Source organism: Ectothiorhodospira sp. BSL-9 (genome assembly GCF_001632845.1).
GTDB lineage: Bacteria > Pseudomonadota > Gammaproteobacteria > Ectothiorhodospirales > Ectothiorhodospiraceae > Ectothiorhodospira.
On record NZ_CP011994.1, the window covers coordinates 2,494,738 to 2,552,408 of the forward strand.

Consider the following 57,671-nt stretch of genomic DNA (forward strand, 5'->3'; position numbering starts at 1 on the left):
GATGAAACCAGCCGGCCTGATGCTCGAACAGACCGCGCTCCACGGCCTTGGCCAGGAAAGGCGTCAGCTGCGGGCTGAGCAGGTATACGCGGGCCCCTGCCTGTTGCAGGCGCCGCGCCTTGCGTGCTGCCACCCGGCCGCCACCCACCACCAGGCAGGGGCGCTCGCGCAGATCCAGGAAAATGGGGAAATGGTCCATGGGTTATCCCTGCTGTTCTTCACGCGTCTGCTGCTGCGGGTCGGGAACGACGCTTCCGCCGAGAGTGATCAGGGCCATACAGGTGCTCCTTGAAGGGTTCAAGACCGATGCGTTGCACCGTGTCCAGAAAGGGTTCGTCGGGCTGGCGTTGGTCCAGGTAGACCTTGAGCAGGCTGTCCAGGGCATCCACCACCTGGTCAGCGGGAACGGCAGGGCCGAGTACCTTCCCGAGCCGGGCATGCTCGCCGGAGGACCCTCCCAACTGGATCTGGTACCAGGAGGCGCCCTGCTTCTCCACGCCCAGCAGGCCAATATGACCCACATGATGGTGGGCGCAGGCATTGACGCACCCGGAGATGTTCAGTTGGACATTGCCCAGATCATGCAGATAGTCCAGGTTGTCGAAGTGCTGTTGAATATCCTGGGCCAGGGGCAGGGTGGCGGCATTGGCCAGGTTGCAGAAATCCAGACCCGGGCAGGCGATCATGTCCGTGAGGGTGCCGATGTGGGCATGGGCCAGCCCCAGAGACTCCAGGGCCTGCCACAGTGCAGGCAGGTCGGCCATGGGGACATCGGGCAGTAGCAGATTCTGATCATGGGTGCTGCGCAGCACGCCGAAGCCGTGGCGCTCGGCCAGATCCGCCAGGGCATGCATCTCCTGGTGCGTGAGGTCGCCGGGTGCCCGCCCGGGCCCTTTCAACGGGATGAATACTACCCGGTAGCCGGGTTGTCGATGGGCCTGGGTGTTGAAGCGCAGCCAGCGATCATAAGCCGCCTGGCGCCCGGCATCCGTGCCCATTGGCAGGGCAGGGGGCTGAGAGGGGCCGCCAGCCTCATGGGTGGGGGTGGTAAACCGTTCGCTGACACGGCGATGGGCCTCCAGCGCGGATACGGGCTGGTCCCGGCGAATGCGCGCCCATTCCGATTCCACTTGCTCCTTGAAGGCCTGCAGCCCCAGGCTGTTCACCAGCACCTTGATGCGCGCCTTGTAGGGGTTGTCGCGGCGCCCGTTCAGGTTGTACACGCGCAGGATGGCGGTGAGATAGTCCAGCAGATCGTCAGCGGGCAGGAATGCCCGCAGTGTCCTGGCCAGATGAGGATCCCGACCCAGACCACCGCCGACACTGATCCGAAAGCCCAGCGCATCCGAGGGATCCCTGATCAATTGCAGGCCCAGGTCATGGATGCGGGTGGCTGCACGATCCTTGGGGCTGGCAGTGACCGCGATCTTGAACTTTCTCGGTAGATGGCTGAATTCCGGGTGCGGCGTGGCCCACTGCCGAACCACTTCGCACCAGGTGAGTGGATTATCCACCTCATCGGGCATCAGGCCGGCCAGGGGGTCGCAGGTGACGTTGCGAATGCAGTTGCCACTGGTCTGGATGGAGTGCAGCCCCACCTTCGCCAGGAAGGCCAGCACCTCGGGTACCTGCTCCAGTCTGACCCAGTTGAACTGGATATTCTGTCGGGTGGTGAAGTGCCCGAAGCCCCGGTCGTGGTCACGCGCCACCCGGGCCAGGCCCCGCAGTTGCGTGCTACTGAGCAGTCCGTAGGGGATGGCCACGCGCAGCATGGGTGCATGGCGCTGGATGTAAAGGCCGTTCAGGAGCCTCAGCGGCCGATAGGCGTCATCGCTCAATTCCCCGGACAGGAATCGGCGGGTCTGGTCGCGGAATTGTTCCACGCGCTCCTGGAGCAGAGCCTGATCCCATTCGTTGTACTGATACATGCTGATCCTTGGTTGCTGAAGGGGGCGGCTGACGAGCCACTGGATCATCAAGATAATGCGAAATATCAATAGCGAAAAAGAATTTATGATAATGGGATTAGATCTATTGGGTATTTAAGCTCACGACACCTAAAGAACAAAATCGAATTGATAAAAAACAATTCATTCTTTTTTGATGAATCGCAATTTGGGTAAGGTGGGGCCAGGTTCAACACCAAGAGGATCGACCCCATGTACGCCCCCCATCGGATCTCAGGCGACCGCGACACCCTGGAAAGGATCAACAGGGAATTGAAGCCCAGGGACGCAAGCGCTCGGGTGGACTGGGCCCTGAGCTACTTTGGAGAGCGCATCGTGCTCAGTTCCAGCTTCGGGGCTCAGGCTGCGGTCATGCTCCATCTGGTGACTCAGGTGCGACCTCAGATCCCCGTCATCCTGGTGGACACGGGTTACCTCTTCCCGGAGACCTACCGTTTTGTGGATGAATTGACGGAGCAACTCGGTCTGAACCTTCAGGTGTACCGCTCCCCCTGGTCATCGGCGTGGCAGGAGGCCCGGTTTGGACGCCTCTGGGAGCAGGGGCTGGAAGGGCTGAAGCACTACAACCGCATCAACAAGGTTGAACCCATGCAGCGGGCCCTGAAGGAGCAGGGGGCGGATGCCTGGTTGGCGGGCCTGCGCCGCCAGCAGTCCGAGACCCGTGCCGGACTGGACGTGGTGGCCTGGCAGAATGGCAGGGCCAAGATACACCCCATCATCGACTGGACCGATCGGGACGTGCATCAGTACCTGACCCGACATGGGTTGCCTTACCATCCGCTGTGGCATCAGGGGTATCTGTCCATCGGCGATGTGCACAGCACCCGATCGGTTCACGAGATCGAACATCCCGATCAGATGCGTTTTTTCGGCCTCAAGCGTGAGTGCGGTTTGCACGAGCATGTGTGAGCGCGAAGGTCATCCACAGAACCTGTGGATAACCTTGTGGGCAAAATGTCATGAACATGTCACAGGCCGCGACGGTTCGCGGCCTGTGAACAGATTGGTCAAAAAGTAACCAGGCTCTGTAACTGCTTGTTTCCTGGTTAAAAGGGGCGTTCCTGAAAGTCCTTGCCTGTCAAGTCTTGACACGGCATTTTCACGCAACAATATTCAGGGGGGACTTTTCAGGTCTGGGGACATCTTCACATCTTCTGTCTGCGGTCAAGGCAGCTTTTCCTGTCCGCCAGGGCTACAATGAGGGCTTGTTAAACGCCTTATTTCCAAGAGTGTGGACGTGACAGATAAACCCAAGGTTATTGTCTCCAGCCAGGATTACGATCGCCTGGATACCCTGATGGCCTCCCTCCCGGAGGACAGTTTCCCGGGGCGTGCCGCCCTGCAGGCAGAACTGGATCGGGCCGAGGTGGTCGAGCCCCACGAGATGCCCGCCGACGTGGTCACCATGAACAGCACGGTGCGTTTTGTTATGGAGTCCACCGGCGAGTCGTTCGAGATGACCCTCGTCTACCCCCGCGACAGCACGGGTGACCCCAACCGCATTTCCATCGTGGCCCCGGTGGGCAGTGCCCTGTTGGGCCTGTCGGTGGGGGAGAGCATCGAATGGCCCCGACCTGGTGGCGGCATCATCCGCGTGCGCATCGACGAAATCCTCTACCAGCCCGAGAGCGCAGGGGACCTGCATCGTTGATGGCGAGCGGCTTTCATGCCAACTTCATAGCGATAACGCACCATTGCGCCAGAGGATGGCCAGCACCAGGCCGGCCAGTAGGAGCAGGCACCCCAGCGACCAGAGTATCCAGTCCCAGGGGGTGAACCGCTCCACCTGGCCCACGCCGATCCATCGGCGGGGCTTCACCCCCTGGAACAGGAAGACGAACTGGGCTGACAGCACCACGCACACCACATTGGCTGCCAGCATCAGCCCGGCTCCCAGGGCCAGATCAAACTCTCCCTTGCCCACCAACAGGCCGGTGACTGCGGCCGGTGGCAGCAATGCCACTGCCACCATCACGCCCACCAGACGCGAGGTCACGCCACTGGTCAGGGCCAGCACACCGGCGGCACCGGCGGCCAGGGCCAGGATGACGTGGGCGATATTGACCTCGGTGCGCGCCAGCACTTCGTGATTGCCCACGCTCACCGGCCACAGGTAACCCACGAGTGTGGCACAGGCCACCGTCACCGACAGGCCCGCCAGGGTGGTGAGCAGAGCCCGGATGGCCAGCGAACGCTCCCCCAGGCAGGTGGCGAAGGAAAACGCGATCACCGGGCCCAGCAGGGGCGCGATGACCATGGAGCCGATCACCACGGCGGTATTGTCCTCCGCCAGACCGATGGTCGCAGCCACGGTGGATAGCACGATCAGCATCAGGTAATTGCGATCCAGCGTGGCCCCCTTGGCGATCCCGGCATAGAGCTCCTCCAGGCTCACCTTGCGTGAGCGGGGGTGTTCGGGGCGCGGGGTCTTCTCGCCCGGGGCGGGCATGGGCACGGTGGCCTCGATGGGCGTGATGACAATGCGCGCACTGGGTTCTTCCATCAGCAGGCTTTGCAGGTCGTCCAGCAGGGCCTGGCGTTCCTCCTCCAGCACCACCATGCGCACCGCCACGCGGCCATCATCGTTCAGCGTTCCACACCAGGCATCCAGGGCGCCGCGGGTGCGGGCCATCTCCAGCAGATGGGCCTGTAACCGGGATGGTGCAATCACCTCCACTATACGCATGGCAAAGTCCCTGCAAACGGATCATCAAGGATTGTGACTGCGGGTGCCGTGGGCGGTTCACAAGTTGATCCGCTGGATGACCTGAGCGCAGAATGGCCGGCCAAGGTCGAACATGCTGCGTCCACCCCAGGAGCACCACCATGACCGCCTTTGTGAATCCCCATGATGGGCTAGGAGATCGGCCCGTCGATGCGAACACCCACCAGTGGTTGCGAGTCCACCAGCATTCAGCCTGTGGTGTGGGCGTGCTGGCTCACCTGGATGGGCACGGGACCCATGGGCTTATAGAAGATGGCTTTGAGTGCCTGGAAAACCTGGATCACCGGGGTGCCCGGGGCGCGGAGGAGAACACCGGCGACGGCGCCGGCATGCTCCTGCAAAAACCTCATGCCTTCTTCTCCAGCCTGGTGCCGAGCCTGGGAGACCGGGATGAATACGGCGTGGCCCAGATCTTCATGCCTCGGGACGGAGATCATAGGACGGCCGTCCGCACGCTGATTGCCCGGCGCTGCCAGGCCGAGGGCTTCGATCTGATCGGGTGGCGGCAGGTGCCCACTCAGAACCAGGGGCTGGGCCAGACCGCCCTGGATAGCGAACCACAGACCTGGCAGTTCTTCGTTCGGTCAAAACAGGCGCTGGAACCCAAGGCCCTGGATGTCAGGCTTTACGTCCTGAGGCGCGCCATCGAGAACGAGGTGCTTTACCGCAATCTGGTGGGGACAGGGGCGGAGACGTTCTACATCTGCTCCCTGTCGCGGACCACGGTGGTGTACAAGGGCCTGCTCACCTGCGGGCAGTTCCGAAGCTACTTCCCGGATCTGTCCGATGTCCGGGTCACCTCCTCGCTGGTGCTCGTGCATGCACGCTTCTCCACCAACACCCTGGGCGCCTGGGATCTGGCCCATCCCTATCGCTATCTGGTCCACAACGGGGAGATCAACACCCTGCGGGGTAACCAGAACTGGATGCGGGCCCGGGAATCCACCCTGGCATCACCTCAACTGGGTAATGACATGGACAAGGTCAAGCCCCTGACCGGGGAGGGCCTGAGCGATAGCGCCCAGCTGGATAACGTGGTGGAACTCCTGGCGCTGACCGGACGCAGTCTGCCCCATGCCCTGCGCATGCTGATTCCCGAGGCCTGGGAAAAGAATCCCGCCATGCCGCAGGACCGACGGGACTTTTACGAATACCACAGTACCCTGATGGAGCCCTGGGATGGTCCGGCCCTGGTGGTGGCCACCGATGGCCAGCGCATCGCCGCGGTGCTGGATCGCAACGGCCTGCGGCCCTGCCGTTACAGCATCACCCGGGACGGGCGCCTGATCATGGCCAGTGAGACCGGCGTGCTGGATGTTCCGCCGGACCAGATCCTGAGCAAGGGGCGACTCAACCCCGGGGCCCTGTTCGTGCTCGATCCCGAGCGTGGCGGCATTGTTCCCGAAACCCAGATCTTTTCGGAACTGGCCGGACGGCCCTATGGGCGCTGGCTACATGAGCATCGTCTGACCCTGCCCGCAGACCCGCCCGTGGCCTCCGGGCCGGCGATGGGAGGCCCGCCGCCTCACGCCCTGGGTCAGTATCAACGGGCCTTCGGTTACACCCTGGAAGGCCTGCGGGTGTTCCTCAAGCCCATGGCCGAATCCGGGCGGGATCCCATCGGTGCCATGGGTAATGACACCCCACCGGCGATGCTGTCATCCCGTTCCCGCCCCTTGAGCCACTATTTCCTGCAGCAGTTTGCCCAGGTCTCCAATCCGCCCCTGGACTACATCCGCGAGGCCCTGGTGACCTCGCTGGGTGCCTATGTGGGCCCGCGCGGCAACCTGCTCGAAGAAGGCGAGGATCATTGCCGGCAACTCTATCTGCCGTCCCCCATTCTGAGCAGTGCCCAGGCGCATGCGCTTGGCATGATCCACCGTGAGGATCTGCAACCGCGCCCCGTCGATATCACCTACCCCAAGGGGCTCGACCTGCAATCCGCCACACGGGCCATGCACGCAACAGCCGTGCAGATCATCGAACAAGGGGGCGGTGTCCTGCTCCTGAGCGATGCGTTCGTGGGGCCTGAACGGGTGGCGATCCCGGCGCTGCTGGCCGTGTCTTCCCTGCATCATCATCTCATTCGCTGCGGCCTGCGCATGCGCACAGCCATCATTCTGGAGTCGGGCCAGCCCTATACGGCCCATGACATGTGCGTGCTGATCGGTTATGGCGCCGATGCGATTCATCCCTGGCTGGCCTATCAGGGGATCCGCGCCCTGGTGGATGAGGGCATGATCGAAGCGCAGGCCGATGCCGCCATCGCACAGTACCGCAAGGCCCTGGAGGGAGGGCTGCTGAAGGTGATGTCGAAGATGGGTATTTCCACCCTGCAGGCCTACAAGGGCGCGCAGATCTTCGAGTCCCTGGGGCTGGATCAGGAATTGATTGATGCCTGGTTCACCGGCACCATGGCGCACCTGCCCGGCGTGGGTCTGTCGGAGATCGAGCAGGATGCCCTGGCCGCCCATGAGCGGGCCTTTGGCCGACCCATCACCGCCGAACTGCCGCTGGACCCCGGCGGACATCTCTACTGGCGGCGGGACGGCGAGCGGCATCACTGGAATCCCTACAGCATCGGCAAGCTGCAGCAGGCGACCCGCAATAACGACGCCGCCGCATATCGGGATTTTGCCCGCGACGCCAACGAGCCGGCCGGGGGACTGTTGAATGTGCGTGGCCTGCTGGAATTTAGCGTGGATGAAACCACCGCGATCCCATTGGATGCCGTGGAGCCGGTGGAGTCCATCATGCGGCGCTTCTCCACGGGGTCCATGTCATTCGGGGCCCTGAGCCAGGAGGCCCATGAGGCACTGGCCATCGCCATGAACAGCATCGGCGGCAAATCCGGCACGGGGGAGGGGGGCGAGCAGACCGAGCGTTTTGGTACCGAGCGCGAGTGTTCCATGAAACAGGTAGCCAGCGGCCGCTTTGGCGTGAGCGCCCGCTACCTGGCCCAGGCCCGGCAGATCGAGATCAAGATGGCCCAGGGGGCCAAGCCGGGGGAGGGCGGTGAACTGCCCGGGGGCAAGGTGGACGAGGGCATCGCCCGGGTCCGGTTCACCGTGCCGGGGGTGGGCCTGATCTCACCGCCGCCACACCATGACATCTATTCCATCGAGGATCTGCAGCAACTCATTCACGATCTCAAGTGCGCCAACCCAACGGCCCAGATCCACGTCAAGCTGGTGGCCAAGGCCAATGTGGGCACCATCGCCGCTGGGGTGGCCAAGGCCCGGGCCGACGCGGTGCTGATCAGCGGCGATTCCGGCGGCACCGGTGCGGCACTCAAGACCTCCATCAAGCATGCCGGCACCCCCTGGGAACTGGGCCTGGCGGACACCCAGCGGGTGCTGATGGCCAACGGGCTGCGCTCGCGGATCACGGTGCGGGCCGATGGCGGGTTCCTGACCGGGCGCGACGTGATGATCGCCGCCCTGCTGGGGGCCGAGGAATACGGTTTTGGCACCGCGCCGCTGGTCACCCTGGGGTGCATCATGCTGCGCAAATGCCACTGCAATACCTGCTCGGTGGGGGTAGCCACCCAGGACCCCGAGCTGCGGGCACGCTTTCAGGGGCGCCCGGAACACGTCGTCAATTACCTGCGATTCGTGGCCGAAGAGATGCGGGAGATCATGGCATCGCTGGGGTTTCGCACCCTGGATGAGGCCATTGGCCGGGTGGAGTGCCTGCGGGCGCGACCCGCGCGTCAACCCGGGCAGGTGATGCCGGATGTCTCGGCCCTGCTGCGACGGGTGCGTTCCCAGGACAGCCCCCGCAGGGTGCGTGAGCAGGATCATGGCCTGGACCGCAAGATCGATCATCAGGTCATCGCCCAGGCCGATGCGGCGCTCACCTCGGGCGAACCCGTGAGTGTATCCATTGGCTTGCGCAACCGTGACCGGACCTTCGGCACACTGCTCAGCTACGAGGTGACCCGCCGGTATGGGAGTGACGGGCTGCCACCGGGTACGATTCAGGTGCACTGCACGGGCACGGCCGGACAGAGCTTTGGGGCCTTTGTGTGCCGGGGGATTGCCCTGCACCTGGAGGGAGACGCCAATGACTATGTGGGCAAGGGACTGTCCGGTGGCCTGATCAGTGTGAGAACGCCCCCTGACGCCCCCTATGTGGCCGCCGACAACACCCTCATCGGCAATGTGGCCCTGTTCGGGGCCACGGGAGGCGAGGCCTATTTCAACGGCCGTGGCGCGGAACGCTTCTGTGTGCGCAACTCCGGTGCGCTGAGTGTGGTCGAGGGGGTAGGCGACCATGGCTGCGAATACATGACCGGGGGCGTGGCGGTCATCCTGGGCCCCATCGGCCGAAACTTTGCCGCCGGCATGAGCGGTGGCGAGGCCTATCTCTGGGATGAGGAAGGACATGTGGAGGATGCCATCCAGGCCGAAGGCATTCGTGTCGAGCCAGTCACCGAGCCCCGGGATCAGGCGCTGCTGCAGCGCCTGCTGGAGAATCACGTGGCCTGCACGGGGAGTGAAAAGGCCACGCAGATCCTTGCCCAGTGGCCAGAGGCATTGGATACCTTCGTGAAGGTGGTGCCCGAGGCCTACGCCGATGTGGTGGCGGACACTCTGTCCCGGGGGCAGGACATCCGGGTTCAGCCACCGGCACCCCTTGCCTGAGGTATCACGCCATGTCCGAGAACCATCCTGATGGATTCCTGCGTCATCCCCGGCGGCCCATCGGCTATCGCGAGCCAGCCTCGCGGGTGGTGGATTTTCACCAGATCTATCGATTTCAGTGGGATCCGGCGCAGTTGCGCACCCAGGGAGAGCGCTGCATGGACTGCGGTATCCCCACCTGCATGGCGGGTTGCCCCATCGGCAATATCATCCCGGACTGGAATGATCTGGTGTCCCGGGGGGCCTGGCAGGAGGCGCTGGCACGCCTGCATGCCACCAACAATTTTCCCGAGTTCACCGGCTATACCTGCCCCGCGCCCTGCGAGACGGCCTGCACCCTGGCCATCAACGATGATGCGGTGACCATCAAGGACATCGAGCGGGCCATCGTTGACCGGGGCTGGGAGGCGGGCTGGATACGCCCCGAGCCCCCCTCCCAGCGCACCGGCAAGCAGGTGGCGGTGGTGGGCAGTGGTCCGGCCGGCCTGGCGGCGGCCCAGCAATTGAACCGTGCCGGACACCGGGTGACGGTGTTCGAGCGGGATGACGCTATCGGCGGCCTGATGCTCTATGGCATACCCGACTTCAAGTTCGCCAAGCACCAGGTGGAACGCCGGGTGCAGCAACTGCGCGAGGAGGGCATTGAGTTTCGCTGTGGCGTGGCCGTGGGTGAGGATGTGTCCATCGATGAACTCAAGGCACGGTTTGACGCCGTCTGCCTGGCCATCGGCGCCCGGCGCCCCCGCGATGTGCCGGTGCCGGGTCGGGACCTGGCGGGGGTATCGTTCGGTATGGATTACCTGTGTGCCGAAAACCGACACCAGGCCGGTGAACCCCTGGATGCAGCCATGAATGCCCGGGGCGAGCGCGTGGTGGTGCTGGGGGGTGGGGATACCGGGGCCGACTGCGTGGCCACCGCGCATCGGCAGGGGGCGCAGTCGGTGGTGCAGATCAGCATCAATCCCCCCTTGCCGGAGACGCGTCGACCGGATAACCCCTGGCCCCAGTCACCACAGGTCCATCAGCAGACCTATGCCCTGCAGGAGGGGGGAGAGGAGGCCTTCAGCCTCAACGTATCGGCCTTTCTCGACCAGGATCAGGACGGTCGGGTCGATGCCCTGGAACTGGAGCGGGTGGAATGGCAGCGGGATGATCAGGGGCGGCGTACTGACAAGAGCGTGCTTGAGGCCGGGATCGTCATGCCTGCTGACCGGATCCTGATCGCCATCGGCTCCCAGGGGCCCGAGGCCGCGGGCCTGAGCGATGAACGTCTGACGCTGACCTCCCGCCACACCCTGGAGGCGGATGAGCGCAAGATGACCCCGGTGCCCGGGGTTTTCGTGGCCGGCGATGCCAGTCGGGGGCAGTCCCTGGTGGTGTGGGCCATCGGGGAAGGGCGCGATGTGGCGCGCCACATCGACCTGTGGCTGATGGGTGAGTCGCGCCTGCCCGTAAGCCTGCAGACCGCGTATCCGCCGCTGCCGCCCAGGGGGCTTTAGAGGAAAAACCGGGCCTGACGTCGCACGGCACAGATGGGTGTGATTCCCGCTGTCCTGTTTTCGATTCCTGGAGGCTATGATATAACATGCCGAAAAGAAAAGATTCTCAGTTCATCATACACTCACAGGAGCTCGCCCACGATGACTCTTCTCAAACGCGCCCTGCCTGCCGCAGTGCTGATGTCGTTTTCCCTGCCGGTGATGGCGCAGGACATGGTTCGGGATAGCCAGCTACCCGGCGCCCGAATGTCGCCGTTACCCTTGGGAGGCAGCCATCAGGTGACCTCCGGATCGGCCTTCAACCCGGACATTTCCGTCATTGTCGATACCGTTTATTTCAATGAATTCAGCGGTGATGTGGATGAGCCCGCAGGGTTCGAGGGCGGGCATAGTCACGGGCATGGCCATGATCACGGGCACGGCCTGGATGATGGTTTCAACCTGCGCGAGATTGAACTGGCCTTCAGTGCTTCGGTGGATAATTACTTCGACGCCTTCGTGATGCTGGCCCTGGATGAGCACAACATCGAGGTGGAGGAGGCCTATGCCACCACCCGCAACCTCCCTGCGGGCCTGCAGATCAAGGCGGGCAAGTTCCTCTCCGACATTGGCTACATCAACTCCCAGCACCCCCACGACTGGGCCTTCGTGGATCGGCCACTGGTGAATGAATTCCTCTTTGGCGATCACGGCCTGCAGGAGAAGGGGGTGCAGTTGACGTGGATGCCGAATACGCCGTTTTACAGTCGGTTTGGTATTGAGTTATTGCAGGGGGAAACCAGCGGCATTGCCGCCCATGAGGGCAGCGGCCGGGTGTCCCATGTGACCGTGTTGCCGGGAGAGTTGGGCCATCAACTGGACTCCGACCACAATCCAGATAGACCGGCGCGCCAGCGCTGGCGCGATGACACCCCCTTCGATGATGTCTCGGGTCCGCGCCTGATCACCGGCTTTGCCAAGTTCGGTCCGGATCTGGGCTATGACCATGCCGCCCAGTTCGGCCTCTCCTACGGCTATGCCCGTGCCTTCCAGCGGGATGATCTCCATTCCAGCCTGCGCTACGAGACCTGGGACGGTGATGCCTGGTTCGCTGGTGTGGACGCGGTGTACAAATATGATGCTGGTCGTTCCCATGGGCAGGGCGATCTGACGCTCCAGGGCGAATACTTTTATCGCGAGATTGATGCAGACTTCCGCGAGTTCCGATTCTCGGGGGTCAACAATGGGGCGCTGGAGGAGACCAAGTACCTGTCCCGCAAGTCCAAGCAGGATGGTCTGTACCTTCAAGGCGTCTATGGCGTGGCTCCACGCTGGCAACTGGGTCTGCGGGCCGAGGCCCTGGGCCTGACCAATGACAATGCCCAGGTCGAGGATGATGGATTCGCCTCCTTCGGCACCTCCTACCGCTACGCCGGCAACGTCACCTTCCGCCCCACCGAGTTTTCCATGCTGCGGGGCCAGGTGAACCGTTCCGACTTTGCCACCGAAAACGGCGAGGACGGCGACGGCTGGTCCTTCATGCTGCAGTTCCAGATGGCGCTCGGCGTACACGGTGCTCACGAATTCTAAGTCCACGACCCACAAGGCCGCCGGGTGCCACTGAAGTGCCTAGGCGGCCTCATGCCCGATTGCAAATTTCAAGGGAGATATGATGATGTATAAATGGTTGATTGGCCTGGTGTTGCTGGTGTTTACCGCCACAGCCCAGGCTGCTGTTAACGTCGTGGCCACCACGCCGGCCATGGGCATGCTGGCGGAGACCGTGGGCGGTGATGCCGTCTCGGTGCGCGTGCTGGCGCCGGCAGATCGTGATGCCCATTACCTGCAGGCCCGGCCCAGCATGATGGCGGCCCTGCGTGGCGCCGATCTCGTGGTCGCGGTAGGCGCCGAACTGGAGGTGGGCTGGTTGCCCGCCGCCATCCGCGGCGCCAACAACCCTTCGATTTTCCCCGGCCGCACCGGTTATTTCGAGGCCGCAGCCCAGGTGGATCTGATCGGTGTGGGTGGTCCCGCGGACCGTGCACTGGGTGATGTCCACCCGGCGGGGAACCCCCATGTGAACATGGACCCGGTGCGCATGGCCGAGGTGGCTCACGCCCTGGCCGAGCGTCTGATCCGCTTCGATTCCGCCAATGCCGAGCAGTTCCGCGCCAATGCCGAGGCCTTCGAGCGCAAGGTGGAAGAGCGACTGCCCGCCTGGCGGGAGCGGGTGGCCGACGTGCCGGGCGTGGTGTTCTTCCATGAAGACGCCGACTATCTGGCCAAGCGCCTGGACGTGCCCGTGCTGGGCTACGTGGAGCCGCTGCCGGGCATTCCGCCCACCGCCCGTCATCTGCGTGACCTGGTGCGTGACCTGGAAGGTCGGGAAGGCGTGGTGATTCGTGCCACCTTCCATCAGGAACGGGGCCCCCGTTTCGTCGCCGAGCAACTGGACTGGCCTGTCTATGCCCTGCCGCTGGATCCGGAAGTGGGAGCCAGCGCCGATGATTATCTTGATCTGATGGGGCAGTGGGTGGATGCCATGGCCGGTAAACTCTGAGGCATGACGAGCGAAGCCTTACTACGGTGCGACGGGGTCGTCGCCGGGTATGAACACCCGGTGGTCGGCCCCGCCACCTTTGAACTCTTTCGCGGCGAGGTGCTGGGCCTTCTGGGGAGCAACGGGGCAGGCAAGTCCACGCTCATCAAGGCCATCACCGGACATGCCAGGATCTTTCGGGGGCGGTTGCAGACCGCGCCGGGCATCGAGCTGGCGCATCACCGCCAGCAGCCGGTGCGACCGCCTGAATGCCCCCTGTCCGGTCATGACCTGGTGAGGCTCACCGGGGCCTCGCGCCAGGTGCCGCCACCGGAAATATCCCGCCTTCTCGACGGTCGTGTGGATCAACTCAGTGGTGGGCAATTCCAGATCCTGCAGATCTGGGCCTGCCTCGGTAGCGCGGCCGATGTGGTGCTGCTGGATGAGCCCACGAATAACCTGGATCCCGCCACGATGGATGCGCTGGTGAACCTCATCCGCAAGGATCAGGCAGGCCGCACACTCCTCGTGGTCAGCCATGAGGCATCGTTCATCGATGCCATCTGTTCCCGCGTTGTCTCGGTGAGTGTCTGATGCTGGATTTATTGTTTGACCCCCTGTTTCGATTGCCTTTTGTCACCGGCCTGTTGCTGGCGCCGGTGGCCGCCATTGCCGGCGTCTACCTGCGTCTGAGGGAGGAGTGGCTGGCGGCCCTGGCCTATGCCCAGGTGGCTGCCGCTGGCGCGGTGGTGGCGGTGGTCTTCCATGCCCCGGTGATGCTGGGTGCGCTGGCCGCGGCTGGTCTGGTGGCCACGGTCAAGGGGCTTTTGGCGAACCCGGGTAATCACCACTTCGTGGTGTTCATCCTGCTGGGCTGGGGGGTGGCCCTGGTGGCCGGTTCTTTCAGCGCTCATGGGGAAATGGTGGGTCAGTCCCTCATGGATGGGCAGCTGTACTTTACCGGCAAGGCCCATTTGCTGGGTGCCCTGGCGCTGCTGGTGTTGGGCATGCTGTGCATGTCCTGGCTGAGCCAGCGCCTGCTCATGGATCGTTTCTTTCCGGACTATTTCTCGGCCAACGGCATACCCGCCTGGCGGCACCGGGTGGCGTTCGACTGGCTGGTGGTGGCCATTGTGGCGGTGGCCACCACCACCTTCGGCGTGATGGCGGCGTTTGCGCTGCTGTTCATACCTGCCTGGGTGGCCTGGGGTCTGGCGCAGGGGTGGCGCAATGTACTCATCATCGCCGCCGCGCTGGCAGTGGCGGCCTATGTGGTGGCCTTCGTGGTAGCGGTTGCGGTGGATCAGCCCTTCGGACCCGTGCTGGTGCTGACCCTGTGTGCCACCGCCTTGCTCAGGTTTGCACGACGCGGGTTCAAGCTGGCGTCACCGTCTGTCGCCTCGTCCCCAACAGCCATCCCGGATCCCGCCAATCGCAGGTGAGCATGATCGGTGTCCACCTGTGCCGACCCCACCCTGGCTGGCCCGCTGGATCATCTCACCAGGTGACGGCGGTACACATAAAGATGCACCGCCAGGGCCACCACAAAAGCCCATCCGGTGGTGGCGTGCCAGTGTTTCCACCCCCGTGGCCTTAATTCCGCCACGGCCAGGGAGACACCCAGGGTCACCAGCATGACCACCTTGGCCACCCGGTTGACACGCATCCTCAGCGGCCGAGGCCCCTTGCGTCGGGGCAGGTTGCTGCGCCGTTCGGGAGTGGCCTGGCTGCCTTTCGCTCGTGCTGCGTCGCTGGGGGGCTCAGCCGCTTCCAAGTCATGCCAGGCACGCTCCAGGACGGCCTTCTCCATGTCCGCCGGAGCCGTGTGACGGGCATCGTACTGAACCACCAGACTGCCCGCCCGCGGGTTGCCGCGCATCTCCCGAACCGCAGGATGATCCCGCAGATGGTCTTCCATGGACTTTAGCGTGGCGGCTTGACGCAAGGCGTTATGGCGAATGCGCAGACGACCGGGTATTGAGGAGACGATAAGGTTCATTTGCCAAGGATGCCCTGTTGGTGGTTGGCCTTCAATATGGGGGACCGTTCCAAGGGACTATCTTCTCTGCCATGCCTCCATGGCGGTGGCTGCCAATTCCGCGGCGAGGTTGTTGCCCCAGAACACACCCTCGATGGTAAGCACCATGCGCTCGCCGTCCACCGGAGTGAGCAGGCCCTGGGCCACGCGCTCGGCGCATACGGCGGCCACCGGCGTCCGGCAGACGGCCGGCAGGTGGCCCATATCCACCTGTCCGAACTGGATGCCGCCGATAAACCGGTAAAAGGCCGGGTAAGGGTCTCGGGTGGCCAGCCCCTGGCGTTCCCCCGGGTGATTCACCGCCTGTTCGTAGGCTTCTGGTGCCAGGGGGTTCATCAGCATCATGCCGCCCAGCCGACCACCGGCACCCGCCCCCAGGGGCAGCGTGTCGCCACCCTGGTAGCGCAGATCCACATAGCGGTAGCGGTCCCGCCCGGGACGCGCCAGTTTGGTCAGTTCCAGCAACTGGAACCCCTGATGATGGCTGTGCTCCATGATCTGCCTGAAAAGCCCCCATTCCCGATGCAGGCTCTCCGCCGTCTGTGTCGTCCATTCGGGATGCTGGTGGGCCAGCCGACTCTTGTCGCTCACCATGAGTGCGTAAAAGGAAAAGCCGGCCAGGTCCAGCTCGGCAATCCTGTGAAGATCGGCCGCCAGATCCTCGGGTGTCTGCTCCGGGTAGTGGTAGATCAGGTCCATCCCCAGGTTGTCCAGCCCCAGGGCACGGTAACGGCGAATGCGCTCGGCGATCCACTGGCCGTTGCCGCTGCGGCCCAGCAGGCTGCGCCCGGCATCATGGAAAGTCTGCACACCCAGGCTGACCCGATTCACGCCCGAGTTCATGCAGGCCTGAAGTTTCTCCTCGGTGAGTTCCGTGACGCTGCTCTCCAGGGTGATTTCCACATCATCGGTGAGCTGGAAGTGCTGTTTCAAACCCGCCAGGATCCGCTCAAGAGCCGCCGCGCTGAGCGTGCTGGGGGTGCCGCCACCCAAATAGATGGCGCCGTAGTGCCCATCGGCCACATAGGGCAGGCGGGTCAGGGCTTCCATGTCGCGCAGGAGGAGTTCGGTATAGGTGTCATCCGGTGCGCCCTTCATGCGCCGCATGTTGCAGAAATGGCAGAGCTTGCGGCAGAAGGGGATGTGCACGTAAATGGCCCGCGGCGCCCCACTGGGCTCGCAACCTTCCAGATGCTCACCCAACGTGACGGCGCCCGCCGAGAGTCCGTGCAAAGGGGTCAGGGCGTCGTGGTGACTCCTCAGACGTTTTTCGTAATGGACCGGGGGATGTCCGGTGTTTCGGTGGTCGTGGGGTGTAGTTCGGGAAGATCTCGTTGGATGGGTGATCATGGCAAAGGCTCCAGCTCGCAATGGGGTTTGGAGGCGCCATACCGCAACCGCACCCAGGGGCACTGGGTGGCGGTGTCGGTTTCCACCACACAGTCGACGCCCCAGACCCGGCGGATGGTGGGGGGCACAAGGACATCCCGTGGGGCGCCACTGTCCACCACGGTGCCACCCTCAAGAATGGTGATGCGGTCGGCATAGGCGGCGGCCAGGTTGAGGTCATGAAGCACCACGAGAATGGCGCGCCCCCGATACGCGTCCGTGCGTAACAGTTCCATGAGTCGCAGTTGATGACGCACGTCCAGGGCCGATGTGGGCTCATCCAGCAGCATCACCCCGGGTCGCTGGGCGCCGGTCTCATAGACCTGCGCCATGACCCGTGCCATCTGTACCCGTTGACGTTCACCACCGGACAGGCTGCGATAGTCCCGCCCGGAGAGCGGCAGTACCCCCGCCCGATCCAGGCATTCGCGCACGATAGGGGTGTCCTGTTCCGGGGTTCGGTGGGGCAGGCGGCCCATTTCCGCCACTTCCCAGGCGGTCAGCGGAAAGGTGACCACCGCCTCCTGGGGCAGTACGCCACGGCAGCGGGCCAGGGCGTTGGGGCACCACGCTTCCAGGGGCAGGCCTGACCAGATCACCTGACCTCGGCTGGGCAGCGTCTCGCCCGCCAGTACCGACAGCAGTGTGCTCTTGCCGGCCCCATTGGGGCCCACCAGGGCATGGACGGTGCCCGGTTCCAGATCCAGGTTGGCCCTGTCCACCAGCGTGCGGCCCTGGCGTTCCACCCGCAGATCCCGGACCTGGATGCCGGTACAGGATGACCCCGAAGACGGCGTGGTCGAGGCCTGGCCCGCAGTCAGGCGCCATCGCCCATGAAGGATCGACGCGATCATCCCAGCCTCCCTTGCTGACGCATCAACAACCACAAAAAGAAGGGTCCGCCCAGCAGCGCGGTCAAAAGCCCGATGGGCAATTCCGCTGGAGAAACGATCACCCGGGCCAGGGCATCGGCCAGCAGCAGCAACAGGGCGCCGCCCAGGGCCGAGGCGGGTAGCAGATAGCGGTGATCCGGGCCAATGGTCAGGCGTAGCAGGTGGGGTACCACCAGCCCCACAAAACCGATGATGCCGGCGATGGCCACCGAGGCCCCCACCGCCAGCGCGGCGGTGATCACCACCAGGGTCTTGATGCGGTGCACGGGAAAGCCCAGGTGAGTCGCCACGGATTCGCCGAGCATCAGGCCATTGAGGGCGCGGGCGATGAAGGGGAGGGCGGCCAGGGCCAGCAGCACGAAGCCGGCACTGACCGCCCACAAGGTCCACCCGGCATGGGCGAGGGAGCCCATGTTCCAGAAGGTCAGGGTGCGCAGTTGCTGATCATCGGCCATGTAGACCAGCATCCCGGTGGCGGCGCCGGCAATGGCATTGATGGCAATGCCGCCCAGCAGCAGGGTGGCCACCGAGGTATGTCCGCCTCGACTCGCCAGGCGATAGACCAGCCAGGTCGTGGCCAGGCCGCCGGCAAAGGCCGCCAGGGGCAGTGCCAGCACCCCCAGGGGCAGGACCAGGGGGGCCAGCACCGTGGTGCCCAGCACGATCACCGCCACGGCGCCCAGGGCGGCACCCGCAGAAACACCAATCAGGCCGGGATCCGCCAGGGGGTTGCGGAACAACCCCTGCAGTGCCACACCGCTCATGGCGAGCGCGGCCCCCACGGTCATGGCCACCAGAACCCTTGGGAGGCGCAGATTGAAGATCACTTCATGGAGAAAGGGATCCTCCAGTTGCCCGGTGAGGATGCGCAGCACCTCCCAGGGACTCATCGCCACCGCGCCGGTGGTCAGCCCCAGCATGGCGGCGAGGAGGACCGCGGGGATCAGGGCCAGGATCACCAGGCGCGCCCGGGCGGACCGTGAGCCTTCAGGCTGCAGGGTCTGGCCCGAGCGCATGCAGTCCGGGGCCACCGCGCTCATGCGTACCCACGGCTCACGGACAGGGGATGAGCGGCGAGGCGTTTGTTCAGGAAGCGGCTCACATCCAGAACGGCCTCACCCAGGCGGGGCCCAAAGCCCAGCAGGAACAGGGTGTCGCCCACATACTGGGGCACCTGGGAGAGCGATCCGCCGAAATCTGCCGCCGCTTCTCCCGAGATGATCAGGGCATCGGGTCGACGGGCCATGACGCCTTCCCGGGAAACCGGTCGGTAACCGGAATAATCCTGAAAGACGTTCTCGCCGCCGCATAAACGTGCCAGGGCATCCGCCTTGGTGTCCCGCCCGGCCGCCACCGCGTTGCCCTGGCCATGGGCCATGAGCAACACCAGCCGGGGCGGGCGGCCCAGATCCGCCTGGATCTCCCGGGCACTGTCCAGATCTGCCTCCACGGAGCGGATGATTTCCATGGCGCGGGCTTCGGCACGCAGCCAGCACCCCAGGGTGACCACCCGGATCTTGAAGCCGTTGAGGCTGGGTTCCCCGGACACGGTGAGCAGCTTGACGCCTGCCCCGGCCACACGCTCCAGCGTGGTGCTCGGGCCGGCGCTACCGTCATGGATCAGGACGTCGGGCCGCAAGGAGAGGATGCTCTCCGGGGTGAGCGTGTGCTGGTAGCCCACCCTGGGGAGGGCGTTGGCGGGCTCCGGGTAGGTGCTGGTGGTGTCCGCCCCCAGTACTTGTTGGCCTGCACCCAGGGCGAAGATGGATTCGGTCAGGCCTCCGCCGATGGCCACCAGGCCTCCATCCACGTACATGTCGTGGGCGGCGCAGGCGGGTCTGGCCGCCAGCGGCCCACACATCACGCCCAGGGCGCCACCCCCGAGCCAGCGCAGCATGTCACGACGATGCATGGCAGCACTCCAGGCCGGGCAGGCGACGGGCGGTTGGGTGGTTCATGGGCTGGGCGGGATGGGTTGGCTTGATGAGTGGCATGCTCGTTGTCTCCTATCAAGGGACGTGTCGTGTTCAGAATCGGTAACTGGCCTGGATCTTCACGTTACGTCCGGGGTCGTTGATGGAAGCCAGATGCGGGCGATAGGTCTTGTCGGTGACGTTGTCGATGCCGAAGTCCAGTTGCAGCCGCTCTCCGGCGACCGCCGGTTGCAGGGTCATGAAGAGATCCGTGAGGGTGTAGCCGTCGGTGGTTTCGCCGCCATCGGTTACCCGGCCCTGGGACCAGGCGCGGGTCAGCCGTCCACCCAGGGTGAGTTGACCCGCCATCACATGAACGCCCCCTTCCAGGCTGAGGCTGTCTGCGGGGACGCCGGAGAGGGGCTCTCCGTCCGTACGGTTGTCTCCCCGTATCCGGCTGGCGTTCACGGCGACGAAGTAATCAGGGTGCAGATACTGGAATTCCAGTTCCTGGCCGCGCAGGCGGGCGTCTTCGACGTTCTCGAAGTAGGTGCGGCCGCCGGGAATGGGAGGACCAAAGGCGGGCATCTCCATTTCCACCCGCTGATCGATGAAGTCCTCCACATCGTTCTGATAGATGGACAGCCGGGCCCGCACCTGATCCTGTGCCTGCCAGACACCTTGTCCGTTGTAGCTCAGCCCCAGTTCCTTGTTGCGCGCCTTCTCCGGCTTGAGGTCGGGGTTGGGTTCGAAGAAGTTGTTGCCAAAATGCACCCCGCCCACATAGAGATTGGTCAGGGATGGCGCCCGGAAGGCCTCCGAGTAGCCCCCAAACAGATCCCACCCTGGCGCCAGCCCATAGGTGGCGGTAAGTTGCCGTGACCATTCCGATTCGGTGATGGAGGATTGATCGTCTGCGTCCTTGTTGAAACGGTCGTAGCGCAGTCCTGGGGAGATCTCCAGACGCTCGCCGATCAGAATACGGTCGGTAACGAACACGCCGGTGATTTCCTGGCGGGCATCGGGATACTGAGGTCGCCGGTCCCCGTCGCGCCGTCCCTGCTGGCGGTCCCGGTAGTGTTCCAGGCCCACGAGCAGCTGGTGATCCACGTCTCCGGTCCGCAACCAGCTGGTATTGGTCAGGTCCACTCCCACGGTCCGCAGGCGGGTCTCGTCATACCGGTCGGTGTCAACCCGCGTCTCTTCCAGTTCCACCTGGTTGCCGTAAACCGTGGCGTCCAGATCCACCCAGTCGTTATCCGGGGTGAACTGGTAGCGGAGGGTCTGGCTGCGGCTGTCGGTACGGCGATCCACCACAATGCCGGCCGAGCCCTCGCCGGTACCTGAGGCCGTGGCATTGGATGGGATCTCATGGTCATCGCGGAATCCCTGCAGACTCAGGGTGAGGCGATGGTCGGGCCCTGGGCGCAGCGTGCCCTTGAGCAGACCCGAAGTGATGTCATCGCCGGTGAAGCGGATGGTGTCGCCATCGCCATCCTTCAGGTCGGACTGATCCCGCTGCAGGACACTGCCCAGCCAGGAGCCCCGCTCACCCTGTCCGGCCACGATGGCTGACAGCAGTTGCTGGCTGCCCTGACCCTGATAGCCTGCGGTGATGCGACCACCGAAGTCCTCGTCCCCCAGAAAACTCTCGGCATCGCGGGTACGGAAGTTCACCACGCCGCCGAGGGCTCCCGATCCATACAGGCTGGAGGCCGGCCCCCGTAGCACCTCTACCTGCTCCAGCAGAAAGGGATCCAGGAATACCCGGCCCTTGTGACCAGAGGCGAAGTTCTGCCGAGCGCCGTCCACACGGATGACCACCCGCTCGCCACCCAGGCCCCGTATCACGGGTTGCAGGGCGGTGGTGCGGGGGCCACCGCTGGTGTCTACGCCCGGCATGCGGTCCAGCACGTCAGCCAGGTTTGCCGCCTGATCCCGGTCCAGTGTGGCCCTGTCACGCACGGCGATGGGCGCCCCCAGCTGATCAAGGGCGGTGGGTACACGGGTGGACTCCACCACGATGGTGGGAAGGGTGAGGGAGGCCACCTGCTCGTGATCGGACCGGGTGTCAGCCTGTGCGGGCAACGCCAGCGTCAACGAGGCGGCAATAAAAGGAATGGCATGGCGGTGTTGCGGCATGAAAGCCCTCCAGGCGATGGACTCGGGGTCACGGGATGCTTGTTGAACAAGCGGCCTGGCTGGCTACCTGACCCGGGAGGGTCTTTGGCGGGCTGGGCAAATCTTTATTGAATGATAATGATTATCGTTAATGTGTCAATGGTGTCAGGGACTCGGCGTGAGTTTCTTCGCTCGGCTCGGGATCAAGCCGTGAGTGATCCAGATCCACGGCCGCAAAAGCCTTGCCAAGTGAATTGTGTTCATCGATCACACGCTCGATCAGGCAAGCCACGTCGGCCCGGGTGATCATCCCGTGGATCGTCGGCCTGGTGGAGAGGATCGCCCGACCGGTGGCTGGCGCGGATAAAAGGCCGCCCGGACGAATGATGGTGAAGGGGAGGCCGGAAGTTCGCAGGAAGTCTTCGGCCCGGGTCTTGGCCTCGACCACATCCCCGAAGGCGGCAATGGCCTGCTCGGAGCGGTAGGGCATCATGTCCCCGCAGCCGATGGCAGTGACCAGTACGACGCGTTCGGGCGTATAGCGTCGAGCGATATCGATGACCGTTTGATTCCCGGCCTCGTCCACGTAACTGCCGTCGTCCAGTCTGCCCGCCAGTGTGGAAATAACGATCCCGTCGGTGCCCAGGGCCATGAAGGCACGTTCCACATCCCCGGAGCAGGTGGCATCACCTGGAATGATTTCGACACCCAGGGTCTTGAGAGGCGCGCACTCGCTGTTGGGCCTCACCAGCGCCAGCACGGTCTGGTTGCGCCCCCGCAGGCGGTAGGCCACTTCCAGTCCCACGCCCCGGGTGGCGCCAAAGATCAGGACGGGTTTCATGCGGAGGCCTCCTGCTCGACGTGATCCAGGGCGGCCAGGGTGTTTCTCAATCTGGAAAAGTGCTGGAGTTGATCCGGGCGCAGCTGGCGCTGTTCATCGCGACCGACGAAGATCTTGAAGATCCCTGCCCCCTCCGCGTTGTAGAACTGGATGGAGGCCGTCTCCATGCCCATGAAGGGGCGTTGCATGAACACGATGTACTGGCAGCGCTCGGGCCGTAGGTGGCCCGATAGCCCGGTTTTTCCCTGAAGGTTGTAGAAGCCGTGGCCAGTGCGGCCGGAGGGAAACGGACCCTTGAACTCCATGATGACGTCGGCGGTATGCAGCACGGTGGTCACTTCCCCCCAGGAGGGGAGGGCGGAAAGCACGTTGAGATAGTGTCGCCCGCTGACTTCCGTCCAATGGCTTTGAGGCAGGCAGCGCACCACATCCAGGAGGCAGCAATTCTCCTCCTGGGCAATCTGCTCCAGTACAGCGCCCGGCTCATCGGCGAGGCGTTGGCGCAGGGCGTCGGAGGGATTTTGTTGGGGGGCGTGGTGGGGCATGAGTGGCTCCTGGTGTCGATGGTTAATGATAATCATTAGTATTAACAGACTTCCAGAATGGCCACAAGACCTTTCGGCATCGAACCAGTGACCGAGCTACCGGGGGTATTCATAGAGCTTGTCTAATGGGGCAAACAGTGAAAGAATAATAACCATTCCCGTTCGCGTTATTAGCCAGCCCGCAGCCAGCCAAATGCAACGGTTACCCATGTGATCTCCTGGTGGGAGGCACATCGTCCGTAACCCTGGCTTTTGGAAGCACAATGATGCGTTGCTCCGGCTGTTCTGTTGTTCACCTCCCAACGCGGCGGGCCTCAGCAAGCTGCACCGATGGTGGGATCGCGTAAGCGATGCCACGTACATATTGCTGCCCGCAAGGGATCGTCCAGCTGCTGGCCTCTTGCGTCCGATTGATCGTGCTGCTGGCGCCGTGCCTGTGCAGTGTTAACGCACTCGCCGAGGAGAATCAGCCTGAACTGCGTCATTTGTCGCCCTCAGACTACGACCAGTGGGAAAGCATCGGTGGATTTCGCCTTTCACCCGATGGCCAGTGGTTCGCGCACTTGGTGCGGCGTATTGATGAGCAGGTTCGGGTCGTTCTGACCCGAACTGATAAGCAAGCCCCCCCATTGCAATTCGAGCAGGCGTCGGGATTCGTCTTCACGGACGACAGTCGCTGGTTTGTCGCCCGGGAGCCTGTTCATCAGAAAGCGGGCAATGGCAGGGCCTCGCAGATGGTGGTCGTTGATCTGCGGGACGGCAGCGTTCATCGTCATGAACACATCAGCAGCCATATCCTGGCTGCCAAGGTCGCCGTGGTCATGGGAAATGTACCGGCAGATCGGCGGGACGCGGAGCATCCTGCGCTGGAACTCCTTGATCTGGAAACGGGGCGCCGCCTTGCAATAGAACACGGTCGACAGGCGACGCTCTCGCCGAATGGCCGCAGAGCGGCATTAGTGGTTCAGCCGCCTGAAGGCCCGCAGCGCCTGATCGTTGCGGACCTGGAAACGCTGGAAACCCGGGAGATCGGCGAGGCCGAGTGTTTCGATTCAAGACCCCTATGGCACCCGGACGGCGAGCAGCTTGCCGTGATACGGCGGGTCACGGCCCCATCGGACACGGCCCGGGCTGGTCTCGCAGTATACGGGGTGGCTGAAGGTGTCGGCCTGTTGCATGCGCTCGATCAACGCTGGGAGGCTCTCTGTGCGGCGCGGTCTTGCGTGCTCGGCGAGCGCATTCGTGGGGTGGGGCGTCTGCGGTGGGCGGATGACGGTCGTCGGTTGATATTCGGTGTGGGATTGACCGGCGTTGCGGCGGATGAGGCCCTGCCGGAAGGGCTGGCCGTCTGGCACTGGCGGGATGATCCCATATCTCCCCGGCGACAGCGCCAGCGCGACGGGTCCAAACTGCTCATTGTGGCGGCCTGGTCGCCGGAGGAGGGCAGCCTGGCGAACCTCGCCGAGATCGGCCCGCATCGCAGCGCGCAATTGTTGTCCGGTGAACGTCATTTGCTCGTTCAGGATGCCCGCCCGTATCTGCCTCATTTTGGGGAGCGTTGGCACGACTTTCACGTGGTGGATGTCACCGACGGCATCGCAGTTCCGGTGGTGACGCGACAGGAGGAGGTCGGGGGCTCGTCCACTGGCCGTTACCTGATGTATTTCCGCGATGATCAATGGTGGACGCTGGATCTGCAGACTGGAAGGGTCGTATCGCTTACCGGCGATCTGAGCGCACCTTTCAACGACTACACCCGCGTCAGTGGCCGCGAGCAGGACCAGGCCTTCGGCCATGGGCAGTGGGCGGCCGACGATCGCTGGGTGCTGCTTTACTCCCGCTTCGACGTATACCGCGTCAGCCCCGATGGTGGTCGTGTGGAGCGCCTGACACAGGGTCGCGAGAACCGGATTCGCTTTCGCCAACATCGTCTGGACTGGCATGCGGACCCACCGGACGATACCTCGGCGCTCTATTTCTCGGCTTTCAACGAGCAGGACAAGTCTCATGGGTACCTGCGTTACAACCCGGATGAAGGGGCGCGGTGGTTGCTCAACCAGCCCCGCCGTCTACGTTTCCTGCAAAAGGCGGAGGCAGCGGATGCCTTCGTGGTGATGGCGGAGAGCGCGACCGAGTCTCCCAACTTCCATTTCACCAACGATGACTTTCACACCCTCAAGCGGGTCACGAACACCAATCCTCAGCAATCGGCATTTCACTGGGGCGGCGATGAGTTGCTTCATTACGAGAGCGAGCGCGGTCAGCCCCTTCAGGGCAGGCTGCTCTATCCGGCCGGCTACGAACCGGGTCGGCGCTACCCCATGGTCGTGCTCATCTACGAGGATCGCTCCGACAATCTGCACAGTTATCACCCGCCCAGACTGAGTGGACTCTTCAACCAACGGATCCTCTCGGCTGAAGAGTATTTCGTGCTGGAACCGGATATCGCCTACGAACTGAATCGACCGGGTCTGTCCTCCATGGAGAGCATCCGTCCCGCAGTCCGGGCAGCACTGGATACGGGGATGATCGATCCCGATGCCGTGGCACTGGTGGGCCATTCCTGGGGTGGCTATCAGACCGCTTTCGCCATCACCCAGACCGACCTGTTCAGTGCAGCCATCGCGGCTGCCCCGGTCACCAACCTGGTCAGCCAGTACAACGCCGTTTACCGGCGAACCGGCCAACCCAACGCCAATATCTTCGAGACCGGTCAAGGCCGGTTGACCTCCCTGTTCTGGGAGACCCCAGGGCCCTACCTGGCAAACTCACCGGTATTCCACGCCCATCGCTCCAACACCCCGTTGTTGATGGTATTCGGCACCGATGATGATGCCGTGGATTTCAGCCAGGGGGTGGAGCTGTACAACGTCATGCGCCGATCCCAGCGACCGGTGGTCATGTTGGCCTATGAGGGGGAGGGCCACAGTTTCCGCGATCAGGACAACCGTGAGGACGCCACCCGTCGGAAGCTGCAATGGCTGGATCACCACCTCAAGGGTGCCGAAGGGCAGCCCTGGATGAGCGGGGCGAATCAGTTCATGCCAGCGACCATGCAGCGGGCCGCCGCGTATGTGGATTCAGCCGGATCGGACAAGGACACGCCGTGAGCAAGTGGCAACCTGTACTGGATTGTTAATAAGAACCTAACTAGGACGCATTCGTTTAATGATTAGTTTTACGTATATTTGGAGTGATCACCATGTTTTGGCATAAAACGGCATTTTTGCTGATACCCGTGCTTGTGCTGTCTTTAACGGGTTGTCTTGGAGGTGGCTCCTCCTCGTCCAATGATGGATCTGCCTGGGTTGAAGTGTCCGGCCTGGTGACCGATCCCCCCATTGAGGGTGCGGCGGTGCGCCTGGTGGATGCTCAGGGTGATGCACTGTCCACGGTGGAGCAGACTGATGATCAGGGCCTTTTCACCTTGATGCTCGAGTCCGATCAGGCTGCTCAGGCTCACCGTATCGAGGCCCGGGGCGGTGTGGATGTGCGCACCGGGCATGTCCTGGGGAACCTGACGCTGAGTGCGCCCCATGATGGGTCAGGGGAGCGGGCAGTGGTGTCGCCGTTGACCACATTGGTGGATCGGCGAATGCAGAAGATGGGCATGTCTCGGGAGCAGGCGGTGGGCCATGTGGCCGAAAGGCTGGCCCTGGATGAATCGGTGGTGATGGCGGACCCTGCCGAGGATGCCGCGACGCAGCGAGCCAGTCTGTTGATCACCGAGATCCTGATGGCACTGGAAGGGCAGGATGATCGATGGGAACGGCTGGAGGGCGTCGTGGAGTCAATGCCCAAAGGACGGTTGGATGAGGCAGCGTCAACCCTGGCTCTGGATCGGCAACTGCCGGATGCGTCACAAACCAGGCTGACCAAAATTGCTGAGCAAGCCAAAACTTTACTGGATCTGGACCCGGCAGACTCGAATGCCGAGGGAATGATCAAGGCCCAGGGATTGGCAAGCCTGCGCAGGGGCTTGAGAAGTTATTTTGAGTTGGCCGGTGAAGCGGTGCACGACACCCACGTGCATTCCCTGTCCGAAGCTCTGTGGCATGGCATGGGTGAGCGCGGTGTCCCGGCGGGTAGTTCGGCCCTGCTGAACATTGCCCGCTACGTGTTCCAGGTGCATGCCATGCCGGAGGACCTCTTGGATCCTGAGGCCGTCCTTCCATTGGCTGATATTCGGCACGACCTCATCCTGCGTGACCTGGCTGCCCAGCGGGTGATCGATCACACGATTCCCCTGGCCCGCGGCGAAACCCTGGGCATGGATAACGATGCCAGGGCCGCTTACTTTTTCCGTTCCGACCTGTCGCCCGCTCACCAGTCCGAACGTCTGTTTGTCGGGGTGCTGGATGACGGTGTACTCGATCCCATGTACCGGGCGAACGCCCGTAATCTGGCTGCGGCGGGCCTGCTGCAAGAGGCTGAGCTGGCCCTTCAGGCCAGTATCTTCCAGCCTACCGAGCGGGCCCTGGCCCAGCAACAGGTGGCTCGGGCGTTGCGCGGGGCCGATGATCTGGATAATGCCGTCGAGTACTGGAGGGCGGCCCTCAATACCTACGAAACTGCACTGAGGGAAGGCAAGGGCATCAGCAACCTGGATGGTGATGACGCCAGTTTCTTCCAGTCCCTCAATAGCGACCTGCTCAATGCTGGGTTCAGGGACGACGCCGATGAAGCACTCCTGGCCGTGCGGCAGTTTATCGACTCCCAGCAAGGTGAGCCCTATACCACTGCTTTTGGCCGCATCCTCGTCGCCCTGAGAAACGGAACCTCTGCCGCCGTGGAAGCCGCCGAGGAGGCGGGGCTGTCGGGTTCAGCACTCAACGATGCACTGAACGCGGTTGATTTCTTCCGGGAGGCGACCCTGGGGGCCGGCCGTCAGCCACTGGAGGGGCGCTGCGAGGCCATGAAGACCATGATGGTCACGACCTACGCCGACCTCTACCGGCGTTTGGGTAACGACACGGGGATGAAACAAGCGATCCATGACTTTCGGCGCCTCGCCACCACCGAATGCAACCTCACCTATGGGGCCACCATGAGCCCCCGCATGGCGCCGATTTATGGCGAACTGGGAGAGATCGACACCTACCTGGCATGGATCGAGGAGCATGTTCGTCCGATCAACGATCGCAATGCGGACGCCGCCCAGGACAACGCGGTACTTTACCAGGCCGTTGATCGGGCGCTTGCAGGTGAAGTGCACGCAGCCATCGAACAGGTGGCAGCGCAGGCCGACACCGCCCAGGGAGCCATCACGCAACTGACCCAGGTGGGTACGGGAAGCCGCGATGCCGGCACACCTCATCTGGCCGTGCTGCTCTGGAGGCAGGGCGCAAACGACGAAGCCTGGCAGGTCATGGACGCGGCCTGGGAACTGGCCATGTCCGACGAGTATGTGGAACAGCGCTCATCCGGACGAAATTTCGTTGATCAGGGCTGTCGCAAGGTGGCGTTGATTCTGAATCGCATGGATCGCCCGGCACTGGCACGCGAGCGCATGCAGGCCTGCCGCGAATATGCGGAATCGGTGTTTGATACGGGTAGCCCGACCGACGATCGCCTCTGGATCGCCAAGTCCATGGCTGAGGGTTATCAGCAGCTAACCATGTCGGGAGACGCGGAACTGATTGACCGTTTCCAGGCCTTGGGCGGCGTGCTGAGCGATCCCGTGGACCGTATCCGTCATCTCATGGAGGTGGCCTTGCTGCGCAGCAGCGGCGGTGATCCCTCCCGTGCCCTGGACACGCTGGATGAGGCCGTGAGGCAACTCACCCAGGTAGCTACACCATCCAGTGACCAGGCGGCCATCAACCAGGCGTTGGATCTGGCGTCCTACATCCGCAGTGGCTCGGTGCGCAATTCCCTGACCGGAAGCTTTGTGCAGGTGGCAGAGGACATTAGGCGTGCCATCACCGAGTCCGGCTGGGCCGATGTGACCCAGCAGGAACAGGTGAACCTCGCCCGGGATCGGGTGCGCATGCTGGTCGAGGGGGATAGCGCCCTCCTGGGCACCTGGCCGGGTTCGTTGGCGATGATCGATGCACTGGCGGCCGCCAATGACCGCGCCACCCAGATCAACTCGGCTGTTCGTTGGCTGGCTTCTGCCCGCGAGTACGATCTGGCAAGGACGATCGCCCTGGATATTGAAGAGGTGCCGGAACGTCACCGGCAACTGCTCAATATCGCCAATGCAATGAACGATGCCGATGACTTCCCTGGCACGGCCCTGGCACGCTTCGACTTTGATGGGGATGGGCGTCCGGACTTCTTCAGCCCCGGCAGCAGCGAGGCGGAACGGGCGTCGTCGGCACTGATGCTGGATGATGATATCGATGGTGACGGTGTCCCCGACACCGAGGACCGCACACCCTATTGCGTGGGGTGTGATGCCTGATGCCGAGGACTCAATACTGCCTGATGAGCGGGGGCCAGTGGAGGAGGGCCCCCGGGTTTCTGCTGGCCGCCGCGGTGTCGATCGCCTTGTACGAGGCACATGCGGAGGAGGGATCAACCAGCGATGGAGGCGTAACGGATGCGCGTCTGGACACCATCCTCGTGCGTCCCGCCGAGCAGACACCGCTTGGCGGGGAGCGCACGGCGGCCGGCCGCTATCGCTTCGACGCACGGTATATCGAGCGTTTCGGCGGGCCCGATGGCAGCGTGGATGGTGTGCTGCGTCTGGTGCCTGGGTTGCAGTTTGGCGAATCCGCCCTGACCACCGAGTCGTTGCTGGATCTTAGACCGGAGTCCTTTTCCATTTCCGGCGGGCGCTTTTACGAGAACCAGTTTCTGCTTGATGGGATGAGTATCACCAATCGCCTGGATCCGGCATCCACCAATCCCAACGCCATCAGCGATGTACCCGGGCATGAGCAGTCCCAGTTCATTGACAGTGCCCTGATCGGCGAGATCAGGGTGTTCGATAGCAACGTTCCAGCAGAATTCAGCCGCTTTACCGGTGGTGTGGTGGAGGTGGAGACCCGACGTGCGGGCATGGAGGCCGACGGGAGCATTTCCTACAGTACCACCCGCAGCGATTGGGTGAGCTATCGCACGTTCACCCGCGACTGGGATCCGGACTCGGGCACCCTGCCTCCGGAGCCGCCCGGCACCCCGGAATTCAGTCGCGATCGTTTGTCTCTGAACTATGCAACGCCCATTGGCGAGGCCTCAGGCCTTGTGATCGGTCTTAGCCGAGCCCGTTCCAGCACCCCGCAGGTGACCCTGGGTCGCAGTCGTTCACAGGAGCAGGAGAACACCAATCTGTTGTTGAAACTGACCACGCCCCTGGGTGATCGGGGATTGATCGATTGGAGTGTGGGTTACGCCCCCTATAGCAATGACCGTTTCATTGTGGATGCCAAGGATAGCGACTTCACCATCAAGGGCGGTGGCTACAGCAGCACCGGGAATCTGGAATACGCGGGAGATCGACTCGATCATCAATTCCGGGTGGGAGTCAACTACAGCGAAAACAGCCGTAGCGCACCCAAGGACTTCTTTAACTGGGCCAATACCCGGAGCATCGATTGGGGGCGCCGTGCAGATGTGGGTAACAGCCGTCAGGGCGGTTTTGGTGATCTGGATAAGGAACAGGGCAGTCTGTCCTTTCGCTGGATGGCGGAGACCATGGGGAACGACCTTGGACAGGCCGAGGTACGCCATCGTTTCGGTGCCGAAGCCAACCATCAGCGTTATCGATTCCAGCGGGATGAGGATCTCTACGTTTATCAAAATCCGGTGATCAACAGCGAGGTCCAGTGTCGGGGCAATCGTTACGACTGCCAGCAGCGTGAACAGTATTTCTCCACCCGAAGCGTCTATCCCGCCGATGACGTTGAAGTCTCCTTGAATGAAGCGGGTCTGTTTGGCGAGACCACGCTCAATTGGAAGCGGGTCACCGGCACGGTGGGCTTGCGTTATGACCACGATGATTTTCTCGGTAACCACGATATTGCGTACCGCACCCGGGGCAGTCTCGATGTGTTCGATGATGGCCGCACCGTAGTCCGGGCGGGGGCCAACCGTTATTACGGCGCGGCCCTGCTGACCTACAAGCTGCGGGAGGCGAGGGCCCCATTCTTCAGGGAATACCGCGGCACCACCCAGAATGTCGTTCGGGACTGGGAAGTGGACTCGGGTGAGGGCACCTTCCGCTATGTGTTCGAGGATCTGGATACACCCTTCAGCGATGAGCTCATGGTGGGTTTGAGGCAGGCACTGCTGGGGGGGGTGCTCGATCTTCAATTGGTTCAGCGGGACAACCGGGACGAGTTTGCCCGAACCACCACCGAGACCCAACCCGACGGCTATCGCTATTACCTCATGAACAATGATGGTCACAGCCGATACCGGGGAGTGTCTGCCTCCTGGTTCAGGGAGTATGGCGAAACACTGGTGGGGCTGCATCTGACCTATTCCGAAACCAGGACCAGCAATGCCGATTATGACGATCCGGTGGATGCCACCGGTTCGGGGCAGTACGTGTCCTACCGGGGTGAGCGTATCCGCTATGGCGAGCTGGATATTCTGCGGGAGGACTTTGCCCGCCCTGTGGTCGCTAATCTAAGTCTCTCAAGACCTTTTGGGGAACGGATCCGTGCGGATCTGAATACCCGATATCGTGGCCGTCAATCCGTCATTACCCGCACGGGCCGTGTCGTGGATGGAGAGTTGGTGGAACTGCCCAGTGGTGAAAGGGTGTTCGAGCAACTCGACGAGTACGAACGCGAAAGCCGGCCCGTCACTTTCATCACGGACCTGAGCCTGAGTTACTCCCAGCCGATGCCAGGGGCCACGGCGCTCACGGCGCAGGTTCAGGTCAATAACCTTTTCGATGAGCGAACCCATACCGTGCCCTCGGGGCAGAGCGGCGTGGAGATCGGTCGACATTACTGGGTGAGCCTGAAATATGACTTTTGAGATCTCGAATCACCAAAACGGCCGTCCGCACACGGCAGGAGGCACGTATATGTCACGAATCACTCAATTCCCCTTGATGGGGCTGCTCGTCCTGCTCGGTATGCTGTCTTTAACGGGTTGTCTTGGAGGTGGCTCCTCTTCGTCCAATGATGGATCTGCCTGGGTTGAAGTGTCCGGCCTGGTGACCGATCCCCCCATTGAGGGTGCGGCGGTGCGCCTGGTGGATGCTCAGGGTGATGCACTGTCCACGGTGGAGCAGACTGATGATCAGGGCCTTTTCACCTTGATGCTCGAGTCCGATCAGGCTGCTCAGGCTCACCGTATCGAGGCCCGGGGCGGTGTGGATGTGCGCACCGGGCATGTCCTGGGGAACCTGACGCTGAGTGCGCCCCATGATGGGTCAGGGGAGCGGGCAGTAGTGTCGCCGTTGACCACATTGGTGGATCGGCGAATGCGGGAGATGGGCATGTCTCGGGAGCAGGCGGTGGGCCATGTGGCCGAAAGGCTGGACCTGGATGAATCGGTGGTGATGGCGGACCCTGCCGAGGATGCCGCGACGCAGCGAGCCAGTCTGTTGATCACCGAGATCCTGATGGCACTGGAAGGGCAGGATGATCGGTGGGAGCGGCTGGAGAGCGAGATACGGTCAATGTCTCCTGGCCGACTGAACCAGGCAGCGTCAACCCTGGCCCTGGATCAGCAACTGCCGCCTGCGTCACAAACCAGGCTGACCAAAATTGCTGAGCAAGCCGAAACCTTGCTGGATCTGGATCCGGCAGAGTCGAATGCCGAGGGGATGATCAAGGCACAGGGATTGGCAAGCCTTCGCAGCGGGCTGGAGGGTTATTTTAAACTGGCCGGCAAGCACGTTAATCCGGACCACGTGGATCCGCTTTCACGAGCCCTGTGGGAAGGCATGGGCGAGCGCAGTGTCCCGGCAGGCAGTTCGGCGCTGCTGAACATCGCCCGCTATGTATTCCAGGTGCATGCCATGCCGGAGGACCTCTCGAATTCTGAGGCCGACCTTCCATTGGCTGATATTCGGCACGATCTCATCCTGCGTGACCTGGCTTCCCAGCGGGTGATCGATCACACCATCCCTCTGGCCCATGGTGAAGCCCTGGGCATGGATAACGAAAGGCGTATGGCCTATTTCCTGAATTCGGATCTCTCGCCTTATCATCGTGCCGAGCGTCTTTTCGATGAGGTGTTCGATGACGCAGTCACTGACCCCGTATTCGCCGACATTGCTCATGGGATGGCCGCCTCCGGAATGCTGGAGGCTGCGGAACTGACACTTCGCGCTCGGATTTTTCAGCCAGCAGAGCGGGCCGAGGCACAGCGTTTGGTAGGTGATGCGCTTTTCGACAACGGTGAAGCGGAAGCTGCGCGCGAGCGCCTGATCACGGCGAGAGAAATCCATGCCGAGGTTCTCGAGGCCAAGGGCATTCAGAATCTTGAGCATGAAGATGCCGCGTTTCTTTCCCGGTTGAGTGGCAGCTTCAGTCGTGCAGGCTTCACCCGTGATGCAGAAGACACACTGGAAAGTGTGCGCGAGTTCACCCGCCTTGCCGGCGGCAAGGGCCAGGAATATAGCAACGCCTACCGGCAAATCGCTGTGGCGGCCTACAACGCGGCCCGCGAAGCGGTGGAACGCTACGAGAATGCCTCGAATTCGGTATCGGCACTGCGAAATGAGGCCGAGTCCGCCATGATTCTGGCGGAAAAGCTGATCTGGGGACTGGGACGGGAGCCCAATCCTGTCTTTGGAATGATCAATCGTATCTACAGCACGCGAACCATGTACGTTGCCTTGTACGGCGAACTCGCGGTGCGCATGGGCCTCACAGCGGCGGTTCAACGCAGTGCAGAAGAGTTCGAGGATCTTCTCAATACATCACAAAACCTTGATGCGGCTGGTCTGCACCTGACGAATGTATCGGAGGTATTTGTTTACCTTGATCGTCTCGCAGATTACGCAGCCTTGATTGAACGGGGGGAAACTTTGCATGGCGATCATTGGGAACGCGCATCGGCCCCTCGCGCTGAAGTGCGCCTCTATGAGGCCCGTGAACAGGCTCTGCGGGGTGAAATTGAACAAGCCATTCAAATGACATTGGACGCACGTGAGAATCCAACGCCATCCGGGCAATTACGAGATCTGACCTTTGACCTGATCAGTCGCGAGGTGCTGCGACCGGGTGGTCAGCGCCTCGCACTCTATTTGGTGGATGAAGGCCAGATGGCGGCCGCATTGGCAGTGACGGAAGCGGCTGCCGAGATCGCGCTGAGCCAGGCCTTGGTGGATGAACGGGTCGATGCTCGCAACGACTGGCAGTTCGTTTATCTGGGCTGTCGTCGCGTGGCGTTCATGTTCGATCTGGCCGGTGATAAGGCGCGCGCCCTTGAACACCTGGAAGATTGCGCCGAACGAGTGGAGCAGGCCATGTCCGGATCCACTACCCCGACGGCACAATTCGCGGAATCCATCCGACTGCTGGCAGCAGCACACTTCTGGCTGGATGACCTGGCGGGGGGCCAGCGGCGGCTGTCCAGGTTTACGGACATCGGTCAGGTGTTTACCGGTTCCGAACGTGTGGCCCACGTCATCCAGCGGGCCGAACTGCTGATCGAGTCCGGGGATGCTGAGTTGGCCCTGTCCGGTCTGGATGATGCAGTCAACACCTGGAAGGAGTTGGCATCTTCTGCCGGTTCCGATGATGAAATAAAAGAGGCGTTGGGTTGGCTCACCCGGGGCCGGGCGTCTCAGGCGCGCGGCAGCGCCGCCAATATCGGACTCGTCCCGGCCTATGCCTTGCTGGTGGACACGCTCAGGGAGCACGTGGCGGTAACGGGAGAGATCAAACCGAACTTGCGTTCGCAGGTGGCAGACGCACGAAGCACCGGTGTGGATCTGATCATTGGCGAAGGTGAAACGCCCGCCGCCCGGGATCTGATCGCTGACCTGATACGTGAGCAGGATCGTGATCTGGAGACACGCCACGTGGTAGAGGCACTGACTTCCCTGCGCGGGTTCGCGCACGCGAAGTCCTTGGCGGACTCGGAAGATCGATCCAGCGTGCGCAACCGGCTGTTACGGATCATCGCCGAGGAACTGACGGGTTGGGATGATTTTCCAGGATCCTCCATGGCCCGCTTCGATTTCGACGGTGATGGTCGTCCGGACTTTTTCAATCCTCAGTACGCCGAGAGCGAATGGATGATGTCGCCCCTGCAAATGGACGACGACATTGACGGTGATGGGATCCCGGACACACAGGATCTCACTCCGTACTGCCCCGGTTGCATGGATGTGGGCTCGATGTCCCGGCGTTAATCCGTCAGGGGCAGGAGGCGGCTTCATCCTTCTGCCCCTGATGTCTCTGTATGACTCGTTTGCACAGCCAGCCATCGCCAGCCAGTTGCAACGCTCCGCATTCGGTCAATACCCGTTGACCTCACCTCACTTGTCTAACCTCAGGAGCATTGCCCATGTATTCATCCCCTCGTCGTTTCGTTCTTGCCTCTGCGCTGGGCGTCATCCTGCTGGTGGGGCTGCCGCTGAAACAGGCCGTGTCCGATGACCTTCCTCAGGTGGTGAAGGATCACCCCCCGATACACGTCATCCACCCCGACGGGGTCGCCAGAAGCATCAGCCTGGCGCGGGTGCTGGACCACCATGGCTACCCGTGCGGTCCGGCCACGGTCGGCTTTCTGGCCCTGCAATATGGCCTGGACCTGCTCTTTGGGGAGGATGAGATCGCCCGGGCCAACGATCTTCTGGTGTTGAGTCATGCCCCCATGGGCGGGGTGACCGATGCACTGGATCTGGTGCTGGTGAGCGAGAAGCCCGAGGCGCGCACGCCGCGGCCCGCGGGAATGGAGCATGCCGTGGAGAGCTTCCGCATTCAGTTATTGCGCAAATCCACCATGCAGACCGTCACGGTTGCCCTGGACCCGCAACTCTGGCCCGAGGACTGGTTCGAGTTGCGAACCCTTCGCCGCGCCGGGGAGATGACGCCGGAGCTTGAGGCGCGGCGTCAGTCGCTTCAAGACGAGATGGTGGAGACCTTGCCCGCGAAATCATTCGAAACGCTTTTTGGCACTCCGGACATCAACGTGGTGATGACCTGGGGCGGCATCACGTCCGAGGAGGCCAGGTCCGCGGCGCAGCAGCAGTAGCAGCCGCCATCCCCACCCGCGGCCAGGTGCCGCGGGTGGGGATGTGTCAGGGAAACACCTCCGCCTGAAGCTGCCGGCATAGGGGCGTGCTTGCGGGTCGCGCTGAAGTGGTTATACTCGCATAACCATGAATATCGTACTCGACACCTCTGTCCTCGTTGCGGCCATGCGCTCGCAACACGGAGCAAGCCAGCAATTGCTGCGCCAACTGCCGTCGCCACATTTCACCCCGGCGCTTTCCGTGGCGCTGTATATGGAATGGCAGTCCGTGCTGACGCGACCGGAACATCGCCCCCCCGGGATCAGCAATGCGCAGATGCTGGGTTTTCTGCGCTATCTAGCTTCTCTGTCCCGCCTGCAGGACATCTACTATCTCTGGCGCCCCTTTCTGCGCGATCCCACCGATGACATGGTGCTCGAATGCGCGGTCGCCTCCCATAGCCGCTTCATCGTCACACATAACATCAAGGACTTTCGGCGTTCGCAAGAACTGGGCGTAGAAGCCGTCATGCCCAGCCATTGCCTTAAACATCTGGAGACACTCCCATGACTGCCCTGACCATCCGCCTGCCCGACTCCGTTCATGCGCGAATCAAGGAACTCGCCGCTCGCGACGGCGTGTCCGTCAACCAGTTCATCGCCAGCGCGGCTGCCGAGAAAATGGCCAGTGTGATGACCCTGGACTACCTGCGCGCAGAAGCCGCCCAAGGCCGGCGCGAAGACTTCCTGGCCGTGCTGGACCGGGCGCCGGATGCGCCGCCCCTGCCCGGCGACGAACGCGTTTGAACACGGCAACCACAGTTGACCGCTTCGTGGCTTCGGTAAGTATCTGGAGAAGAGAGTTTTGCTCCTTTCTACGAAACCACGGGCTAAACATACTTTCGCCTACGCCTGGCGATTACGGGGAAAATGACCTGAGTTGGCGATCCATTGAACACTTGCAGTGTTCCTACCAGGCAGTAATGGCCGGCTGCATGGTCCGGAGCAGGCTGGGCCAGTCGTTCCAGGGGTGGGCTGAGGTGGCCTGATCGTCAAGGCTGATCAGCAGTCCGCCTTGGCGATCATGGCACTCGATGGCCAGGGTATGCCCTCGGTAACTGGGCTTGCGAACGATCCAGACGGTCTCCACCGACTGCAGTTCCAGGCGTGCCCTGGCAGGCCCCTGTTCCAGTTCCAGGACGTTGGCGCGGATGTTGGCCTCGATGTGATCGCTGGTGTGGCGTTGGGTGGCTGCCCCATTGGATACCGACAGACGCAGGGGCAGGTGAGTCTGCTCGTTGAGCGACTCTGCAAGCAGATGCAGGGCGTTCACACCAGCCTGCACGGCCAGGTCCCGACCCAGGGTGTCCATCATCTGCGTTCGAGATAATGTGGGCAGGCCCGGTATGCACTCTGCGGGGAAGTCCGTGGGCAGCTGCCACCAGATCCGCAGGGATTCGCGGTCCAGTCGATCCAGCGAGTACCCGCGGTGGTCGGCAAACCAGTGGGGCGGAGCCGGGACATGGGTTTTCTCGCGACCCTGGTGGTCGTCCAGGAAGGGGTGGATCAGGGCGATGTCGAACCCCCGCGGTGATGCCGCTTTCAAGGTGAATATCCGGTCGCCGAATTCGTTAAAGAAGCGCATGGACTCAGGTATTGATTCTCCCGAGGCATCCGTGTCCACCACGAAACCACTGTGCCAGTGATCCAGGTGGAAGGCGAGAAATTGATGGTAGCCACGCAGGGCCAGTGTGTTTTCCATCGTGCTGGCGTGAAGTGCATTCAACGGCTGGTCCAATTCGACACCCTGATTTGAGGTGATGCAGCGAAGCCAGGGATGGGTTCGCAGGGTGGAGAGGAGATGGAGCCAGTCCTGTCGCAGGCGGTGCACCCGTCGACCACAGGCCAGAGACAGCTGCTGGGATTCGGTCAACCCCATGTGGCGGCTGTCCAGATAGGGGCGGGCGTGAGGGGAATGGAAGGTGGAAAGCGGGGCGTGGCGCCGGGGCAGGAATTCTGCTGCGTGCATCTTATCCTCCGAGGGATTAATGGGTTCTATAGCGAATGATAATCATTACTATTTATAAAGCACAGGACTTTCACGTCATTTCCGACGAATGGATCCAGGGGTCAGTGAGTCTTAGCTGTCCGCGGTCTCTGATTGCAGCACTTCAAAACATTCCAGGTGTGGCCCGGTAAGGTAGATATGGGAATGATTGCCGGCCGACCGATGGGCCTGGCGAAATGCGTCGGACTGCGTCCAGGCCTCGAAATCGTTCCGGCTGGCCCATAGAGTGTGGGTGGAGAAGAGCGTGTGGTCGTTAAACGATGCACCACGCAGCAGTTTGAACTCAATGAATCCGGGCACTCCCTTCAGGCGGCCCTCGCGTCTTTCCCAGATTCCTTCGAACTCGGCTTCATGGCCGAGGTGGACCTTGAAGCGATTCATGGCAATCATCATGGCGGCGTCTCCTGGCGTGCTTGTGGGTTGTGCGATCGTCTTGCAGATTTTTGATGATAATGAGAATAGTACGCATTAAGCTTAAAGCCAAGAGTCCACGAGTCGAATCCGCTGACCCGCTCCCACAGGCAGGGGGGCGCAACACCAGTCAGCCCCCGTGGGAGCTGGCCTTGCCGGCGATGCGCTGCGGCGGCAGCGCCCTGGGGATGCTCGGGTGCCCACCGCCTTCGCGGGCAAGCCCGACCCCTATCAAGTTCACTTGGACAACCCCATTTCTACCAGCGTCGTATTGGCGTTCGTTGGAGGGCATGTCATTATGGGGCCATGGGGATCATCATTGATCCTTGCCTACGATGCCGTCACTCCAGCCAGCCGCCGCCAGCCAAGTGACACCTTTCCGGAGTTACGGATGTTCAGTCTTGTCAGACACCTGGGTGGTGCTGGCGGCATATCATCGGGAGCTGCTTCATGATCGCCCTTGATGATCTGCGCGCCTTTCTCCACGACCTTGAAATCGCCCATCACGTGCGTGGCCGGGTGCGGCTTAAACTCGTGCGTGATCCCCAGTTTCAACAGCTGCCTTCCGGGGCCTTGATCGAACAGATTCAGCACCTGCTGGAAAAGCTGCCCGGGGTGCGCTCCGTGCGTCTGAACCTGCTCGCACGCTCCTGCGTGGTTGAATACGACCCGGAAACGATCCCTCCGGATGCCTGGGCAGATTTTTTATCCGGCGAGCCATCATCTGCGGCCAGCACGCTGGAGAATGTGCTGATTCAGGCCTACCAGGAGGTCACCGATGCCCTGTCCTGATCCCTCGGCCCATCCCCACCAGGCCATGCGCCGGTGACGTCCGGGATCGGTCGTGCCCGTGTGTTGTCCTACACTTTAGAAGAAGAGAATCCTGCCGAATTGAGGAGGATGGATACCATGATACCTTTACTGCCTTTCGCTGCCGGGATCATCACCGGCGCGGTCGCGGTGCGACTGTTGAAGACCGATCGCACCCGCAAGAGCCTCAACCAGGCCGGTGAGCGTCTGCGTGATGCCACCGTCTCGAGTCTTGAGGGAATCGAGAACACCTCGGCGCGGGCCCGGCGACGGCTGGCCCGCGCCGAGGCCGCGAAGCCGCGCGACGACGAGTCCGTCATCGACGGTCAGGCCCGCAAGGACGAGGAGCCCTCGTCGTGAGGCCGATGCGTCCTGGGCCGGGGCGCCCGCGGCCTGTATATGGTCCGTTGCCCCCACGCCCCCCTGCCGACCACAACCCCTTTGTACGGGGGTTGGTGGTGGGCGGCTGTCTGTCCGCCTTTCGTGACATGGGGCGGCGCGGCTCGCCGCGGCCCACCAAGACCGTGGTTCGCCGGGCTCTGCAGGAAGGCACCGCCCTGGCCGCGGGCACAAGGGCCGCTGTGGCCGTGGGGCAACGGGACTGGACCAGCGCCTTGACCGCCGCCGCCGCGGGAGCGGCCGGGGTATTGATCATTGAACGCCTGCTGGGTGATCCGCCCAAGGCTCAACCGGAGTGTATCGATGGGGAAAAAGAGTAAGAAAAAGGAAGCCAAACGCCGGCGCGAGGCCATGTATGCGGGCTATGGATGGGGTCCGCATGACCACGAAGGTCATGGCTATGGCCCGGGTTACGGTGCCTATGGCGAGGGCCCCTGGGGATACGAGGGTGCCAACGATCCGCGCGGCGCGCAGGGGCGCTACGGCTATGGTTATGGTTATGGTGGCGAGGGTGCCCGCGAAGGTGAGGGTCTTTTCGATGGCTTGAAGGGCCTGCTGCGGGGCCGGCATAACGACCAGTTCCTGTTGGGACTGGCCATCGGTGCCGGCGCCGCCTGGGTGCTCAGTGACGAGGAGATGCGCCGCAAGCTGATGAAGGCCGGTGTTGACCTCTATTCGGGCGTGGCCGGCGGGGTTGAGGAGCTCAAGGAGCAGATGGCCGATATCAAGGCGGAAATGGACGCTGAACGTCACGGGGACAAGTGATGGACGAAACCTGGTTCAGCGAGCTGGAGCCAGTGCATGCCATCCGGGGACGGGTGCGGTTTCGTTACCGCCGTCGGCCGCGGATGCCCGCTGAAGGCCGTCGCATTGCGGCAGCCGTGGCTTCCCTCGAGGGGGTGGAATCCGTGCGGGTCAATGAGCGCGTGGATTCGCTGGTGATTCGCTTTGAACCGGAGGTGACGGAAATGGCCCGGTTGCGGGAGGGCATCCTCTCCCTGACCGCGCCGCTGCAACAGGGCACATCGGCCCGTGAACGGGATGAGGGCGGTGGTCTCCTGGCGGCAGGCGTTGGCGGCGTGACGTTGATGCTCACCCGCTGGCTGCCACCCTGGTTGCAGTTCCCCCTGTCGATTGCCATTGCCCTGCCGGTGCTGGGTGCGGCGGTGCGTGACCTGTTCCGCCAGGGTATCACCTCGCATGTTCTGGAGGCGCTGGCGGTGATCATTTCCATCGCCCGTCGCGATTATTTTGCCGCCAATACCACGGCCTTCCTGCTGGCGCTGGGGGAGTACCTGGAGCATTCCATCCAGCGGCGTTCCGATGACCTGCTCAAGCATTTGATGCGCCCGGGTGATACGGAAGTCTGGGTAGAACGTGATGATGTGGAATTGCTGGTGGATGCCCGTGAGGTGCGCACCGGCGATATGGTGATCGCGGCCACCGGCACGGTGATTCCCGTGGATGGCACGGTGCTGGGTGGCGAGGCGCTGGTGAATGAATCCACCATGACGGGGGAGAGTGTTCCCGTCACACGTCGTCGCGGTGACACGGCTCTGTCCGGCACCCTGGTGCAGGAGGGGCGTATCCGCATCTACGCCGAGCGGGTGGGCCGCCATGCCGCTGCGGCTCGCATTGCCGACTTTGTGGAACAGTCCCTGGAGGCGAAGAGCAGGACCCAGCTGGAAGCGGCGAACATGGCAGATCGACTGGTCCCCATGGTGCTGGGCCTCTCTGGCGGCACCTGGCTGGTCTCCCAGGATACACAGCGGGTGGCGGCGGTGCTGCAGGCCGACTACTCCTGCGCCCTGAAGCTGGCCACCCCGGTGGCATTCAAGTCCGCCATGTATCGGGCGGGGCAGTCGGGCGTGCTGGTCAAGGGCGCCACGGCGCTGGAGAAACTGGCCGAGGCCGACACCTTCGTGTTCGACAAGACGGGTACGCTCACGAGCGGCGAACTGGAGGTGACCGACTCCATTGCTTTCGATAGTGACTTCACCTCTGAAGATCTGATCAACATGGCAGCCTCGGTGGAGGAGCACTACTTTCACCCTCTGGCCATGGCCGTGGTGGAGGCAGCTGAGCGCTTGCCCAATCAAAAACACTTCAACCATAAGGAAGTGGAGTTCATCGTCGCCCATGGGGTGGCCAGCAGTATTGAGGGACGGCGCATCGTGGTGGGCTCCCGGCATTTCCTTGAGGAACATGAAGGAATCCACATGGCGCCCTTCTCGAAGGTGATCGAGCGCCTGCAGGATGAGGGCAAGACACCGCTCTATATCGGTTATGGCGGTCAGTTGCTGGGTGTGCTGGGGCTCAAGGACACGCTTCGCTCCAATGCTGCGGCCACGGTGGAGCGACTGCGTCACCTGGGGGTGCGCCGGGTGATCATGCTCACGGGTGATCAGCCGGAGCGGGCCCGTTTGATGGCTGAACACCTGGGGCTGGATGACTACCGCGCAGGACTCATGCCTGAGGACAAGGCGACAGCGCTCAAGGCCCTGGCCGATGAGGGTGCCCGCATCGCTTTCGTGGGAGATGGGATCAACGATGCCCCGGCCCTCTCGGGCGCCCACGTGGGCATGGCCATGCATCACGGGGCCGATGTGGCGCGTCTGGCGGCGGATATCACCCTGCTGGAGGACGATATTGCCCGGGTAGCGGATGCCAAGGCTCTGGCACTGGCCACGCGCGGACTGCTCGACAGTAATTTCAAGCTCACCGTGGGGCTGAACACGGGCATCCTCTCCGCTGCCGCCTTTGGGTTGTTGAATCCGGTGGCGGCTTCGGCACTGCACAATGGCAGCACCATCGGCATTTTGTTGCGGGCCCTGGCTGGAGCTGGGTTGCCAGGGGGGCAAACGACTTCCCGGGCCGCCTGAGTCGCCAGGGGGAGGGGGCTGGCAGGTGCATTTATTGATTTTGAATGTTGAATGATTATTACTCAAAAGGAGCATAGCCGTGTCATTCAGATGTCGTTGGCCTTTGATCATTGCGTTGCCATTCTTGCTGGCGGGCTGCGGGGGGACTCCATCGGGGGATCATGAGCCAGCCTATGAGGATGGCACTTACCGGGGTGGCTTCTTTGACCGTGACCAGATACAGGTGGTGGTGCAGGTCACCCTGGAGAACAATCAAGTCACGGAAGCCAGTTTCCGCCAACTGGCCTATGGCGGTACGGATTATCGGCTGGCCGAGGAGGGGGTGCCCCGGGGGATTGCCGATCAGTACCGCGAACTGCTGGATCACATGCTGGGCAAGGATATCAACCAGGTGATTCCGGAACTCTATTCGCCCGGTGAGGTGGTGACGGAGAATGCGGAGGTGGATGGTTTCACTTCGGCCACCATTCGCTCATCCAAGGTGATTTCTGCCCTACGGGATGCCTTGAATCGCGGCGTGTACAGCTACTGAGGATGCGCTGCATCATTCTTCCCAGCGTGAACCGGTTTCCTCGGGTGTGGGGGAGGGTGCCGCTTCAAAGGGTGTGAGACGCAGGAAGGCATCCAGGTGCCGGCCGGCCAGTTCCTCGTGGCCGTGCCGGCCCAGCACCCGGTAATGATAATAGTGACGCCCGGCATGCACGTAGCCGCGCCCGGGCTGTTCCAGTCGTGACAGATACGGATCCTGGTGGGGTGGCACCTGTCGGGCCAGGGCTTCATACAAGGAGCCCAACTCCGCACCGATCACCCAGCGCGCCTCGCCGGCATGCACCCGTCGCTGTGATCGGGGCGCACCATACTCCACCACGGGGCGATTACGGGTGTTCACGGGATAGTCGTCGAACACCTGACTCAGCCCTACGTTTCCGGCATAAAAGCGCAACGACACGGCCTGGAGCAAAGGGGCCGGTAGCTCGGGGTTGCCCGCCAGCGCCCGGCCATGCCGGACCAGGACATCCGGATCCAGGGTCACATCCGCTTCGGTACCCACCAGTGCCAGGATGGAGCCGGTGGGGAACATGTCACCGCGCCAGGCCACCACCTGGGGAAACACCTCCTGCATGGTGCGCCCTATGCTGCCCAGTTCCCGTTCGGTGAGCTGATAAAGCGGTAGCCATTGGACAAATAACCCACCATCGGCCAGGCGCTCTCGGGCCACCTCGTAATGCTCCCGGGTGTAGAGATTGCCCGTGCCCGCCTTCCAGGGCGTGAACAGGTCGCTGATGATGACATCGTAGCGGCGGTCGGTATGACGCAGGCAATGGTGGCCATCCTGGGCACGCACGGTGACCCGCTCGTCCTGGAAAAGCCCGTTGTTCCACGGAGAAAAATGGATCCTTGCCAGCTCCACCACCTCCGGCAGGAGTTCGCACACATCCACCCGATCCACCGGAAACATCAGGCTGGTGCCGGCGGTGATGCCTGTGCCCATGCCCAGGTAGAAGATGTTGCGCGGATCCGGGTGGGTCATCATGGGGATCAGGGTGCGGTTGCGTTCCGACTCCAGCGATGTGGTGCCGCCCAGGGTGTAGTAGTTGTTCACGCGCAATGCGCGATGTTCATCCCTTTGCACCACCGTGGCTGTGGCATGGCTGCCCTCCCGCACATCCAGAAGAGACTCCCCAGCGGCCTGGTCCAGGCGGGACACGCCAAGCCCCTGCGGATCCCAGGCCAGCAGGCCCAGGCAAATGGCCGTCAGCGGGGTGGCCCCGGCCAGGCGCCAGACGATGGGTGCGGAGCCCCTCCAGATCAGCCAGACGGCGAGAGCGGGATAGACGGCGGCAAAGACCAGCAGGCTGCCGGTCACGCCGATCCAGGGCAGGAGCACAAAGCCGGCCGCCAGCGAGCCGATGATGGCCCCCGAGGTGTTGGCCGCCACCAGTTGTCCGATGATCCGGCCCGGTTCAGGACGCGATGCCTCCACCACCCGCAACAGGTACGGCAGCACGGCCCCCAGGAGGATCCCGGGGAGCACCATGACTGCCATCGCGGTGGCCGAGACGGCCGTCAGATAGTCCCGCCAGCCAGCACCGGCTCCCACGTAGTTGAGCCCGTCGGTGGCGGCGTGAAAGGCCCAGGGTGAAGCCCCGATCACACCAGCGGACAGGAGCAACAGCACGGTGAGTACCCCATGGGGTGGCATGCGTTTCAGGCGTGCCAGGGCATTGGCCATCAGCGAGCCCAGGGTCAGCGCCACCAGGAAAGACACCAGGACGATGGCGTAGGTATAGACGGAGTTCTGCAACACCTGGGCGAACAACCGGGTCCAGAGTACCTCCACGCCCAGGGTGGCCAGGCCCGAGGCGAAGGCAATCACGCCCACCAGGCGCGGCGGCAGTGATGGCCAGCGGGAAACCGCCGCCGTGGCTGCGGTTTCTGCGGGGGAGGGCATGGAGGGCAGCTCGGTGCGGCTTTCGCGGGAGAGGATGCGGCGTGCCAGAACGATGGCAATGATTCCCACCGAGAGATCAATGCCAATGGCCAGCAGATAGGCACCGTGGAAACCCAGCAGCATGGGCAGGACGAAACCGGCGGCCAGCGCCCCCATGGCGGAGCCGAAGGTGTTCAGGGCATACAGCGCCGTTCCGGTGGTGGAGAGGCGGCCCACCACGCGCACCATGAACTGCCCCATCATGGGCAGGGTACCCCCCATCAAAAAGGCCGGCGGGAAGAGGATCAAAGTGGCCAGGCCTGCCTTGAGGGCCTGATCGGCCACGGGGTGATCTCCGGCCAGGGCGTACAGTGCCGGGTACAGGCTGTGATACAGGTCAGTAAGGAAGAAATGGCCCAGGGCGGTGAGGGCGACGGCCACCTCCAGTACCCCGAAAGTGGCCAGGGCGGACCTGACCCGGGGGGCCATACGCCCCCAGAACCACCCGCCGGCTGCCAGTCCGGCAAAGAACACCGCGATGGCCAGCGCCGCCGCCTGTGCGGTGCTGCCAAACAGCAAACCCAGTTCCCGAACCCACAGCACCTGATAGACCAGCGCGGCAAAGCCCGAAAGAAAAAACAGGGCAGCGATGGCCCAGCGAAGCGGTGTTGACACCATGGGGAGTATCCCGGTGAAGTGAATGATAATCAATCCTTTATGTTATTAGATAATGCCGTTCAGGTGAAGCCGAACACGGGGTGTGATTGGTTCACATCAGGCACTCGGATACACTCGAGATCACCATTGAGTGCTTCGGAACGCCTGCCGGAGGCCTTGCCAGGTCATTTTCTTACGGATCGGAGCCGGGGCATCGGATGAGCCACGCCAAACCCAACCTGCCTACAAAAACCTGCGCAGTCTGCGGCCGTCCGTTCGCCTGGCGGCGCAAGTGGGCCCGCGTCTGGCATGAGGTGCGCTATTGTTCCGAGCGCTGTCGTCGCCAACGGGGCTCGGTGGGGGCCGGGAGGGGGCCCACATGACCACGTTGCGCCTGGTGCTGGGTGATCAACTGAACGCCTCACACCCCTGGTTTCGCCAGCCAGATCCCGGTTGTGTTGTGGTGATGATGGAAATTCGCAGCGAGACCGATTACGTGGTCCACCACGCCCAAAAGGTGCTGGCCATCTTTGCGGCGATGCGGGGCTTTGCCGAGGCGCTGCGGGCTGCCGGTCACCGTGTTCACTACCTGCGTATCGGCGACCCTGACAACCAGCAGGATTTTGCCGCCAATCTTGTGCAGTTGGCCGCGCGTTACAAGGCGACCCGGTTCGAGCGCATGGAGGCGGATGAATGGCGCGTGGAACGGCTGCTTGATGAGGCCTCAGCCCGGCTCGACCTGCCAGCCACTGTGGTGGATTCGGCACATTTTCTGCGGGACCGGGATGACCTGGCTCAGGCTTTCAGCGAGCGGGTTCCGCGCCTGGAGTATTTCTATCGCGACATGCGTCGTCGCCATGGCCTGCTGCTCGACGACAACCACAAGCCGGTGGGCGGGCGCTGGAACTACGATGCGGATAACCGGGCCCGCTGGCCTGGAGAGCCGCCGGCTCCGGCCTGGCCGTGGGTGCCCACGGATGTCTCAGCGCTATGGGAAGAGATCGCCGCTGCCGGGGTACGCACCTTCGGGGAGCCCAACGCGCATGCGCTGCCCTGGCCGCTGTCCCGGGCGCAAGCCCGCGAGGGACTGGCGGTGTTCGTCAACCAGGTCCTGCCGCATTTTGGCCGCTTTCAGGACGCGATGAGCACTCAGGAGCCACTGCTGTTCCATTCGGGGCTGTCCTTTGCGCTGAATATCAAGATGCTGCATCCGCGGGAGGTGATTGATGCGGCGATTCAGGCCTTCGAGGCGGGTGAGGTGGACATCGCTGCCTGCGAGGGATTCGTGCGCCAGATACTGGGTTGGCGCGAATACGTCCGCGGCGTGTACTGGGGGCGCATGCCACACTACGCGCAGACCAACGCCCTGGATGCCCACCGGCCCTTGCCCCGCTGGTACTGGACCGGCGAGACCCAGATGGCCTGCCTGCGCCATGCCATCGGCCAGTCACTGCAACTGGCGTATGCGCACCACATCCAGCGCCTGATGATCACCGGCAATTTTGCCCTGCTGGCAGGATGTGACCCGGACACGGTGGACGCCTGGTACCTGGGGATCTACATCGATGCCTTCGAATGGGTGGAGATGCCCAATACCCGTGGCATGAGCCAGTATGCCGACGGTGGGCTGGTGGCGAGCAAGCCCTACGCCGCTTCGGCCAGCTATATCAAGCGCCAGTCCGACTACTGCAAGGGGTGCCGGTATGCCGCCACCCGCCGCCACGGCGCCGATGCCTGCCCGTTCAATTCGCTCTACTGGGATTTCATGCTCCGCCATGAGGCGGATTTTGCCGGCAACCCGCGCATGACCATGCCTTATCGCGCCTGGCAACGCATGGATGAAGCCGAGCGCAAGGCCACCCTGAAACACGCCCGCCATCTACTCGAACGACTGGATGATCTGTGATCACGTGTTCCCCCTCAATTTGAGCCCACGGCGGATGCCTGCTACATTTGTGCGGTTATCTTAAAACTTCCGCAGGTGACCCGCGGGCCTCGACGGCCCATCCATCGGGTTGAAACGGGAAGCCGGTGACATCGCTCAGGCGATCACTCCGGCGCTGCCCCCGCAACGGTAAGTGGTGAACGTGGAGAACCCAGGCCACTGTGAGACCCCGTCCCCAGGGCGGATCTCATGGGAAGGCAGCCCCCCATGTTGAAGGCCCACCACAAGCCCGGAGACCGGCCTGTTGAAGACCAGGTGCCGCGGGGTGCGGCGTGCCGGGTGGAGCCGCACCGCGCCTGACCTCTCCTCCGTGGCACGTACCGCCCTTGTGGCGCATCCATCCCATCGATGCGCGGGCGGCGCGCGAGCGAGCATTTTCATGACATCCAGATCAAGAATCCCTGCCACCATCGTCACCGGCTTTCTGGGCAGTGGCAAGACCACCCTGTTACGCCATCTCCTGGAGAATGCCCAGGGGCGGCGCATTGCCGTGATCGTCAACGAGTTTGGTGAGCTGGGCATGGATGGCGAGATCCTCAAGGGTTGCGGCATCGGCTGTGATGAGTCGGGAGAGGACGCCGGTACCCTTTATGAACTGGCCAACGGGTGCCTGTGCTGTACCGTGCAGGAGGCCTTCTATCCGGTGATGAAGGCCCTGATGGAACGGCGGGACGAGATCGATCACATCCTCATCGAGACCTCCGGGCTGGCGCTGCCCAAACCCCTGGTGCAGGCCTTCAACTGGCCGGAGATCAAGACCGGTTGCACCGTGGATGCCGTGGTTACCGTGGTGGACGTGCCCGCCACCGCCCAGGGACAGTTCGCCGCCAACCCCGAGGCAGTGGATCGGCAACGCCGCTCGGACCCGAATCTGGATCATGCCTCCACCCTTCATGAGCTCTTTGAAGATCAGTTGTCGGCGGCCGATATCGTCGTGCTGAGCAAGACCGATCGGGTGGACGTAGCGGCGGTGGAACGGGTGGTGGAACTGGTTCGCAGTGAGATCCCACCCCAGGTAAAGATCGTCTCCAGCGACCATGGCCGGGTGGATCCGGCGCTGATGATGGGCCTGGGCAGTGCATCGGAAGCGCATATCCACCTGCGTGCCGGGCATCACGACCACGCCCATGGGGACGGGGATCATCACCACGATCATGACCACGACCCGTTCGACTCTGTGGTGGTGAGGCTGCCGCAGGTGGATCGAGACAGGCTAATGGAACAATTGCAGCAACTGGTGCGGGATCATCGCATCTTCCGCGTGAAGGGTTTCGCGGCCTTGCCGGAGAAGCGCATGCGCCTTGTGGTGCACGGGGTGGGGAGTCGATTTGACAGCTATTTCGACCGCCCCTGGGGGGCTCAGGAGGACCGCAGTACCCGCCTGGTGCTGATCGGTCAGGATCTCTCGGCCGATGCCCTGGAGCAGGCCCTGCAACCGGCCGCCCTGACAGCGACTGCCTGATGCATCTGCTGGCGGCACAACCCGGCGGGTTCGTCGATGACGAGTCGGTGATCACGCGTCTGGATCAGACGCCTGCCGATATTGTCATCCTCAGTGCCGCGGACACCACCCTGGCCCTGCTGGCGGCCCAATGCCCGCAGGCCCGCGAGCCCGACAAAGGAGCAGGGGGCGCCTATCCTTCGGTCCGCCTGGCCAACCTGCTGCATCTGGGGCAACCCGCTTCGGTGGACCTGTACCTGGACGAAGTGCTGCAAAAGGCTCGCCTGATCATCATTGATCACCTGGGCGGCGAATCCTACTGGCCCTATGGCACGGAGCAGGTGTGGGCCCTGTGCCGACGCAAGGGCATCCCGCTGGTGATGTTTTCCGGGGATAACACCGAGGATGGCAATCTGCTCATGAAGAGCACGGTGGAGCCAGGCGTCTGCCGCACACTCTGGCGCTATCTGCGCGAGGGCGGGCCTGCCAACATTCGTGCCTTTTACGACTTTCTGGGCGCCACCTTCTTTGACCTGCCGCTGGAGCCGCCGCCGCCCCGACCGCTGCCCCCTATTGGCGTCTATCACCCTGAACAGGATGTGGGCACGGTATCGGCCTGGCAGGCGCGCTGGCATGCGGGGGCGCCGGTGGTGGCCATCCTGTTTTATCGCTCGCACCTGCAGGCGGGCAACACTGCCGTGTTCGATGCCCTGTGTCAGGCCCTGCTGAGCCGGGGCCTCAACCCCCTGCCCATGGCCCTGGTCTCCCTGAAGGACCCGCCCTGCCTGGAGATGGTGCGTCGCCTGTGCCGGGAGCAGGGCGTGGCGCTGATCATGAATGCCACCGCCTTCTCCCGGGCCCAGGGCGCGGACGGCGAACAGGCCCTGGCGGACGACCGGCCCGTGCTGCAGGTGATCCTCTCTGGAGGCAACGAAGACAACTGGCGGCAGGATGTGCATGGGTTGCAACCCCGGGACATCGCCATGCAGGTGGCCCTGCCGGAGATGGATGGCCATGTGATTTCCCGGGCGGTGAGCTTCAAGGGGCTGGAACGACGCTGCCCGCACACCCAGACCGATGTGGTGCACTATCAGCCCCATGCCGAGCGGATCGAGTTTGTGGCCACCCTGGCCGAGCGCTGGTGCCGGCTGCGCAGCACCGCCAATGGGGACAAGCGCCTGGCCCTGATCCTGGCCAACTACCCCACCCGTGAGGGCCGCCTGGGTAATGGCGTGGGGCTGGACACCCCCGCGTCGGTGATCGGTATCCTGCGGCGCCTGCAGGGCGAGGGCTATGGCGTGGAGGGTATCCCCGATGACGGCGATGCCCTGATGAGCCGCCTGTGCGAAGGCGTGACCAACGATCCGCAGCAGCTGGCCCAGCGTCCCGCCTGGCAAAGCCTGTCCATGGCCGACTACCAGCGTTATTTCGATGGGTTGCCCGAGTCCAGCCGCGAGGCGGTGCTGGCACGCTGGGGCAGGCCGGAACAGGACCCCATGGTGCGACAGCAGCGATTCATGATTGCCGGCATCCGCTGTGGCCGGGTGTTCGTGGGTATTCAGCCGGCCCGCGGTTATCACCTGGACATGATGGCCAACTATCACGATCCAGACCTGGTCCCCCCACATTACTACCTGGCCTTCTACGCCTGGCTGCGGCTGCAGTTTGGCTGTGATGCCATCATCCATGTGGGCAAGCACGGTAATCTGGAGTGGCTGCCGGGCAAGAGCGTGGCCTTGAGCGAACACTGCTGGCCGGATCTGATTTTTGGCGCCATGCCCCATCTCTACCCCTTCATCGTCAACGACCCGGGGGAGGGCACCCAGGCCAAGCGCCGCGCCCAGGCCGTGATCATCGATCACCTGATGCCGCCGCTCACGCGGGCCGAGAACTACGGGCCGACCCGCGATCTGGAGCGCCAGGTGGACGAATACTACGAGGCGCTGATGCTGGATCGCCGTCGCGCCGCGGTGCTCAGGAAAGGCATTCTGGACACCATCGTCGCCCAGGATCTGCATCGGGACCTGGGCCTGGATGCACCGGCCAGCGAAGAGGAAGAGCAGTGCCTGCTCAACCGCACCGATGCCTACCTGTGTGAGCTCAAGGAGAGCCAGATCCGCGATGGTCTGCACATCTTCGGAGAATCTCCCGAGGGCCGCCAGGAGCGCGACACCCTGCTGGCCCTGGCTCGCTACCCCATGGGCCACGGGCGTGACGGCAACGACAGCCTGATCCGGGCCCTGGCCCGTGACCTGGACCTGGGGGAGGGCTTCGATCCCCTGGATGCCACCTGGGCTGATCCCTGGACAGGCCCCCGACCCCACGTGCTGCAAACCGCCGTCACCGACGAACCCTGGCGCCATCATGGTGACACCCGCGAACGGCTGGAAACCCTGGCCCAGTCCATCCTGGAAAACGGCCTGCCGGATGCGCAGGCCGCCTGGCCCCAGACCCGCCAGGTGCTGGAGCGCATCCACACGCGCCTGCAACCGGATCTGCGCGCCTGCGGTCACCGGGAACTGGGTGCCCTGTGCGATGGGCTGGAAGGGCGCTTTGTACCGCCCGGGCCCAGTGGGGCCCCTTCCCGGGGCCGTCCGGATGTGTTGCCCACCGGGCGCAACTTCTTCTCGGTGGATGCCCGCGCCGTGCCCACCGCCACCAGCTGGACCCTGGGGATGAAATCAGCGGCACTGCTGGTGGAGAAGTTCATGCAGGAGCATGGGGATTATCCCCGCGCCATTGGCCTGTCTGTCTGGGGCACCGCCACCATGCGTACCGGTGGCGATGACCTGGCCCAGGCCTTTGCCCTGATCGGTGTGCGACCGCGCTGGTCCGCCGGCAGTCATCGGGTGACCGACTTCGAGATCCTGCCCCTGTCGGTGCTGGATCGCCCCCGCATCGACGTGACCCTGCGGGTATCGGGTTTTTTCCGGGATGCCTTTGCCCATGTGATGCGCCTGTTCGATGCCGCCGTGCAGGCGGTGGCGGAGCAGGATGAGCCGGAAGACATGAACCCGATCCGCGCCCGCATCCACCGGGAGGCTGCAGAACTGGAGGCCCAGGGTACGCCGGCCGACTTGGCTCGTCGGCAGGCGGGATTCCGGGTCTTTGGTGCCCAGCCCGGCGCCTATGGGGCCGGCATGCAGGGGCTGATCGACTCCCGCCACTGGCAGGAGGATGCGGACCTGGCCCAGGCCTATCTCAACTGGGGGGCCTATGCCTACGGCCAGCAGGACCATGGTACCCGCGTGCCTCAGGTGCTGACCCGGCGGCTGTCGGGGATCGATCTGGTGGTACAGAACCAGGACAACCGGGAGCACGACCTGCTGGATTCGGACGACTATTACCAATTTCAGGGGGGCATGACCGCAGCGGTGCGCCACTTCAGTGGTCGTCAACCCGAGATCTACCATGGCGATCACAGTCATCCCCAGGCCCCGCGCATGAACACCCTGGAGTGGGAGATCAGCCGGGTGATCCGCTCCCGGGTCACCAACCCCAAGTGGATTGAAGGGGTCAAGCGACACGGTTACAAGGGGGCGTCGGAAATGGCCGCCACCGTGGAATACCTGTTCGCTTACGATGCCACGGCCCGGGTGGTGCGGGATGATCAGTACGCCCGCGTCACCGATGCCTACATCAACGACCCCGACACCCGTGGCTTCATACAGGCCCACAACCCGGCCGCCCTGCACGAGATGTGCGAACGCCTGCTGGAGGCCATGCAGCGAGGCCTGTGGGAAAGCCCGGGCAACTATCGCCAGCAGCTGGAAAACCACCTGCTGCAGACCGAAGAACACCTGGAAGGCTGATCCCATGACTGCCCTGTCGACCCAATATCCGTTCACCGCCCTCAAGGGGGTGCCCCAGCTGCAGAATGCCCTCCTGCTGGCGGCCATCGATCCCTTGATCGGTGGTGTGCTCATCGAGGGGCCGAGGGGCGCTGCCAAGACCACCAGTGCCCGGGCCCTGGCGCAGCTGCTACCCGATGGCGGCTTCGTCAATCTGCCCCTGGGGGCCAGCGAGGAGCAACTGCAGGGTTCGCTGGATATCGAGGCGGCGCTCAAGCAGGGGAACGCCTGTTTCAAGCCGGGCCTGCTGGCCCGCGCCCACCAGGGGGTGCTCTATGTGGACGAGGTGAATCTGCTGCCGGATGCCCTGGTGGATCTGTTGCTGGATGTCTCGGTGAGCGGTGTGAATCGTGTGGAACGTGACGGCATTTCCCATCAGCATGAGGCGCGCTTCGTGCTGGTGGGCACCATGAACCCGGAGGAGGGCGAGTTGCGGCCCCAGTTACTGGATCGCTTCGGTCTGCTGGTGCGCCTGAATGACATGATCGACGCCCCCACGCGCCGGGAGATCGTGCGGGCGCGTCTGGCCTTCGAGGCGGATGCCGAGGCTTTCATCCGTGCCCATGCCGCGGACCAGACGACCCTTCAGGATCGTATCCGCCAGGCCCGTGCCCGGCTCGAATCCCTGGCCTTCACCGATGCGGTGCATGATCGGGTGAGTGAATACTGTTTTGCCGCCGGCGTGGAAGGAGTCCGCGCGGACCTGGTGATGCTGCGGGCCGCCCGGGCCCATGCCGCCCTGGAAGGTGCCTCCCATATCCGGGATACGGACATCGACGCGGTGCAGGCGCTGGTGCTGGCGCATCGGCGCCGTGATCGCTCCTCGTCGTCTCCCGGTGATGCATCGAGCCCCGACTCACCAGGGGCAGACCGACCTGATCCGCAGCAAGGTGCAGGTTCATCCCGATCGCCTGACAGAAGCATGGAGAACCCGGGTGGATCCCAGGCCGGAGCGCCTGTCCATACGGATCGCCCCGGCGATGATCAGGATTGGGGTGCACTGCCTCCCGAACCCACCCCCATCAGGGCCCTGGCCGACGTGAGGCCGCTGCCGGTAAAAAAGCCCTGACGCGCTCGCCGGCGGCCGGGCGGCTGCCGGATGGGCGCGCACCGGGAATGGGGCGGTGGCGTCGCCTGCAAAGCCACCCGGAGGGGGGGATCCACTGGCACCGCACGCTGCTCAACAAGGGCCCGGATCCGCTGCACCGCCGGCATCTGATCTACCGCCCCCGCCGGGGTGGCGCCGGTATGCTGTACTGCCTGGTGCTGGACTGCTCTGCCTCCATGCTCAAACAGGACAAGCTGGCCATGGCCAAGGGTCTGATCACCGCCTGGGCGCATCAGTTGTACACCCAGCGGGCAGAACTGGCGGTGGTGGGGTTTTCAGGTCAGGGTGCCTACATCCTGAGGCCACCCTCCCGGGCCCCCCTGTGCAGTGACGCCTGGGTCGCGCCCATCCCCGGTGGTGGGGGCAGCCCCGTGGGGGCCGGTCTGCAACGGGCACAGGCCCTCATGGCCCAGGTGAAACGCCGCCATCCGGATCAGCCCATCGGCCTGTGGCTGCTCACCGACGGTCGCACCACCCAGCAACCCCCGCGCCCCGACATCGCGGACTTTTGTCAGGTGGTGGATTTCGAGACCGAGACCATCCGCCTGGGCGGTGCCCAGCGCATCGCCCGATCCTGGCAGGCACCGTGCTGGCCAGTGAGTGCGTTCATGGAGTCCGGTTGAATCCACTCAGCGATAGCCCATGACGAACGGCAGTCCATCCTGATGGGCGATCCCCACATCCACCTGGTACACCGCGCGCAGGTGTTCAGGGGTGATGACCTCCTTGGGAGGGCCTGAGGTGACCACCTGTCCATCGTCCAGGAGCACGATCCGATCGGCCAGTTGCGTGGCGATGTTGATCTCGTGGAGCACCACCAGGATGCCCTGCTGCTGCATCCGTGCCCGCTCGCGCAGGATCTCCAGGGTGTCGCGCTTGTGCTTCATGTCCAGATGATTGGTGGGCTCATCCAGAAGCAGGTAGGGGGTGTCCCGCACCAGGGCCCGGGCAATGGCGGCCTTCTGGCGTTGCCCGCCGCTGAGTTCATCCAGGGGTTGGGTGGCCAGCGAGGTGAGTTCCATTCGCTCCAGAACCCGTTCCACCTTTTCCAGTGACGCTTGATCCGGATACCAGGGGCTATCCCGAAGCCCGAGCAACACACTCTCGAACACGGTCATGGGATAGACGATATCCGTGGCCTGCGGTACATAGGAGAGATGCCGGGCTGCCTGCCACCGGGGCATGCGCTGCAGGTCCTGGCCATTGAGGGTGATCTGTCCGCTGCGCGGTTTGAGCAGGCCCATGGCGCATTTGAGCAGGGTGGTCTTGCCCGAGCCATTGGGCCCGAGCAACGCGACCACCTCGCCGGGACGGACCTGGAGTCCTGCATTCTTCAGGGTGCGTATTCCGCGCCCATAACCGAACGAGACATCATCCACCCTCAGCATATCCAGCGGATTCATGCGCCACCTCCGGCACGACGGCGCAGGATCAGGTAGATGAACAACGGCGATCCCACGAAGGCGGTGACCACGCCCACCGGCAGCACCACCGGTGCAAAGGCATGCAAGGAGATGAGGTCCGCCACCACCAGCAGCAGTCCGCCCATCAGGGCCGTGGCCGGGAGCAGAAACCGGTGATCCGTGCCGATCATCAGGCGAGCCAGATGCGGGGCCACCAGGCCCAGAAAACCGATCCCCCCGGTAAAGGCCACCACCACAGCCACCAGCAGGGAGACCAGCAGCATCATGAGGATGCGCAGTCGCTCCACCGGCAGGCCCAGGCTCCTGGCCGTGTCATCTCCCAGCAGCAGACGGTTCAGATCCACCGCTCGCCACAAAAAGATCGGCAGCACCACAAGCAGCGTCACGGTGATCAGGGTGGCGCTTTCCCAGTTGGCCCGGCTGAGGCTGCCTACCGTCCAGAACATCACCTCGCGGGTGGCATAGGCGTCGGAGAAGTAGATCACCAGTGTGGTGCAGGCACCAAAGAAGTACATGAGCGCGATCCCGGCCAGGATCAGACTCATGGGGGTGGCCCCTTTCCACTGACCGATCAGCAGGATCAGCAGCGACACTCCGATGGCAAACAGAAAGGCATTGGCCACGATGCCCACCATGCCAAAGGCGGAAAACCCGAAAATGATCACCAGCGCCGCCCCCAGGGAGGCGCCGGAGGACAACCCCAGGGTGAAGGGCGAGGCCATGGGGTTACGCAGCAGGGTTTGCAGGATCACGCCGCCCAGCGCCAGCCCCATGCCGGCAGTGAGGGCGGTGATCAGGCGTGGCAGGCGGATGTTCCAGACGACGTTGTGGATATCCTGCGGCACCAGCTCCCCAGGAAAGGCCGGGGCCATCAGGGCCAGGACGGTCTGCACGACAGGGATGTCCATCGCTCCCAGGGTGAGACCATGGAGGCTGATGGCCACCAGAGCCAGGGCCAGGGCCGTCAGCAGCAGGCCACGGCGACGAGTCTGCTGCCGATAGGTGGCAATGGCATCAGGCAACCGGGCAGGGCCGGTTGCTTTGGGGGTGGGTTCCATGGGGCTCACAGATCCTTGAAGCCACTTTGCCGGGACAGGTGTTCATACAGTCCAGGTGTGCCATAAAACGTGTGCAGGATGTCCTCGCCCCGGGCCTGCACGTCCAGATCCTCAAGGGCGTCTGGATAGAGGATCTTGCCCATGCGGATCAGATCCACCAGCCCGGTGGCCAGATCCCAGCCCATGTAGGTGCCCTTGAAGCGGTGAACCTGACCATCACGGATGGCCGCCACGCCTTGAAGCCGGGCATCCTCCAGCACACTGTCCAACGCCACGTGGCTGGCCTGGGAGGGGGTGTGCAGAAAGATATGTTCCGGGTCCCACTGCAGGAGTTGTTCGGCCGATACTTCCCCATCGCGGCCGCGCCGTGTGGATGCCACGTGAGTGGCGCTCAGTTGTTCCAGCGGGTAATAAAAGGCCACGTTGCTGAACAGATTGGTGCGATGAGCCAGATAGACGCGGGGCGTGCCTTCGCCCTGGATGCGGGACTGTATCGACGACACTTCCTGGCGGTAACGGTCAAGCAGTGCCTGGGCACGGGCTTCCTGATCGAGAATCATGCCCATCAGACCATAGGCCCGCTCGATTTCATCCATGATCCTTTCGGGATCCCGTTCCCGGCCCAGGGTGCTTACTGCCACGACCGGCACGCCCAGCTGTCGTTGCAGTCGATCCGCATGATCTGCCATGGCCTGGGTGGAGTCGCCTCGGCTGAAGGCCCAGTAGAAGAACACATCGGGTGAGACGCTCACCACCTTTTCCAGGTTGATGTCGGATCCAGGCTGACCGCCCCCCAATTGGGGGATGTCATCCACATGGGCCACCGCCAGTGCCTCGATGGTCTTTTCCCGGGAAAACCGGGAGCCGAACATGTCGCCGGGAATGCCCACCAGCCGATCTGCGGCCTGCAGATGAACCACCATGCGATAGGCATCCACGTTCACCGTGGCGATCCGTTCCACCTGCTTGGGCACGCTGACCTGCCGGCCCAGCATG

46 protein-coding genes and 1 riboswitch (2 of these 47 only partly in view) are annotated in these 57,671 nt (G+C 63.3%); of the genes, 27 read left to right on the top strand and 19 right to left on the bottom strand.

Features of this window, described 5'->3' with window-relative positions; all coding sequences use genetic code 11:
• A protein-coding gene (locus tag ECTOBSL9_RS11615) for an NAD(P)-dependent oxidoreductase (RefSeq protein WP_063465187.1) crosses the window boundary here: on the bottom strand, positions 1–199 show its start. The gene continues 824 nt to the left of window position 1, outside the view; 199 of the gene's 1,023 nt are visible here — the first part of the coding sequence; its start codon is at positions 197–199; its stop codon lies off the left edge, out of view.
• A 19-nt stretch (positions 200–218) separates the two neighbouring features.
• Complete coding sequence (locus tag ECTOBSL9_RS11620; RefSeq protein ID WP_063465188.1) at positions 219–1,928, bottom strand: nitrite/sulfite reductase; 1,710 nt, start codon at positions 1,926–1,928, stop codon at positions 219–221.
• 231 nt (positions 1,929–2,159) lie between these two features.
• On the opposite strand from ECTOBSL9_RS11620, the gene ECTOBSL9_RS11625 reads away from it, so the two are divergent.
• Positions 2,160–2,876, top strand: a complete 717-nt coding sequence (locus ECTOBSL9_RS11625; protein WP_063465189.1) for a phosphoadenylyl-sulfate reductase — start codon at positions 2,160–2,162, stop codon at positions 2,874–2,876.
• A gap of 388 nt (positions 2,877–3,264) precedes the next feature.
• Positions 3,265–3,618: a nucleoside diphosphate kinase regulator gene (gene rnk, locus ECTOBSL9_RS11630; RefSeq protein ID WP_063466169.1), complete on the top strand. Its 354-nt coding sequence runs from the start codon at positions 3,265–3,267 to the stop codon at positions 3,616–3,618.
• Positions 3,619–3,642: 24 nt separating this feature from the next.
• Here rnk and ECTOBSL9_RS11635 read toward each other — a convergent pair whose 3' ends face one another.
• Positions 3,643–4,653 carry a TIGR00341 family protein gene (locus tag ECTOBSL9_RS11635; RefSeq protein ID WP_063465190.1) on the bottom strand — a complete coding sequence of 337 codons (1,011 nt, stop codon included), beginning with the start codon at positions 4,651–4,653 and terminating at the stop codon, positions 3,643–3,645.
• A gap of 140 nt (positions 4,654–4,793) precedes the next feature.
• Between ECTOBSL9_RS11635 and gltB the strand changes: the two genes are divergently transcribed.
• The 6 genes from gltB (at position 4,794) to ECTOBSL9_RS11665 (ending at position 14,797) form a co-directional block, all read left to right on the top strand.
• Positions 4,794–9,338 (top strand): glutamate synthase large subunit, encoded by a 4,545-nt coding sequence (gene gltB / locus ECTOBSL9_RS11640; protein WP_082829897.1) that lies wholly within the window; start codon positions 4,794–4,796, stop codon positions 9,336–9,338.
• 11 nt (positions 9,339–9,349) lie between these two features.
• A complete protein-coding gene (locus ECTOBSL9_RS11645; RefSeq protein WP_063465191.1) occupies positions 9,350–10,837 on the top strand; it encodes a glutamate synthase subunit beta in 1,488 nt (495 codons plus the stop codon).
• A 246-nt stretch (positions 10,838–11,083) separates the two neighbouring features.
• The gene (locus tag ECTOBSL9_RS11650; RefSeq protein WP_240481126.1) at positions 11,084–12,406 is read left to right on the top strand and encodes a TonB-dependent receptor; all 1,323 of its coding nucleotides are present in this window, start codon (positions 11,084–11,086) and stop codon (positions 12,404–12,406) included.
• A gap of 85 nt (positions 12,407–12,491) precedes the next feature.
• The gene (locus ECTOBSL9_RS11655; RefSeq protein WP_063466172.1) at positions 12,492–13,376 is read left to right on the top strand and encodes a metal ABC transporter substrate-binding protein; all 885 of its coding nucleotides are present in this window, start codon (positions 12,492–12,494) and stop codon (positions 13,374–13,376) included.
• 3 nt (positions 13,377–13,379) lie between these two features.
• On the top strand, positions 13,380–13,949 hold the full coding sequence (locus ECTOBSL9_RS11660; protein ID WP_063465192.1) for an ATP-binding cassette domain-containing protein: 570 nt from the start codon (positions 13,380–13,382) through the stop codon (positions 13,947–13,949).
• Positions 13,949–14,797 carry a metal ABC transporter permease gene (locus tag ECTOBSL9_RS11665; protein WP_063465193.1) on the top strand — a complete coding sequence of 283 codons (849 nt, stop codon included), beginning with the start codon at positions 13,949–13,951 and terminating at the stop codon, positions 14,795–14,797. The genes ECTOBSL9_RS11660 and ECTOBSL9_RS11665 overlap by 1 nt, the downstream gene beginning before the upstream one ends.
• Positions 14,798–14,847: 50 nt before the next feature.
• On the opposite strand, the gene ECTOBSL9_RS11670 is transcribed toward ECTOBSL9_RS11665, so the two are convergent.
• The 9 genes from ECTOBSL9_RS11670 to ECTOBSL9_RS17165 form a co-directional block, all read right to left on the bottom strand.
• Positions 14,848–15,354 carry an HMA2 domain-containing protein gene (locus ECTOBSL9_RS11670; RefSeq protein WP_156500108.1) on the bottom strand — a complete coding sequence of 169 codons (507 nt, stop codon included), beginning with the start codon at positions 15,352–15,354 and terminating at the stop codon, positions 14,848–14,850.
• A 57-nt stretch (positions 15,355–15,411) separates the two neighbouring features.
• Positions 15,412–16,743: a coproporphyrinogen-III oxidase family protein gene (locus ECTOBSL9_RS11675; protein ID WP_082829899.1), complete on the bottom strand. Its 1,332-nt coding sequence runs from the start codon at positions 16,741–16,743 to the stop codon at positions 15,412–15,414.
• Positions 16,740–17,636 carry a heme ABC transporter ATP-binding protein gene (locus ECTOBSL9_RS11680; protein WP_082829900.1) on the bottom strand — a complete coding sequence of 299 codons (897 nt, stop codon included), beginning with the start codon at positions 17,634–17,636 and terminating at the stop codon, positions 16,740–16,742. Before ECTOBSL9_RS11680 ends, ECTOBSL9_RS11675 begins: the two co-directional genes overlap by 4 nt.
• Positions 17,633–18,715, bottom strand: a complete 1,083-nt coding sequence (locus tag ECTOBSL9_RS11685; protein WP_063465196.1) for an iron ABC transporter permease — start codon at positions 18,713–18,715, stop codon at positions 17,633–17,635. Before ECTOBSL9_RS11685 ends, ECTOBSL9_RS11680 begins: the two co-directional genes overlap by 4 nt.
• Complete coding sequence (locus ECTOBSL9_RS11690; RefSeq protein WP_063465197.1) at positions 18,712–19,587, bottom strand: hemin ABC transporter substrate-binding protein; 876 nt, start codon at positions 19,585–19,587, stop codon at positions 18,712–18,714. The genes ECTOBSL9_RS11685 and ECTOBSL9_RS11690 overlap by 4 nt, the downstream gene beginning before the upstream one ends.
• A gap of 115 nt (positions 19,588–19,702) precedes the next feature.
• Positions 19,703–21,730 (bottom strand): TonB-dependent hemoglobin/transferrin/lactoferrin family receptor, encoded by a 2,028-nt coding sequence (locus tag ECTOBSL9_RS11695; RefSeq protein ID WP_063465198.1) that lies wholly within the window; start codon positions 21,728–21,730, stop codon positions 19,703–19,705.
• A 127-nt stretch (positions 21,731–21,857) separates the two neighbouring features.
• Positions 21,858–22,550: an SDR family oxidoreductase gene (locus ECTOBSL9_RS11700; RefSeq protein WP_063465199.1), complete on the bottom strand. Its 693-nt coding sequence runs from the start codon at positions 22,548–22,550 to the stop codon at positions 21,858–21,860.
• Positions 22,547–23,095, bottom strand: coding sequence for a heme utilization cystosolic carrier protein HutX (gene hutX, locus ECTOBSL9_RS11705; RefSeq protein WP_063465200.1), 549 nt, complete (start codon positions 23,093–23,095; stop codon positions 22,547–22,549). The genes ECTOBSL9_RS11700 and hutX overlap by 4 nt, the downstream gene beginning before the upstream one ends.
• A gap of 536 nt (positions 23,096–23,631) precedes the next feature.
• A complete protein-coding gene (locus ECTOBSL9_RS17165) occupies positions 23,632–24,009 on the bottom strand; it encodes a hypothetical protein (RefSeq protein WP_168161556.1) in 378 nt (125 codons plus the stop codon).
• Positions 24,010–24,054: 45 nt separating this feature from the next.
• Between ECTOBSL9_RS17165 and ECTOBSL9_RS11715 the strand changes: the two genes are divergently transcribed.
• From ECTOBSL9_RS11715 to ECTOBSL9_RS11725, 3 genes are all read left to right on the top strand, one after another.
• Positions 24,055–26,205, top strand: coding sequence for a prolyl oligopeptidase family serine peptidase (locus tag ECTOBSL9_RS11715; RefSeq protein ID WP_063465202.1), 2,151 nt, complete (start codon positions 24,055–24,057; stop codon positions 26,203–26,205).
• A 215-nt stretch (positions 26,206–26,420) separates the two neighbouring features.
• Positions 26,421–29,501 (top strand): hypothetical protein, encoded by a 3,081-nt coding sequence (locus tag ECTOBSL9_RS11720; RefSeq protein WP_156500109.1) that lies wholly within the window; start codon positions 26,421–26,423, stop codon positions 29,499–29,501.
• Entirely contained in the window at positions 29,501–32,029 is a 2,529-nt protein-coding gene (locus tag ECTOBSL9_RS11725) for a TonB-dependent siderophore receptor (RefSeq protein ID WP_082829902.1), read from the top strand. The genes ECTOBSL9_RS11720 and ECTOBSL9_RS11725 overlap by 1 nt, the downstream gene beginning before the upstream one ends.
• 109 nt (positions 32,030–32,138) lie before the next feature.
• Here the strand turns inward: ECTOBSL9_RS11725 and ECTOBSL9_RS17000 are convergent, their stop codons facing one another.
• Positions 32,139–32,423 (bottom strand): hypothetical protein, encoded by a 285-nt coding sequence (locus ECTOBSL9_RS17000; RefSeq protein WP_168161557.1) that lies wholly within the window; start codon positions 32,421–32,423, stop codon positions 32,139–32,141.
• A 72-nt stretch (positions 32,424–32,495) separates the two neighbouring features.
• Between ECTOBSL9_RS17000 and ECTOBSL9_RS11730 the strand changes: the two genes are divergently transcribed.
• From ECTOBSL9_RS11730 to ECTOBSL9_RS11745, 4 genes are all read left to right on the top strand, one after another.
• Positions 32,496–35,366, top strand: coding sequence for a hypothetical protein (locus ECTOBSL9_RS11730; RefSeq protein WP_156500111.1), 2,871 nt, complete (start codon positions 32,496–32,498; stop codon positions 35,364–35,366).
• 155 nt (positions 35,367–35,521) lie between these two features.
• Entirely contained in the window at positions 35,522–36,211 is a 690-nt protein-coding gene (locus ECTOBSL9_RS11735) for a hypothetical protein (protein ID WP_063465206.1), read from the top strand.
• A 127-nt stretch (positions 36,212–36,338) separates the two neighbouring features.
• A complete protein-coding gene (locus ECTOBSL9_RS11740) occupies positions 36,339–36,761 on the top strand; it encodes a putative toxin-antitoxin system toxin component, PIN family (RefSeq protein WP_063465207.1) in 423 nt (140 codons plus the stop codon).
• Positions 36,758–36,997 (top strand): YlcI/YnfO family protein, encoded by a 240-nt coding sequence (locus ECTOBSL9_RS11745; protein ID WP_063465208.1) that lies wholly within the window; start codon positions 36,758–36,760, stop codon positions 36,995–36,997. The genes ECTOBSL9_RS11740 and ECTOBSL9_RS11745 overlap by 4 nt, the downstream gene beginning before the upstream one ends.
• Positions 36,998–37,160: 163 nt before the next feature.
• Here ECTOBSL9_RS11745 and ECTOBSL9_RS11750 read toward each other — a convergent pair whose 3' ends face one another.
• Entirely contained in the window at positions 37,161–38,219 is a 1,059-nt protein-coding gene (locus ECTOBSL9_RS11750) for a ChuX/HutX family heme-like substrate-binding protein (protein ID WP_063465209.1), read from the bottom strand.
• Between the two features lie 111 nt (positions 38,220–38,330).
• On the bottom strand, positions 38,331–38,651 hold the full coding sequence (locus ECTOBSL9_RS11755) for an antibiotic biosynthesis monooxygenase (protein ID WP_063465210.1): 321 nt from the start codon (positions 38,649–38,651) through the stop codon (positions 38,331–38,333).
• Between the two features lie 468 nt (positions 38,652–39,119).
• Between ECTOBSL9_RS11755 and ECTOBSL9_RS11760 the strand changes: the two genes are divergently transcribed.
• The 6 genes from ECTOBSL9_RS11760 to ECTOBSL9_RS11785 all read left to right on the top strand — a co-directional run bounded on the left by ECTOBSL9_RS11760 (position 39,120) and on the right by ECTOBSL9_RS11785 (position 43,292).
• Entirely contained in the window at positions 39,120–39,461 is a 342-nt protein-coding gene (locus ECTOBSL9_RS11760; RefSeq protein WP_063465211.1) for a cation transporter, read from the top strand.
• A gap of 117 nt (positions 39,462–39,578) precedes the next feature.
• Complete coding sequence (locus ECTOBSL9_RS11765) at positions 39,579–39,839, top strand: hypothetical protein (RefSeq protein WP_156500112.1); 261 nt, start codon at positions 39,579–39,581, stop codon at positions 39,837–39,839.
• Positions 39,840–39,886: 47 nt separating this feature from the next.
• Positions 39,887–40,198: a hypothetical protein gene (locus ECTOBSL9_RS11770; RefSeq protein WP_063465213.1), complete on the top strand. Its 312-nt coding sequence runs from the start codon at positions 39,887–39,889 to the stop codon at positions 40,196–40,198.
• Positions 40,182–40,643 carry a YtxH domain-containing protein gene (locus ECTOBSL9_RS11775; protein ID WP_063465214.1) on the top strand — a complete coding sequence of 154 codons (462 nt, stop codon included), beginning with the start codon at positions 40,182–40,184 and terminating at the stop codon, positions 40,641–40,643. Before ECTOBSL9_RS11770 ends, ECTOBSL9_RS11775 begins: the two co-directional genes overlap by 17 nt.
• Positions 40,643–42,760, top strand: coding sequence for a heavy metal translocating P-type ATPase (locus ECTOBSL9_RS11780; protein WP_063465215.1), 2,118 nt, complete (start codon positions 40,643–40,645; stop codon positions 42,758–42,760). Before ECTOBSL9_RS11775 ends, ECTOBSL9_RS11780 begins: the two co-directional genes overlap by 1 nt.
• A gap of 79 nt (positions 42,761–42,839) precedes the next feature.
• Positions 42,840–43,292, top strand: a complete 453-nt coding sequence (locus ECTOBSL9_RS11785) for an FMN-binding protein (protein ID WP_168161558.1) — start codon at positions 42,840–42,842, stop codon at positions 43,290–43,292.
• Between the two features lie 12 nt (positions 43,293–43,304).
• Here the strand turns inward: ECTOBSL9_RS11785 and ECTOBSL9_RS11790 are convergent, their stop codons facing one another.
• Positions 43,305–45,869: a fused MFS/spermidine synthase gene (locus ECTOBSL9_RS11790; RefSeq protein WP_063465217.1), complete on the bottom strand. Its 2,565-nt coding sequence runs from the start codon at positions 45,867–45,869 to the stop codon at positions 43,305–43,307.
• Between the two features lie 197 nt (positions 45,870–46,066).
• Between ECTOBSL9_RS11790 and ECTOBSL9_RS16645 the strand changes: the two genes are divergently transcribed.
• The 6 genes from ECTOBSL9_RS16645 (at position 46,067) to ECTOBSL9_RS11815 (ending at position 54,816) form a co-directional block, all read left to right on the top strand.
• A complete protein-coding gene (locus ECTOBSL9_RS16645; RefSeq protein WP_082829904.1) occupies positions 46,067–46,231 on the top strand; it encodes a DUF2256 domain-containing protein in 165 nt (54 codons plus the stop codon).
• Entirely contained in the window at positions 46,228–47,754 is a 1,527-nt protein-coding gene (locus ECTOBSL9_RS11795; protein ID WP_063465218.1) for a cryptochrome/photolyase family protein, read from the top strand. Before ECTOBSL9_RS16645 ends, ECTOBSL9_RS11795 begins: the two co-directional genes overlap by 4 nt.
• Positions 47,755–47,810: 56 nt before the next feature.
• Positions 47,811–48,053: riboswitch (cobalamin riboswitch) on the top strand.
• A gap of 119 nt (positions 48,054–48,172) precedes the next feature.
• The gene (cobW, locus tag ECTOBSL9_RS11800; protein WP_063465219.1) at positions 48,173–49,255 is read left to right on the top strand and encodes a cobalamin biosynthesis protein CobW; all 1,083 of its coding nucleotides are present in this window, start codon (positions 48,173–48,175) and stop codon (positions 49,253–49,255) included.
• Positions 49,255–53,046, top strand: a complete 3,792-nt coding sequence (gene cobN, locus ECTOBSL9_RS11805) for a cobaltochelatase subunit CobN (RefSeq protein ID WP_063465220.1) — start codon at positions 49,255–49,257, stop codon at positions 53,044–53,046. Before cobW ends, cobN begins: the two co-directional genes overlap by 1 nt.
• Positions 53,047–53,050: 4 nt before the next feature.
• A complete protein-coding gene (locus tag ECTOBSL9_RS11810; protein WP_063465221.1) occupies positions 53,051–54,154 on the top strand; it encodes an ATP-binding protein in 1,104 nt (367 codons plus the stop codon).
• Between the two features lie 47 nt (positions 54,155–54,201).
• On the top strand, positions 54,202–54,816 hold the full coding sequence (locus ECTOBSL9_RS11815) for a VWA domain-containing protein (RefSeq protein ID WP_156500113.1): 615 nt from the start codon (positions 54,202–54,204) through the stop codon (positions 54,814–54,816).
• A 6-nt stretch (positions 54,817–54,822) separates the two neighbouring features.
• On the opposite strand, the gene ECTOBSL9_RS11820 is transcribed toward ECTOBSL9_RS11815, so the two are convergent.
• The 3 genes in view from ECTOBSL9_RS11820 to ECTOBSL9_RS11830 are tightly spaced (at most 5 nt apart) and all read right to left on the bottom strand, a layout consistent with a single transcriptional unit that may run on beyond the window.
• A complete protein-coding gene (locus ECTOBSL9_RS11820) occupies positions 54,823–55,596 on the bottom strand; it encodes an ABC transporter ATP-binding protein (protein ID WP_082829905.1) in 774 nt (257 codons plus the stop codon).
• Entirely contained in the window at positions 55,593–56,675 is a 1,083-nt protein-coding gene (locus ECTOBSL9_RS11825; RefSeq protein ID WP_063465222.1) for an iron ABC transporter permease, read from the bottom strand. The genes ECTOBSL9_RS11820 and ECTOBSL9_RS11825 overlap by 4 nt, the downstream gene beginning before the upstream one ends.
• A 5-nt stretch (positions 56,676–56,680) precedes the next feature.
• A protein-coding gene (locus tag ECTOBSL9_RS11830) for an ABC transporter substrate-binding protein (protein WP_063465223.1) crosses the window boundary here: on the bottom strand, positions 56,681–57,671 show its 3' portion. 167 nt of this gene lie beyond the right edge of the window; only the last 991 of its 1,158 coding nucleotides appear in the window; the start codon falls outside the window, past its right edge — the gene reads right to left on this strand; the stop codon is at positions 56,681–56,683.

What these genes read in the sequence shown, in the direction of transcription:
- cobN (WP_063465220.1), top strand. Translation starts at nt 49,255, where the DNA reads ATGCATCTGCTGGCGGCACAACCCGGCGGGTTCGTCGATGACGAGTCG.
- ECTOBSL9_RS11635 (WP_063465190.1), bottom strand. Translation starts at nt 4,653, where the DNA reads ATGCGTATAGTGGAGGTGATTGCACCATCCCGGTTACAGGCCCATCTG.
- ECTOBSL9_RS11775 (WP_063465214.1), top strand. Translation starts at nt 40,182, where the DNA reads ATGGGGAAAAAGAGTAAGAAAAAGGAAGCCAAACGCCGGCGCGAGGCC.
- hutX (WP_063465200.1), bottom strand. Translation starts at nt 23,095, where the DNA reads ATGCCCCACCACGCCCCCCAACAAAATCCCTCCGACGCCCTGCGCCAA.
- ECTOBSL9_RS11755 (WP_063465210.1), bottom strand. Translation starts at nt 38,651, where the DNA reads ATGATGATTGCCATGAATCGCTTCAAGGTCCACCTCGGCCATGAAGCC.
- ECTOBSL9_RS11825 (WP_063465222.1), bottom strand. Translation starts at nt 56,675, where the DNA reads ATGGAACCCACCCCCAAAGCAACCGGCCCTGCCCGGTTGCCTGATGCC.
- ECTOBSL9_RS11730 (WP_156500111.1), top strand. Translation starts at nt 32,496, where the DNA reads ATGTCTCGGGAGCAGGCGGTGGGCCATGTGGCCGAAAGGCTGGACCTG.
- ECTOBSL9_RS11725 (WP_082829902.1), top strand. Translation starts at nt 29,501, where the DNA reads ATGCCGAGGACTCAATACTGCCTGATGAGCGGGGGCCAGTGGAGGAGG.
- ECTOBSL9_RS11660 (WP_063465192.1), top strand. Translation starts at nt 13,380, where the DNA reads ATGACGAGCGAAGCCTTACTACGGTGCGACGGGGTCGTCGCCGGGTAT.
- ECTOBSL9_RS11740 (WP_063465207.1), top strand. Translation starts at nt 36,339, where the DNA reads ATGAATATCGTACTCGACACCTCTGTCCTCGTTGCGGCCATGCGCTCG.
- ECTOBSL9_RS11695 (WP_063465198.1), bottom strand. Translation starts at nt 21,730, where the DNA reads ATGCCGCAACACCGCCATGCCATTCCTTTTATTGCCGCCTCGTTGACG.
- ECTOBSL9_RS11760 (WP_063465211.1), top strand. Translation starts at nt 39,120, where the DNA reads ATGATCGCCCTTGATGATCTGCGCGCCTTTCTCCACGACCTTGAAATC.
- ECTOBSL9_RS11680 (WP_082829900.1), bottom strand. Translation starts at nt 17,636, where the DNA reads ATGATCGCGTCGATCCTTCATGGGCGATGGCGCCTGACTGCGGGCCAG.
- ECTOBSL9_RS11810 (WP_063465221.1), top strand. Translation starts at nt 53,051, where the DNA reads ATGACTGCCCTGTCGACCCAATATCCGTTCACCGCCCTCAAGGGGGTG.
- ECTOBSL9_RS11690 (WP_063465197.1), bottom strand. Translation starts at nt 19,587, where the DNA reads ATGCATCGTCGTGACATGCTGCGCTGGCTCGGGGGTGGCGCCCTGGGC.
- ECTOBSL9_RS11780 (WP_063465215.1), top strand. Translation starts at nt 40,643, where the DNA reads ATGGACGAAACCTGGTTCAGCGAGCTGGAGCCAGTGCATGCCATCCGG.
- ECTOBSL9_RS11620 (WP_063465188.1), bottom strand. Translation starts at nt 1,928, where the DNA reads ATGTATCAGTACAACGAATGGGATCAGGCTCTGCTCCAGGAGCGCGTG.
- ECTOBSL9_RS11820 (WP_082829905.1), bottom strand. Translation starts at nt 55,596, where the DNA reads ATGAATCCGCTGGATATGCTGAGGGTGGATGATGTCTCGTTCGGTTAT.
- gltB (WP_082829897.1), top strand. Translation starts at nt 4,794, where the DNA reads ATGACCGCCTTTGTGAATCCCCATGATGGGCTAGGAGATCGGCCCGTC.
- ECTOBSL9_RS11675 (WP_082829899.1), bottom strand. Translation starts at nt 16,743, where the DNA reads ATGATCACCCATCCAACGAGATCTTCCCGAACTACACCCCACGACCAC.
- ECTOBSL9_RS11670 (WP_156500108.1), bottom strand. Translation starts at nt 15,354, where the DNA reads ATGAACCTTATCGTCTCCTCAATACCCGGTCGTCTGCGCATTCGCCAT.
- ECTOBSL9_RS16645 (WP_082829904.1), top strand. Translation starts at nt 46,067, where the DNA reads ATGAGCCACGCCAAACCCAACCTGCCTACAAAAACCTGCGCAGTCTGC.
- ECTOBSL9_RS11655 (WP_063466172.1), top strand. Translation starts at nt 12,492, where the DNA reads ATGTATAAATGGTTGATTGGCCTGGTGTTGCTGGTGTTTACCGCCACA.
- cobW (WP_063465219.1), top strand. Translation starts at nt 48,173, where the DNA reads ATGACATCCAGATCAAGAATCCCTGCCACCATCGTCACCGGCTTTCTG.
- ECTOBSL9_RS11765 (WP_156500112.1), top strand. Translation starts at nt 39,579, where the DNA reads ATGATACCTTTACTGCCTTTCGCTGCCGGGATCATCACCGGCGCGGTC.
- ECTOBSL9_RS11750 (WP_063465209.1), bottom strand. Translation starts at nt 38,219, where the DNA reads ATGCACGCAGCAGAATTCCTGCCCCGGCGCCACGCCCCGCTTTCCACC.
- ECTOBSL9_RS11735 (WP_063465206.1), top strand. Translation starts at nt 35,522, where the DNA reads ATGTATTCATCCCCTCGTCGTTTCGTTCTTGCCTCTGCGCTGGGCGTC.
- ECTOBSL9_RS11700 (WP_063465199.1), bottom strand. Translation starts at nt 22,550, where the DNA reads ATGAAACCCGTCCTGATCTTTGGCGCCACCCGGGGCGTGGGACTGGAA.
- ECTOBSL9_RS11625 (WP_063465189.1), top strand. Translation starts at nt 2,160, where the DNA reads ATGTACGCCCCCCATCGGATCTCAGGCGACCGCGACACCCTGGAAAGG.
- ECTOBSL9_RS11795 (WP_063465218.1), top strand. Translation starts at nt 46,228, where the DNA reads ATGACCACGTTGCGCCTGGTGCTGGGTGATCAACTGAACGCCTCACAC.
- ECTOBSL9_RS11650 (WP_240481126.1), top strand. Translation starts at nt 11,084, where the DNA reads ATGTCGCCGTTACCCTTGGGAGGCAGCCATCAGGTGACCTCCGGATCG.
- ECTOBSL9_RS11815 (WP_156500113.1), top strand. Translation starts at nt 54,202, where the DNA reads ATGGGGCGGTGGCGTCGCCTGCAAAGCCACCCGGAGGGGGGGATCCAC.
- ECTOBSL9_RS17000 (WP_168161557.1), bottom strand. Translation starts at nt 32,423, where the DNA reads ATGGGGCGCACTCAGCGTCAGGTTCCCCAGGACATGCCCGGTGCGCAC.
- rnk (WP_063466169.1), top strand. Translation starts at nt 3,265, where the DNA reads ATGGCCTCCCTCCCGGAGGACAGTTTCCCGGGGCGTGCCGCCCTGCAG.
- ECTOBSL9_RS11685 (WP_063465196.1), bottom strand. Translation starts at nt 18,715, where the DNA reads ATGAGCGCGGTGGCCCCGGACTGCATGCGCTCGGGCCAGACCCTGCAG.
- ECTOBSL9_RS11645 (WP_063465191.1), top strand. Translation starts at nt 9,350, where the DNA reads ATGTCCGAGAACCATCCTGATGGATTCCTGCGTCATCCCCGGCGGCCC.
- ECTOBSL9_RS11790 (WP_063465217.1), bottom strand. Translation starts at nt 45,869, where the DNA reads ATGGTGTCAACACCGCTTCGCTGGGCCATCGCTGCCCTGTTTTTTCTT.
- ECTOBSL9_RS11665 (WP_063465193.1), top strand. Translation starts at nt 13,949, where the DNA reads ATGCTGGATTTATTGTTTGACCCCCTGTTTCGATTGCCTTTTGTCACC.
- ECTOBSL9_RS11745 (WP_063465208.1), top strand. Translation starts at nt 36,758, where the DNA reads ATGACTGCCCTGACCATCCGCCTGCCCGACTCCGTTCATGCGCGAATC.